This window comes from Massilia terrae (assembly GCF_024753145.1).
Lineage (GTDB): Bacteria > Pseudomonadota > Gammaproteobacteria > Burkholderiales > Burkholderiaceae_D > Telluria > Telluria terrae.
On sequence record NZ_JANUGU010000012.1, the window covers coordinates 57,672 to 98,558 of the forward strand.

34 protein-coding genes, 1 tRNA gene and 1 pseudogene (1 of these 36 cut by a window edge) are annotated in these 40,887 nt (G+C 66.2%); 15 read left to right on the plus strand and 21 right to left on the minus strand.

The genetic code is table 11. The annotated features are described in order from the left end of the window. Positions 1–1,283: the 5' portion of a glutathione-regulated potassium-efflux system protein KefC gene (gene kefC, locus NX778_RS23505; RefSeq protein WP_258814242.1), read on the minus strand. Its footprint begins 493 nt before the window's first position; 1,283 of the gene's 1,776 nt are visible here — the first part of the coding sequence; it begins with the start codon at positions 1,281–1,283; its stop codon lies off the left edge, out of view. 144 nt (positions 1,284–1,427) lie between these two features. On the opposite strand from kefC, the gene NX778_RS23510 reads away from it, so the two are divergent. Next, positions 1,428–3,485 carry a M13 family metallopeptidase gene (locus NX778_RS23510; protein ID WP_258814243.1) on the plus strand — a complete coding sequence of 686 codons (2,058 nt, stop codon included), beginning with the start codon at positions 1,428–1,430 and terminating at the stop codon, positions 3,483–3,485. A gap of 86 nt (positions 3,486–3,571) precedes the next feature. After that, positions 3,572–3,793 carry a hypothetical protein gene (locus NX778_RS23515; protein WP_258814244.1) on the plus strand — a complete coding sequence of 74 codons (222 nt, stop codon included), beginning with the start codon at positions 3,572–3,574 and terminating at the stop codon, positions 3,791–3,793. Here NX778_RS23515 and NX778_RS23520 read toward each other — a convergent pair. The 4 genes from NX778_RS23520 to NX778_RS23535 are packed head-to-tail and all read right to left on the minus strand — an operon-like array spanning position 3,790 to position 12,145. Then, complete coding sequence (locus NX778_RS23520) at positions 3,790–4,359, minus strand: hypothetical protein (RefSeq protein WP_258814245.1); 570 nt, start codon at positions 4,357–4,359, stop codon at positions 3,790–3,792. The genes NX778_RS23515 and NX778_RS23520 overlap by 4 nt on opposite strands. A 36-nt stretch (positions 4,360–4,395) precedes the next feature. Further along, positions 4,396–8,178 carry an AMP-binding protein gene (locus NX778_RS23525; protein ID WP_258814246.1) on the minus strand — a complete coding sequence of 1,261 codons (3,783 nt, stop codon included), beginning with the start codon at positions 8,176–8,178 and terminating at the stop codon, positions 4,396–4,398. 21 nt (positions 8,179–8,199) lie between these two features. Further along, complete coding sequence (locus NX778_RS23530; RefSeq protein WP_258814247.1) at positions 8,200–9,600, minus strand: aminotransferase class I/II-fold pyridoxal phosphate-dependent enzyme; 1,401 nt, start codon at positions 9,598–9,600, stop codon at positions 8,200–8,202. Between the two features lie 22 nt (positions 9,601–9,622). Beyond that, positions 9,623–12,145, minus strand: a complete 2,523-nt coding sequence (locus tag NX778_RS23535; RefSeq protein ID WP_258814248.1) for a diguanylate cyclase domain-containing protein — start codon at positions 12,143–12,145, stop codon at positions 9,623–9,625. 404 nt (positions 12,146–12,549) lie between these two features. Here NX778_RS23535 and NX778_RS23540 point away from each other — a divergent pair, with 404 nt between their 5' ends. Continuing rightward, complete coding sequence (locus tag NX778_RS23540; RefSeq protein WP_258814249.1) at positions 12,550–15,126, plus strand: sensor domain-containing protein; 2,577 nt, start codon at positions 12,550–12,552, stop codon at positions 15,124–15,126. 155 nt (positions 15,127–15,281) lie between these two features. Here NX778_RS23540 and hpaR read toward each other — a convergent pair whose 3' ends face one another. Continuing rightward, the gene (gene hpaR / locus NX778_RS23545; RefSeq protein WP_258814250.1) at positions 15,282–15,737 is read right to left on the minus strand and encodes a homoprotocatechuate degradation operon regulator HpaR; all 456 of its coding nucleotides are present in this window, start codon (positions 15,735–15,737) and stop codon (positions 15,282–15,284) included. A gap of 111 nt (positions 15,738–15,848) precedes the next feature. Here hpaR and scpC point away from each other — a divergent pair, with 111 nt between their 5' ends. Next, a complete protein-coding gene (scpC, locus tag NX778_RS23550) occupies positions 15,849–17,375 on the plus strand; it encodes a succinyl-CoA:acetate CoA-transferase ScpC (RefSeq protein WP_258814251.1) in 1,527 nt (508 codons plus the stop codon). On the opposite strand, the gene NX778_RS23555 is transcribed toward scpC, so the two are convergent. Beyond that, the gene (locus NX778_RS23555; RefSeq protein ID WP_258814252.1) at positions 17,376–17,729 is read right to left on the minus strand and encodes a helix-turn-helix domain-containing protein; all 354 of its coding nucleotides are present in this window, start codon (positions 17,727–17,729) and stop codon (positions 17,376–17,378) included. Here NX778_RS23555 and NX778_RS23560 point away from each other — a divergent pair. Both NX778_RS23560 and NX778_RS23565 read left to right on the plus strand, forming a co-directional pair. Then, a pseudogene (locus NX778_RS23560) lies at positions 17,659–17,880 on the plus strand (short-chain dehydrogenase); the annotation flags it as partial. The gene NX778_RS23555 and the pseudogene NX778_RS23560 overlap by 71 nt on opposite strands. A 122-nt stretch (positions 17,881–18,002) precedes the next feature. Further along, entirely contained in the window at positions 18,003–19,121 is a 1,119-nt protein-coding gene (locus NX778_RS23565; RefSeq protein ID WP_258814253.1) for a J domain-containing protein, read from the plus strand. A gap of 142 nt (positions 19,122–19,263) precedes the next feature. Here the strand turns inward: NX778_RS23565 and NX778_RS23570 are convergent, their stop codons facing one another. From NX778_RS23570 to NX778_RS23585, 4 genes are all read right to left on the minus strand, one after another. Next, positions 19,264–19,677, minus strand: coding sequence for a cupin domain-containing protein (locus tag NX778_RS23570; protein WP_258814254.1), 414 nt, complete (start codon positions 19,675–19,677; stop codon positions 19,264–19,266). Positions 19,678–19,688: 11 nt separating this feature from the next. Then, a complete protein-coding gene (locus tag NX778_RS23575) occupies positions 19,689–20,444 on the minus strand; it encodes an SDR family oxidoreductase (protein ID WP_258814255.1) in 756 nt (251 codons plus the stop codon). A gap of 185 nt (positions 20,445–20,629) precedes the next feature. Further along, positions 20,630–21,865, minus strand: coding sequence for an acetamidase/formamidase family protein (locus NX778_RS23580; RefSeq protein ID WP_258814256.1), 1,236 nt, complete (start codon positions 21,863–21,865; stop codon positions 20,630–20,632). Positions 21,866–22,032: 167 nt separating this feature from the next. Next, positions 22,033–22,108, minus strand: a tRNA-Phe gene (locus tag NX778_RS23585). Between the two features lie 494 nt (positions 22,109–22,602). On the opposite strand from NX778_RS23585, the gene NX778_RS23590 reads away from it, so the two are divergent. From NX778_RS23590 to NX778_RS23615, 6 genes are all read left to right on the plus strand, one after another. Then, positions 22,603–23,814: an FAD-dependent monooxygenase gene (locus NX778_RS23590; RefSeq protein WP_258814257.1), complete on the plus strand. Its 1,212-nt coding sequence runs from the start codon at positions 22,603–22,605 to the stop codon at positions 23,812–23,814. Between the two features lie 22 nt (positions 23,815–23,836). After that, the gene (locus tag NX778_RS23595; protein ID WP_258814258.1) at positions 23,837–24,559 is read left to right on the plus strand and encodes a DsbC family protein; all 723 of its coding nucleotides are present in this window, start codon (positions 23,837–23,839) and stop codon (positions 24,557–24,559) included. A 35-nt stretch (positions 24,560–24,594) separates the two neighbouring features. After that, positions 24,595–25,053, plus strand: a complete 459-nt coding sequence (locus tag NX778_RS23600) for a (2Fe-2S)-binding protein (protein ID WP_258814259.1) — start codon at positions 24,595–24,597, stop codon at positions 25,051–25,053. A 10-nt stretch (positions 25,054–25,063) separates the two neighbouring features. After that, on the plus strand, positions 25,064–27,265 hold the full coding sequence (locus tag NX778_RS23605; protein ID WP_258814260.1) for a xanthine dehydrogenase family protein molybdopterin-binding subunit: 2,202 nt from the start codon (positions 25,064–25,066) through the stop codon (positions 27,263–27,265). Between the two features lie 12 nt (positions 27,266–27,277). Then, positions 27,278–27,850, plus strand: coding sequence for a nucleotidyltransferase family protein (locus tag NX778_RS23610; protein WP_258814261.1), 573 nt, complete (start codon positions 27,278–27,280; stop codon positions 27,848–27,850). Between the two features lie 78 nt (positions 27,851–27,928). After that, positions 27,929–29,746, plus strand: a complete 1,818-nt coding sequence (locus tag NX778_RS23615; RefSeq protein WP_258814262.1) for a M61 family metallopeptidase — start codon at positions 27,929–27,931, stop codon at positions 29,744–29,746. Between the two features lie 93 nt (positions 29,747–29,839). Here the strand turns inward: NX778_RS23615 and NX778_RS23620 are convergent, their stop codons facing one another. The 8 genes from NX778_RS23620 to rpe all read right to left on the minus strand — a co-directional run bounded on the left by NX778_RS23620 (position 29,840) and on the right by rpe (position 36,624). Then, positions 29,840–30,346: an energy transducer TonB gene (locus tag NX778_RS23620; RefSeq protein ID WP_258814263.1), complete on the minus strand. Its 507-nt coding sequence runs from the start codon at positions 30,344–30,346 to the stop codon at positions 29,840–29,842. Positions 30,347–30,348: 2 nt separating this feature from the next. After that, the gene (gene trpC / locus NX778_RS23625) at positions 30,349–31,140 is read right to left on the minus strand and encodes an indole-3-glycerol phosphate synthase TrpC (protein ID WP_258814264.1); all 792 of its coding nucleotides are present in this window, start codon (positions 31,138–31,140) and stop codon (positions 30,349–30,351) included. Positions 31,141–31,147: 7 nt separating this feature from the next. Next, on the minus strand, positions 31,148–31,783 hold the full coding sequence (locus tag NX778_RS23630; RefSeq protein WP_258814265.1) for a LysE family translocator: 636 nt from the start codon (positions 31,781–31,783) through the stop codon (positions 31,148–31,150). A 7-nt stretch (positions 31,784–31,790) separates the two neighbouring features. Further along, positions 31,791–32,828, minus strand: a complete 1,038-nt coding sequence (gene trpD, locus NX778_RS23635; RefSeq protein WP_258814266.1) for an anthranilate phosphoribosyltransferase — start codon at positions 32,826–32,828, stop codon at positions 31,791–31,793. Between the two features lie 168 nt (positions 32,829–32,996). Further along, positions 32,997–33,563: an anthranilate synthase component II gene (locus NX778_RS23640; RefSeq protein ID WP_258814267.1), complete on the minus strand. Its 567-nt coding sequence runs from the start codon at positions 33,561–33,563 to the stop codon at positions 32,997–32,999. A 1-nt stretch (position 33,564) separates the two neighbouring features. After that, positions 33,565–35,061: an anthranilate synthase component I gene (gene trpE, locus NX778_RS23645; RefSeq protein ID WP_258814268.1), complete on the minus strand. Its 1,497-nt coding sequence runs from the start codon at positions 35,059–35,061 to the stop codon at positions 33,565–33,567. A 193-nt stretch (positions 35,062–35,254) separates the two neighbouring features. Continuing rightward, positions 35,255–35,953, minus strand: coding sequence for a phosphoglycolate phosphatase (locus tag NX778_RS23650; protein ID WP_258814269.1), 699 nt, complete (start codon positions 35,951–35,953; stop codon positions 35,255–35,257). Next, positions 35,953–36,624, minus strand: a complete 672-nt coding sequence (rpe, locus tag NX778_RS23655) for a ribulose-phosphate 3-epimerase (protein WP_258814270.1) — start codon at positions 36,622–36,624, stop codon at positions 35,953–35,955. Before rpe ends, NX778_RS23650 begins: the two co-directional genes overlap by 1 nt. Before the next feature lie 135 nt (positions 36,625–36,759). On the opposite strand from rpe, the gene apaG reads away from it, so the two are divergent. Further along, positions 36,760–37,134: a Co2+/Mg2+ efflux facilitator ApaG/CorD gene (apaG, locus tag NX778_RS23660; RefSeq protein WP_258814271.1), complete on the plus strand. Its 375-nt coding sequence runs from the start codon at positions 36,760–36,762 to the stop codon at positions 37,132–37,134. A gap of 6 nt (positions 37,135–37,140) precedes the next feature. Here the strand turns inward: apaG and NX778_RS23665 are convergent, their stop codons facing one another. After that, complete coding sequence (locus tag NX778_RS23665; protein WP_258814272.1) at positions 37,141–37,272, minus strand: hypothetical protein; 132 nt, start codon at positions 37,270–37,272, stop codon at positions 37,141–37,143. 16 nt (positions 37,273–37,288) lie between these two features. On the opposite strand from NX778_RS23665, the gene mltA reads away from it, so the two are divergent. Then, complete coding sequence (mltA, locus tag NX778_RS23670) at positions 37,289–38,527, plus strand: murein transglycosylase A (RefSeq protein WP_258814273.1); 1,239 nt, start codon at positions 37,289–37,291, stop codon at positions 38,525–38,527. Here the strand turns inward: mltA and NX778_RS23675 are convergent. Continuing rightward, a complete protein-coding gene (locus tag NX778_RS23675; RefSeq protein ID WP_258814274.1) occupies positions 38,524–39,780 on the minus strand; it encodes an MFS transporter in 1,257 nt (418 codons plus the stop codon). The two genes, mltA and NX778_RS23675, sit on opposite strands and share 4 nt — an antisense overlap. Positions 39,781–39,894: 114 nt before the next feature. On the opposite strand from NX778_RS23675, the gene NX778_RS23680 reads away from it, so the two are divergent. Then, on the plus strand, positions 39,895–40,671 hold the full coding sequence (locus NX778_RS23680) for an enoyl-CoA hydratase (RefSeq protein WP_258814275.1): 777 nt from the start codon (positions 39,895–39,897) through the stop codon (positions 40,669–40,671). Positions 40,672–40,887 lie beyond the last annotated feature (216 nt).

Sequence of the window (40,887 nt, forward strand, 5' to 3'; positions counted from 1 at the left end):
AGGTCCGGGTCGTTGTCCAGCACGGTGACCTTGATGCCGGAAGCCATCAGGATGCGGCCGGCGATCTGGCCCACGCGGCCGAAACCGGCGATGATCACGCGCGCACCTTCCGGTTCGATCGCGTCCGGCTCGCGTGGCGGCTCGCGGTTCAGGACCCCGGCGGCCCTGTCGCCGGCCGCCACCGCCAGCGGCGTCAGGGCCATCGACACTGCCACCATCAGCACCAGCAGCTGGTCCCAGCGCGTCGAGATCACGCCGACGGAGCCGGCCACGCCGAACACCACGAAGGCGAATTCGCTGCCCTGCGCCAGCACGCCAGCAAACGGCCAGCGCTGCACCGCCGGAATCGGCATCGGGCGCGCGATCACTCCAGTCACCAGCATCTTGAGCAGCATGAAGCCGGCCGCGAGCCCCAATACCAGCAAGGGCTCGTTGGCCAGCAGGCCGAGGTTGGCCGACATGCCGACGGAGGTGAAGAACAGCCCCAGCAGCAAGCCCTTGAACGGTTCCAGGTCCGCTTCCAGCGCCTTGCGGTATTCGGAACTGGCGAGCAGCACGCCGGCCAGGAAAGCCCCCAGGCCCATCGACAGCCCGGCCAGCGTCATCAGCTGGGCGATGCCGAGCACCAGCAGCAGCGCGAAGGCGGTGAAGATTTCGCGCAGCCCGGTGCGCGCAATCAGGCGCAGAAGCGGCGGCAGCGCGTAGCGGCCGCCCACCAGCACCGCCGCTACCGCGCCGAATGCGAGCGGGGCGTTGAAGGCGGGATGGCCGGCTCCGGCCAGCATCGGCGTGACTACCAGCAGCGGGATCGCGGCCATGTCCTGGAACAGCAGGATCGCGAACGCCGCGTTGCCGGCGGGCGTGTTGTCCAGGTGCCGCTCCTGCATGTTCTGCACCGCGATCGCGGTCGACGACAGGGCCAGCGTGACGCCGGCCACCAGCGCGCCGGCCAGCGGCAGCCCGAGCAGCCAGGCGGCGCCGGCCAGCGGCAGCCCGCAGGCCAGCAGCTGCAGTGTGCCGCCGCCGAGCACCAGGCGGCGCATCGCGAGCAGCTTTTTCGGCTGCAGTTCGAGGCCGATCAGGAACAGCATCAGCACCACGCCGATCTCGGCCACCTCGCTGGCCAGCTCGACCTTGTGAATCAGCGCCAGGCCCCACGGCCCGATGATGCAGCCGCCGATCAGGTAGCCGAGCACCGAGCCCAGCCCCAGCCGCTGGGCGAGCGGCACCAGCAGCACCGCGGTGACGAGGAAGACGATGGGCGTGAGGAGCAGTTCGGGCATGGTGTATGGATTCTGGCTTGCAAAGATTATATCGAAGCTATTACCCGAGCCGGATATCTGTTGCGCACAAATCCAGCTTCCTTGGCATGCTGCTCATTTTCCTTTACGATCGGCAAGCTTTAATAATTCGTTCATGGAGACAAAATGAAGCGTACTTTGTGCAGCATCGCAATCGCCGGCCTGTTCATGGTCCCGGCATGGGCAGCGGAACCGGCGGCCGACACCGCCGTGGCCAGCGTGGCCGCGACCCAGCGCGCCGGCGTCGACGTCGCCGCCTTCGACACCGCGGTGCGCCCGCAGGACGACTTCTTCCGCTACACCCAGGGCAAGTGGCTGCACGACGTCGAGATCCCGGCCGACCGTTCGAGCTGGGGCGCCTTCAACATCGCCTCCGACAAGGTGGAGCAGCAGATCCGCACCCTGATCGAACAGGCCGCGCACGACAAGGGCGCCAAGGCCGGCTCGGAAGCCCAGAAGATGGGCGACTTCTACAACAGCTACATCGACCAGAAGCAGCGTGACGCGCTCGGCATCAAGCCGCTCAAGGGCCAGCTGGACGCGATCGCCGCGCTGCGCGACAAGAAGGACCTGGCGAAGCTGTTCGCGCGCATGAGCAGCACCGGCGCCGGCGCCCCGATCTCGCTGTCGGTGGGCCAGGACGCGAAGAACTCCACCAGCTACCTGACCGAGATCCGCCAGGGCGGCCTGGGCATGCCCGACCGCGACTACTACCTGTCGCAGGACGCGCGCCTGGCCGACACCCGCGCCAAATACCAGGCCCACATCGAGAAGATGCTGGCGCTGGCCGGCCACCAGGACGCCGCCGGCGAAGCGGCCCGCATCCTGGCGCTGGAAACCGAGATCGCGCGCGTGCAGTGGAGCCGTGTCGAGAACCGCGATCCGGTCAAGACCTACAACAAGACTCCGGTCGCGCAGCTGAAGAAGCTGATGCCGGGCTTTGACTGGAATGGCTACCTGAAGGCGTCCGGCGTGGCCAAGGCCACCGAGGTCGATGTCAACCAGCCGAGCTACCTGGCCAACCTCGACGCCGTGATCGATCGCACCCCGCTGACCGACTGGAAGTCCTACTTCGAATTCCGCCTGGTCTCGTCCTACGCCCCTTACCTGTCGCAGCCCTTCGTCGACGAGAGCTTCGCCTTCCGCGGCGCGGTGCTGTCCGGGACCAAGGTCAACCGCGCGCTGGAGCAGCTGGCGATCGCCGAGATCAACCGCGACCTCGGCTTCGTGGTCGGCAAGGCCTATGTGACGGCCCACTTCCCGGCCGAGCGCAAGCAGGAGGTCGAAGCGATGGTCGCCAACTTCAAGCTCGCCTTCCACGAGCGCATCGACACGCTGGACTGGATGTCGACCGAGACCAAGCAGGCGGCCCACGCCAAGCTGGACAAGATCAAGGTCAAGATCGGCTACCCGGACAAATGGCGCGACTATTCGAAGCTGGTGGTCAAGCCGGGCGACCTGGTCGGCAACGTGGCGCGCTCGCGCGAATTCGCGCGCCAGGAAAACGTGGAAAAGCTGGGCAAGCCGGTCGACCGCAACGAATGGCACATGACGCCGCAAACCGTGAACGCCTACTACAGCCCGTCGATGAACGAGGTGGTGTTCCCGGCCGCGCGCCTGCAGTATCCGCTGTATGACACCGACGCCGAACCGGCCATCAATTACGGCGCGGTCGGCATCTCGATCGGCCACGAGATGAGCCACGCCTTCGACGACCAGGGCTCGCAGTACGACGGCGACGGCAACCTGCGCAACTGGTGGACTGCGGAAGACCGCGAGAAGTTTGCCGCGCGCGGCAAGCTGCTGGCGGCGCAGTACAGCGGCTACAGCCCGGTGGCCGGCTACCACGTCAACGGCGAGCTGACCCTGGGCGAGAACATCGCCGACAATGCCGGCGCCATCATCGCCAGCCGCGCCTACCAGATTTCGCTGAAGGGCAAGCCGGCGCCCGTGATCGACGGCTTCACCGCCGAGCAGCGCATCTTCATGGGCCTGGCCCAGGCGCGGCGCGGCAAGGCGCGCGATGCGGCGCTGATCGCGCAGGTGAAGTCCGACCCGCACTCGCCGTCCGAATACCGGGTCAACGGCGCGCTGGTCAACCATCCGGGCTTCTACGAGGCGTTCGGCGTCAAGCAGGGCGACAAGATGTACCTGCCGCCCGAGCAGCGCGTGATTTTCTGGTAAGAGCAGTAGCGCGCACCCGCGGCGGGCGGGTGCGCGCCGTGGATTGATGGGGAAGCACACGGCACAGTCTCCATATCATGGCCATCATGCGATCCAAACCGAAGACCCTGCGGGCGAAGCTGCTGCTGCTGGCGATCCTGCCGGCCACCGTGGCGCATTTCATCGATAAGGTCCAGCGCTACCGGCAGGCGTACAAGGCCGAGATCGCGCGCCACGAGGCGACGCTGGTGGAAAACGCCAGTCACCTGCTGGCGATGTCGACGGACCTGGCGCGCGTCGCGCTGGACGGCCCGGGCGGAAAGGTCTAGTGCCCGCGCCGCTCGATGGAGCCGGCGCCCTTGGCCAGCGCCATGATCAGCGTGACCAGCCCGGCCAGCCCCAGCATGCTGACAAGCTGCAGCAGCGGCATGCCCGGCGTCGCTTGCGGCGGCAGGATCAGGCCCGCGCGTTCGAGGCCGAACAGCAGCACCATGGTCCCGGTGACAATCGCCGCCCACACCAGTCCCGGACGGAAGCCGCCGATCAGCATCGCCACGGCCGGGCACAGCACGAACCACGCGGTGGTCGGCGCGGCCACCCCGCCCAGGTGCACTGCCATCCACACCTTCAGCAGGAACAGCGCGCCGACGAACAGGTCGCGCGCCACCGCCAGCGGCACCCCGGCATTGAGGGTGAACGGGGTCACCATCATGACGATGCCTGCGGTAAGCACCACCATGCCGACCGCGTCGTAGCCGAGCAGGTGGTACATGAGCACCAGCAGCGGGATGCTGGCGGCGGTGACGGCGGCGAGGATGGACAGGTGGCGCGCCGCCTGCCATTGGCCGCGGTCGACGCGCAGCAGGTCGGGCAGGATCCGGTCAATGATCGGCATGATGGTCGGTGGCAGTCAGGTGGGAAAGCGGCCGGCTCATGCTGCGCCGGCCGGGTGGCGGTGCTGGTCCAGGAAGGCGGCCAGCTGGTTCACGCTCTGGTGGTCGAACAGCAGTTCGGGCACGACCTGCATGCCGAGGCGCTGTTCGAGGTCGACCGCGATCGAGGCGGTCGCCAGCGAATCCATGCCGAGGGTGGTGAACGGCGTGTCGAAGTCGAGCGCGTGGATCTCGCGGCGCTCGCTGCGCAGCCACTTGAGCAGGCACTCGTGGATGATCGCGCGGGTGGTCGCCGAACCATGGCTTGGGGGCGGTGGCGTGTCCAGTTGCAGATGCGGCGCCGGCGGCGCTGCGGCGGCGCGGCGCAGCAGCGCGTCCGGCTGGTGGTCTTCGCCGGCCAGCCCCTGTTCGAGGTCGCCGATCGAGTTCGCATAGCCGGCCACCAGTTCGAGCAGGGCGGCGGGGCGCGCATACGGGCGCTGTCCGGCCAGCTCCGACAGCAGCGCCTGCAGCTGGACGTTGAAACGGCGGCGCGCCCACACCACGGCATTGCTGGCCGCGAGCCCTTCGGCGCCGATGGCCTGCTGGCGCTGCTCGGCCGCGCCCAGCAGGAAGGCGCTGGCGGCCAGTTCGCCCAGGCGGTAGTCGATCCACTGGCGCGCAGCGGCCTGCGATCCGAACAGCATGGCCGCGCCATCGGCCAGCGCGCCCACGCGCGCGGCGGCGGCGCCCAGTTCGGCGGCCAGCGCGGGCCGCGCCAGCACGGCGCCGATGAAGTGCTGCGCCGCGTTGTCCGGCCGCGCCAGCGTCGCGCCGAGGTGCGCGTACAGGGTTTCGGTCGGGCCTTCGAGGATGCGCAACACGCGCGCGTCGCGCAGGATCTGCGGGACGCCATTGGTTTCGATGTAGCCGCGCCCGCCCAGCATCTGCACCAGCTGGTCGGCGCCATGGCCAAGCAGTTCGCTGGCGGCAGCCTTGCAGGCCAGGTAGGCTTCCGGAGCGGCCTGGGCGCCGCCGTCGAGCTGCGCGGCGATCGCGTACACCAGCGCTTCGCAGGCCCAGGCCGCCGATGTCAGGTCCTGCAGGCGCGCGACGGTGACCGCGTTGTCGGCCAGCGTGCCGGTGGCCACCGTACGGCGCCACGCATAGCGCGCCATCAGCTGGGCGCAGCGTTTCATCGCGCCGACGCACATGGCGCCGATGCCCAGGCGGCTGAACAGCATCGCGTCGTGCGCCGCTTCCATGCCTTCGCCGGGCGCCAGCAGCACCGCGTCGTCCGGCACGAAGGCGTCATCCAGCAGCACGGTGTTCTGGATCATGCCGCGCATGCCCATGGTCAGCGCTTCCGGACCTTGCGCCAGGCCCTCGTTGTCGGCGTTGACCAAGAGGGCGATCATGCCCAGCGGGCTGCCGTCGGCCGCGCTGGCCTTGGCGAACACGGTGATCAGGCCGGCCCACGCGGCCAGGCCAATCCACTGCTTCTCGGCCTTGACGCGCCAGCCGCCGGCCGTCTTCACGGCGGTCGCGCGCAGCGCCATCGGGTTCGATCCGGCGGCCGGCTCGGTCAGCGCGAACGCGGCCAGCTGGCGGCCGGAGGCGAGCTGCGGCAGCAGGCGTTCGCGCTGGGCTTCGGAGCCGAAGCGCAGCAGCGGGCGCATGCCAAGGCCATTGTGCACGCCGACCATGGTGGCCACCGTGAGGTCGACCGCGGCCAGCTGTTCCATCACGCGCAGCAGGTCGGCGGTGGCGAGCTCCTTGCCACCGAAGCGGCGCGGCGCCTGCAGGCCGAAGAAGCCGGCGTTGCCCAGGTCCAGCACAACGTAGGGCGGGATGGTGCGGCGTTCGTCGATCACGCGCGAATTCAGGCGCCGTTCGGCATAGCGGCGCAGCCAGGCGATCATCGCATCGGCGCTGGCGCGCGATGCGGCGTGATCGGTTTGCGCGGCCGCCTGCGCGGCCGGCGCCGGCACCGATGCTGCCGCCGGCTTGGCGGCCCGCGCGGCGCGCCGGTCGAACAGGCTGCCCGGCATCACGTAGACCAGCTCCAGCTGCCCCGACAGCGCCAGTTCCTTGCAGCGCGAGCGCTGCACCTTGCCGCTGGTGGTGCGCGGGAAGGTGCCCGGCTTGACGAACACCACCGACGACACCGAGACGTCGAACTGCTGTGCGATCAGCTTGCACATGTCCTGCGCGATGGCGTCGATGCGGGCCAGGTAGGCGGTCCGGGCGCGCTGCTGTTCCTCGGTGCCGGACAGGCCTTTGTCCAGCTGCGCGGCGGCGCGCACCAGGTTGCGGTTGGCCTCGGCCACGATCGCCAGCCGCTCCTGGCCGTTGGCCTCGACCGAAAACGCGGCGCACATGTTCGGCTCGATGAAGTCGATCGCGTGCTCGATGACTTCCTCGATGTCCTGCGGGTAGACGTTGCGGCCGTTGATGATGATGAGGTCCTTCAACCGTCCCGTGATGAACAGCTCGCCGTCGCGCATGAAGGCCAGGTCGCCGGTGCGCAGGAACGGTCCTTCGCCGCTGCCGGCCAGGCGCGCGCCGAACACCTCGGCGCTTTCCTCCGGCCGGTTCCAGTAGCCGCGCGCGACGCTCGGGCCGGCGACCCACACCTCGCCCACGCGGTGGCTCGATACCGGCAGCCGCGTCTCGGGATCGACCACCAGTACCCGGGCGCCGGCGCCGACCCGGCCGGAGCTGACGATTTCGCGCGCGTCCGGGTCGCCCGGCGCGGCATCGCGGATCTGGTTCCCCTCGAGCAGCGACTTGCTCACGGTGCGCATCAGGGGCGCCCGCCCGCGCGGGCCGCCGGATACGAACAGCGTGGTCTCGGCCATGCCGTAGCAGGGGAACAGGGCGGTGTCGCGCATGCCGCAGCGCGCGAACGCGGCGGCAAACGCGCGCAGGGTGCCGGCGCGCACCGGCTCCGAGCCGTTGTAGGCGACGTCGAGGCTGGACAGGTCCAGCCCGGCCTTCTGCTCCTCGCCGATGCGCGTGGTGCAGTAGTCCCAGCCGAAATTGGGCGCGCCGGCGCAGGTGCCGCGGTAGCGCGAGATCGCCTCCAGCCATTGCAGCGGATTTTTCAGGAAGCTGGCCGGCGCCATCAGCACGCAGTGAAAGCCCACGTGCAGCGGCGACACCACGCTGCCGATCAGCCCCATGTCGTGGAACAGCGGCAGCCAGCTGACCATCACGGTGGCCGGCCCGAAGCCGAAGCCTTCGCGGATCGAGGCGACGTTGGCGGCGATGTTGCGGTGCGTGATCTCGACGCCTTTCGGCAGCGAGGTAGAGCCGGAGGTGTACTGCAGGAAGGCGACCATGTCGGGGCCGATCTCCGGCAGTGCGGCCGGGTCGCCGGACGGCTCCAGCAGGTCGGTCGACAGGCAGCTGCGGCTGTCCGCATCGACCAGCGACAGGCTGGCCAGCACCGCCGTTTCGCAATCGCTGCGGGTCAGGATCAGGGCCGGGTCGGCATCCTCCACCAGCGCCTTGAGGCGGCGCGAGGCGCGCGTCTTGTGCGGGATGGTGGACGGCACGGCGATGATCCCGGCCAGCAGGCAGGCCAGGTAGACCGTGATGAATTCGAGCCCGGCGGGATACAGCAGCAGGGCGCGCGCGCCCGGTGCGGCATGCCCGGCCAGCGTGGCCGCCAGCGCACTGGCGCGCCGCTCAAGTTCGCCGTAGGTGATCTCGTCGATGCGGCCGTCGTCGCGCAGGAAGGTGTAGGCCAGGCGCCCGGGCGCCGCGCGCGCGTGCTCGCGCAAGCGCTCGGTGAGCAGGACGATGTCTTCGCCGGTTATGCCGCTGATGTCCTGCATCTCTCCCAAATCGGTCCCCTGTCAGTGGCCGCGCCCCGGCCCGTCCTCGGCCAGCTCGATGGCCCGCCGCGCACGCGCGACCGCTTGCCCGATGACGGGTGCGGCTCGCTTAATTTGTTGCATATTATGGTTGGACATTAACTGAAGGCGCAAGCGGGAGGCGCCGACGGGCACTCCGGGGAATTCGACCTGGTTGACGAACACCGACTGCTCGAACAGCAGTTTGCCGACCAGCCGCGAGACCTTTTCGCTGCCGATCAGGACCGGCACGATCGGCGAGGCGATGCCCATGCAGTGCAGCCCTTCGGCCGCCAGCTGGGCGCGCAGGCCCTCGGCATTGCGCATCAGGTCCGCGCGCAGGGCGTCGCCCTCGCCGCCGCGGATGATCGCGATGCACTCGCGGATCACCGCCGCCTGCACCGGCGAGAGCGCGTTGGAGAACATGTGCGGCCCGGCGAACAGCTGCAGGTGGCGCTTGACCGCGCGTGACGCGGTGGCGACGAAGCCGCCGTTCGAGCCGAAGGTCTTGGAGAAGGCGCCCATCACCAGGTCGATCTCGCCGGTCATGCCCTGCTGGGCGATGCAGCCGCCGCCGCCCGGTCCCATCGCGCCCAGGTCGTGCGCCACGTCCACCAGCAGGGTCGCGCCGAATTCGCGGCAGGCCTGCTGCAGTCCGGCCAGGTCGGGGGTGTCCGAGTCCATGCTGAACAGGCCCTCGGTGACCACCAGGATGCCGTTGGCGCTGTCGCGCGCGCGGATCGCGGCCAGCTGCTCGCGCACGTGCGCCAGGTCGAGGTGGCGGTTGATGGCGACGTTGGGCGTGGCCGCGGCCGCGCCCTGGCGCAGCGAGGCATGCGCGAACTGGTCGATCACGATGTGGTCCTGCGGCTGCACCAGCGCCGTGATGGCGCCGAAGGCCGCGCCCCAGCCGGTGGGGAACAGGGCCACGTGGTCGAGCGCGACCAGGCCGGCGATCGCCTGCTCCAGTTCCAGCGAGATGCGGGTGTTCCCGAGCAGGACCGCCGAGCCGGCGCTGTGCGGGCCGGCCTCGCGCAGCGCCCGCGCCGCCGCTTCCGCCACCTGCGGGTGCGAGGCCAGCGACAGGTAGTCCTGCGAGGCGAAATTGATGCCGCGCGCGCCGTGGCCGCCTTCGTCGCGGATGCTGGCGATCGGCAGCGGCGCGCCGTCGAGCGAGCGGGTGTACTGCCACAGGCCGTCGCGGCTGCGGGCGTCGTGCCAGGTTTCGACCGCGCCGACGCGGCCCAGCAGGTCGGCGCCGCGCGGCTGCGCGAACTGGGCCGCCGATCCGGTCAGCGAGCCCTTGGCCAGCATCGCGCGCACCTGCTGCGCCAGTTCGGCGTCCGGGTCGTGCTGCGGCGCGCCACCGTCCTGCGGCAGCGCGGCTTGGAATGAGTCGCTCATGGTGTGATTGTAGCCGGACGGGTCAGGCGACCATCCGGGCCGGCGCGGCTTCGCGCTGCTGCCGCAGCAGCTCGGCGATCTGCTCGTGGCCGAGCGGGCGGTGGAAGTAGTAGCCCTGGGCGAAATCGCAGCCCATCGCGGCCAGGTCGGCCAGCTGGCCGGCGGTTTCCACCGCTTCCGCGATCACGATCAGCTGCAGGCGGTGCGCCATGTGGATGATCGATTCGGCCAGCGCATGGGCGCGCGTGCTTTCGCCATCCTGGCCCAGGCGCATGACGAAGCTGCGGTCCATCTTGAGGATGTCCACCGGCAGCTCGGCCAGGTAGGACAGGCTCGAATAACCGGTGCCGAAGTCGTCGATCGAGATCTTGATGCCGGCGTCGCGCAGCGTTTGCAGGCCGATGCGGTTGGTCTCGACGCTGTCGACCAGGATGCCCTCGGTGATCTCGAGTTCCAGGCAGGCCGGCTCGATGCCGGTATCGGCCACCACCGCCAGCACCCGTTCGATCAGTTCCGCATGCTTGAGCTGGCGCGCCGACAGGTTGACCGCGGTCTTCACCGCCGGCAGGCCGGCTTCGCGCCAGGCCCGGTTCTGCTGGCAGGCGGTGCGCAGCACCCATTCGCCGATCGGCACGATCAGGCCGGTCTCCTCGGCCAGGCCGATGAAACGCCCCGGTTCGATGCGGCCGTATTGCGGGTGGTCCCAGCGCACCAGCGCCTCGACCCCGACGATGCGTTTGGTGGCCAGGTCGATCTGCGGCTGGTACTGCAGGATCAGCTGGTTGTTGGCGAGCGCCTCGCGCAGGTGGTTCTTCAGCACCAGCCGTTCGGACGGCGGCAGCGGTTCGTCCGAGGTGTAGACCTGCACGCTGTTCTCGCCCCAGCGCTTGGCGCTGCCCATGGCGGTGTCGGCGCGCTTGAGCAGCACGTCGATGTCGCAGCCGGGCGCAGGGAAGGTGGCGATGCCGACGCTGAGCGAGACGAAGGATTCACGCTCGCCGACCGCCAGCGGCAGGGCGAAGCGGTCGAGGATCTTCTCGGCCACCTGCTGGGCGTCGCCGGGCTGGGCCAGGTCTTCCAGGATCACGATGAATTCGTCGCCGCCGGAGCGCACCACGGTGTCCGATTCGCGCAGGCAGGCGCGCACCTTGGCCGCGATCTGCACCAGCACGGCGTCGCCGGCCTCGAAGCCGAGCGCCTCGTTGATGTCCTTGAACTTGTTCACGTTCAGCAGCATCAGCCCGACCATGCGCTCGTTGCGCACCGCGCGTGCCATCGCGTGCGCCAGGCGGTCGCGCAGCACGCGCCGTCCCAGCAGCCCGGTGAGCGGGTCGCACTGGCTGGTGTCGCCCGACTCCAGCAGCGGCGCGCCGGCCGTGGCGCCGCTGTCGTCGACGATGCGGCGCGCGACGTCGATCGACTGGCCGTAGTTGACCACGCGGTTGCGGCCGCCCGACTTGGCCATGTACAGCGCCTCGTCGGCGCGGCTGACGGTCTGGCCGATGGTCTCGCCGTTGCGGTACTGCGCGACCCCGATCGACACCGAGATCCGCAGGCCGTCGGCGACGTCCGGGAACAGCAGCCGCTCGACCGTGTAGCGCACCCGCTCGGCGAACAGCATCGCGTCCTCCAGCGAGGTGGTGGGCAGCATCAGCAGGAATTCCTCGCCGCCGTAGCGGCCGAAGCAGTCGGTCTCGCGGATCTTCTTCTGCACCGTCAGCGCGAAGCTGCGCAGCACCACGTCGCCGGCCGCGTGGCCGTAGGTGTCGTTGATGCGCTTGAAGTGGTCGATGTCGAGCAGGCAGATGCAGAAGGCGTTGGCGCCGTTGTGCTGCACCCGCGCGCGCTCCTGCTCGATCAGGTCGATCAGGTGGCGGCGGTTATGGCTGCCGGTGAGCTCGTCGCGGATCGCCAGTTCGTTGATCACGTTGAGCGCCTGTTCGAGCTTGATGAAGCCCTGGGTCTTGGTCAGCTCGAACAGCAGCACGAACACCACGATCACCAGGTACAGGCCGAGGTCGCACAGCAGGTACAGCAGGTCCATGTCCTTGACCGGGTGGCCGGGCAGGGGGAAGCCGAGCAGGGGCAGGGTGTAGATCGCGACCACCGCCAGGCAGCTCATGCTGAGCCAGAACACGGCGGTGCCGACGCCGCCGAGGAACATCGCCACCACCGGCGCCGTGATCAGCCAGCCGGCGGTGGGCGCGTTCACCCCGCCCAGGTTGAAGGTCAGCCAGGTGAAGTTGAAGAACACCGCGCACAGGAACACTTCGCGCGCGATCGCGATGCTGCGCGTGAACTTGAGCAGGAACGGCGCCAGGAACATGAAGCCGCAGCAGGTCAGGATCTCGTGCGCCGCGACCGGGAAGCCGAGCAGGTAATAGGCGAGCGCGTAGAACGGGCCGGACAAGGCGGCCATCAGGACCGCGTTGATCACGTTTTGCGCCCGTGTCAGCTGGGCCGCGTGCTGTTGCGCTTCGGCGGGGATGAACCAGTGGATCGCCGTGATGTAACGGCTGACCCAGTGTGAGCTGGCGTTTTGCATTCTTGTCTCGAGCTGATGAAAGCGCCGGGTAGGGCGCGTGCCAGGTTTGTTCCGGTTTATCAGAACTTGCCTGATAGTAACACGCGAGCCTCGGGTTTACTTCACAATTGCGTGTCTGGCGGGGAGAGGTGTTGCGCCGACGTTGCAGATGGCGACCGACCGCCGGTTTTCCCTGAGTGAGCTAGCCAGAACCATGGGGACGCCAACCGGGAGAAAAACGATGGGACGCAGCGATGGCAGCTCAAGCATAGAGCGCGCCGGCATTGCAAATCAAAGCTTGCGCGGCGCCCGACGCCGGTGTAAGAAATGTCGACTTCCTGTAGTCGGATTGCCATTACCTGTATTCGGCTACACTGTGCGCTTTGTGCCAGTAAACACGCCGCCCAATGGAAGAAGAGTCGAACATGAGCCGTCCCGGCGACGATGCGCCCGCGTCCCCCACACCGCCATCCGCCGCGGTCCAGGCCAGCGGCCCGATGGGCGCCGGCGTCGTGCCGCTCGACCAGCGGCACCTGAATTTCCTGTTCGACCATGTCGCCGACGTCATCTTCTTCCTCGAAGTGCTGGGCGCCGACCGCTACCGCTTTGTCGCCGTCAACCAGCGCTTCGCCGGCACGACTGGTTTGCGCGTGGCCGACGTGATCGGCAAGGAGATCGACGAGGTCATTCCGCCGGCCTCGCTGGAACTGGTCAAGCGGCATTATCGGCAAGCAATCGAGACCGGCAAGACGCAGCACTGGGAAGAGGTATCGAACTATCCGAGCGGCACCAAGACGGGCGAAGTCAGCGTCTCGCCGGCGATCGAGGCCGATGGCGGCTGCTGCTTCCTGATGGGCGTGGTGCACGACGTGACCGAGCAGCGCCGCCGCCAGCAGGAACTGTCGATCCTTGAGCAGCGCTGGCGCCTGGCCCTCGAATTCTCGGGCGCCGGCGCCTGGGAGTGGCAGGCCGACACCGGCCTGCTGACGGTCTTTCCGGCCTGGCAGGACATTGTCGGCATGGCCGTCGCCCCGCTGCGGACGACGCGCGCCGCATTGGCGAGCTGGGCGCATCCGGATGACGTTGCGGACATCGAGCATGCCGTGGCCGGCCTGCTGTCCGGGCGCAGCGAGCGGCTCGATGTCGAGGGCCGCGTGCGCCATCGCGACGGCAGCTGGATCTGGATCCGCGCCCAGGGCAAGCTGATGGTGGACACCGGCGGCAAGCCCAAGCGCATGCTGGGCACGATCACCGACATCTCGGCCATCAAGTCGATCCAGCACGAGCTCGAACTGGGCGCGATCGTGTTCCAGAACAGCCACGAGGCGATCGCGGTGGTCGATCCCGGCGGCCGCATCCTGACCGTCAACCCGGCGTTCACGCGCATGCGCGGCTATTTGCCCGACGAGATCGTGGGGAAGGCGCCACGGGTCTACAACGCGGGCCTGGACGACGCCAATATCTACGACGCGATCTGGGAACAGCTGCACGCCACCGGGCAATGGTGCGGAGAATTGTGGAGCCGGCACAAGGATGGCCATGTGATCGCCGAATACCGCAGCATCGCCGCGGCCTGCGGCGCCGACCGGCAAGTGCGCTACTACATCGAGATCGGCACCGACGTCACGGAGACCAAGAAGGCGGAAGAGCTGGCCTGGCGCCAGGGCAATTACGACGCGCTCACGGGCCTGCCCAACCGCCAGCTGTTCCTCGACCGGCTGGGCCAGGCCATCGAGCGCGCGCGCGAGGAGGGGGGCGGCTTCACTTTGCTGGTCATCGACCTCGACCGCTTCAAGGACGTCAATGAAACCCTCGGCCACTCGAAGGGCGACCTGATCCTGAAGGAAGCGGCCCGGCGGCTGATCGACGGCACCGGCGAAAACGATACCGTGGCCCGCTTCGGCGCCGATGAATTCGCCGTCCTGCTGCGCTCGGCCTTCCAGCCGGGCGCCGATCGGCAGGCGGTCGGCGAGGCCGCCCAGGCCATCATCGATTCGATGGCGCAGCCCTTCCTGGTCGGCGACGAAACCCTGCACCTGTCCGCCAGCGTGGGCATCACCCACTATCCGAAGGACGCCACCGACATGGAAAGCCTGGTCAAGCATGCCAACCAGGCCATGCACACGGCGAAGGAGCAGGGCCGCAACCGCTACGCCTATTTCTCGCACATCATGCAGGAGCGGGCCCAGGCCCGGCGCCAGCTGATCAAGGATTTGCGCGCCTGCATCGCGGCCGAGCGGCTGAAGGTGCATTACCAGCCCATCATCTGCCTGGAAACGGGGCAGATGCGCAAGGCGGAGTCGCTGGTGCGCTGGAATCATCCTCAGAAGGGACCGATCAGCCCGGTGGAATTCATTCCCTTGTGCGAGGAAACAGGGCTGATCGTCGAGCTGGGCGAGCAGATCTTCAAGACCGTGGTCCGCGATGTCGGCCGGTGGATCCGCGACAACCACGCCGAGATGCAAGTGAGCATCAACGTGTCGCCGGTGCAGCTGCTGTCCGGGCACGAAGTCAGCGAGCGCTGCTTCCGCATGGCGCGCAATGCCGGGATTCCGGACCGCACCCTGGTGATCGAAGTGACCGAGGGCATGCTCCTCGATAACAATCCTTTCGTCATCCAGCAACTGCGCCAGATCGTCGACCATGGCATGGAGCTGGCGCTGGACGATTTCGGCACCGGCTATTCCTCGCTGTCCTACCTGAAGAAGTTCAATTTCCATTTCCTGAAGATCGACCGCGCCTTCGTCATGCACCTGGCGGCCGGCACCACCGACTATGCGCTGTGCGACGCCATCATCACGATGGCGCACAAGCTCGGCATGCAGGTGATCGCGGAAGGCGTGGAGACCGAAGAGCAGATGCGGCTGCTGCGCGAGGCCGGCTGCGACTTCGGCCAGGGCCTGCTGTTTTCGCGTCCCGTACCCGCCGATGAACTGGGCGGCTGGCTGGCATCGGGCGCACCGCCGTGGATCGGGCCGGGCACGCCATTCCCCGATGTTTAGCAACGGCTTCATGTGGCTGTATGACGATATCCAGGCGTGCAGCGCCTTGGCCACGATGGCGCATATGCCTCGGCGATCAACTCGGCGGTTGGTCCGTAAGCAAAGAGATACCGTCGTTCCCGCCTGCGCGGGAACGACGTTCTCTTTAAAACTAGCTAAGGCAGCGGCACCTGTTGCACCGGTCCGCTCTGGGCCTTGATAAACCCTTCCAGCGCGACCGACAAAGCCTCCAGCGAACTTTTTCCCACGGCCTGTTCAAGGTAGTGGTACTGCTGCTCGATCAGCGGCGCCATCTCGTCGATCAGCGCATCGCCTTTCGGCGCCAGGCTGACCATCACGCGGCGGTGGTCGCTTTCCACACGGATGCGCTGCACCAGCCCGGTTTCCTCCATGCGCGCCAGGATGCCGGCCATGCTGCTGCTGAGAATCTGGCACAGCGCGCACAGTTCGCGCGGTTCGAGCTGGCCGTGTTCGTCCAGCGCGCGCAGCAGGCGCCACTGCTGCTCGGTCAAGCCGTAGTGCTGGATGATGGGGCGGAAATGCGACAGCAGCGCGTCGCGCGCGCTCAAGAATTGCTGCGGCAAATTGCGATGTTTGAAACGCTTGGCCATTCTGCCTCCTGACGGGAAGGTTGACTTCACTAGCATGCTAGTGATTTAATCACTCATATAGTAGTGAATTATAAGGCCCCGGCGGCTCCCCGCTGCCAGAAACGAGACATCATGAACCTGCACGACCTCCCCTCCAGCTTCGACCAATACCAGGACCGCATCCGCCATCCCCTCTTGCGGCAACGCATCACCAGTGCCGCCGCGGCGGCGGCCTTGATCAAGGATGGCATGACCGTCGGCATGAGCGGCTTTACCCGCGCCGGCGACGCCAAGGCGGTGCCGCTAGCGCTGGCCGAACAGGCGCGCCGTGCGCCGCTGAAGATCACCTTGATGACCGGCGCCTCGCTCGGCGGCGAGGTCGACCGGGTGCTGACGGAAGCCGGTGCGCTGGCGCGCCGCATGCCGTTCCAGACCGACCCCACGCTGCGCGCCGCGATCAACCGCGGCGAAGTCATGTTCATCGACCAGCACCTGTCCGAACCTGTCGAGCACCTGCGCGCCGGCCAGATCGCGCCGATCGACATCGCGGTGATCGAAGCCGTCGCCATCACCGACAGCGGCGCCATCGTGCCGACCACCTCGGTCGGCAACAACGCCAGCTTCGCGATCCTGGCCGACAAGGTGATCGTCGAGATCAACCTGGCGCACTCGCTGGCGCTGGAAGGGCTGCACGATATCTTCATCCCGAAACGGCGGCCGCAGCGCGAGCCGATGCCGCTGATGACGGCGCGCGACCGCATCGGCACCAGCGCCATCATGATCCCGCCCGAGAAGATCGCGGCCATCGTCATCACCGACCAGCGCGACAGCTGCTCGACCGTGCTGGAGCCCGATGCGGACACGGCGGCGATCGCGGCCCACCTGGTGGCGTTCTTCGAGCGCGAAGTGGCGGCCGGGCGGCTGGGAGAGAACCTGCTGCCGCTGCAGGCCGGCATCGGCAACATCGCCAATGCCGTGATGTGCGGTTTCATCGACAGCCCGTTCCAGCACCTGACCATGTATTCCGAGGTGCTGCAGGATTCGACCTTCGACCTGTTCGATGCCGGCAAGCTCGACTTCGCTTCCGGCTCGTCGATCACGCTGTCGTCGCGCCGCAGCGAGCAGGTGTTGGGCGACATCGGCCGCTACAAGGACCGGCTGGTGCTGCGGCCGCAGGAGGTGAGCAACCATCCGGAACTGGTGCGCCGGCTCGGCATCATCGCGATCAATACCGCGCTGGAGGCCGATATCTACGGCAACGTCAACTCGACCCATGTGGGCGGCACCCACATGATGAACGGCATCGGCGGCTCGGGCGACTTCGCGCGCAATGCCTCGCTGGCGGTGTTCGCCACCAAGTCGGTGGCCAAGGGCGGCAAGGTGTCGAGCATCGTGCCGATGGTGTCGCACGTGGACCATAACGAGCACGACGTCGACATCATCGTCACCGAGATCGGGCTGGCCGACCTGCGCGGCCTGGCGCCGCGCGAACGCGCCCCGGTGATCATCGAACACTGCGTGGCCGAACCCTACCGGCAAATGCTGCGCGACTATGTGGCGGCGGCGAACCAGCGCGGCGGCCACACGCCGCACCTGCTGGAGCATGCCTTTGACTGGCATGTGCGCTACGCCGCCACCGGCTCGATGCTGCCGGAATAATCAGCTCAGCAGGATGTTGTCTTGATGTGAGCGCGCCTGCTGGATAAAGGCCTTGGGCGGCTGGCCAAGCGCCCTGACGAAGGCGCGCCGCATGCGCTCTTCGTCGTCGAATCCGGTCGCCGCCGCGATCCGCGCGATCGAGCTGTGGCCGTCGTCGATCATGGTCCTGGCCACTTCCAGCCGCAGCTTTTCGATCGCCTTGGCCGGCGCCATGCCGGTCTGGGTCTGGAATACCTGGCTGAAGTGGCGCACGCTCCAGTGGACGTGATCGGCCAGGTGCTGCCCGCCTTGGGTGAATACCGACTTGATCCACAAGAGCGACGATCCGCGCGCGATGCCGCTGGGGGCGTTCATCGAGGAGACGATGGCCGGCCTGGCGACAGGTGCGGATGAGGTGGTGGTCGAACAGGCGAAGCAGCTGCGTGCCAATCCGGGGCCGAACGAGCATGCGTTGGTGAACGGGCTCAACGAGATGCTGGTGGCCAACCCGATACCGCTCGCCTAAACTGCCGGTTGAATTATCGCGCTCGTCATGGCTGGCGTGGGCGCGTAGTCATCTATAATTCCTGTCGACTATCGCGCTTCCTTGCTTTGACCCTTCACTCGCTCTTCTGACAACAGTAATTCATGAAACTGACTAATGCCCGGCACTCGCTCAGCATCGCTGAATCCCGCGCCAAGGATTCCCACTCGCGTGTCCGCAGGCAATTCAACACCTTAATCAAGAAACTTGAAGCTGCGCGCCGTCGGCTGGCCGATTGGGAAGCGGCCTTGCCTGGCATCATGAACGAGGCCGAGCGCGAGTTTCACCCCCTTGCCCAAGCCTATTCGGTGCATCAACGGGAAATGTTGGTACTGTTGGACCAGATGCACCAACACCGTTCGTTAGGCAAAAGAGAACGCGCGAAGCTGTCCGACTTCATCTGTACGCTGGCGCTTGAGCTGATGGCCGGCGGCGACGATGTCGAGTTCAAGGATATCTACAACCGCCATAGCGGCGGTGACTTCGACGAGGAAACTGAGCAGGACGATGCCATTTCTCTCAGCATGATCGCAGATATCCTGGGCCTGCAAATGGACGACGATGACCTGCGTTCCCCCGAGGACATGCTTGAGGCGATGGCGGCGCGCGAAGGGCAAGGCTTCAGTGAGGAACAGCCGGCTGGGCGTGCCAAGGCGGGCGCACGTCGCAAGTCGGCCAGTGCGCTGGCGCAGGAACGGCGCCAAGCGGCGGCGGAGGATGAACTCAAGCAATCGGTGCGCGATATTTTCCGCAAGCTGGCCAGCGGCTTGCACCCGGATCGCGAGCCGGACGCTGACCAGCGCGAGCGAAAGACGGCCCTGATGCAGCGCGTGAATGTGGCATACAAGGCGCAAGATCTGCTAAGTCTGCTGGACCTACAGTGGGAAGCTCAACAGATCGATCAGGCCGATCTGAACAGCCTGAGCGAAGAGAGGATCAAGGCGTACAACAACATTCTCGAGCGTCAGCTGCGCGAAACCCGAAGCGAGCTTGATGGTATCGAGCAGAATGCCGTGATGGATAGTGGGGGGCGACTGCGCCGACGCCCCACGCCTCAGCTGCTATTGCGCTGCCTGCGCGTGGATATTGCTGAAATGCGCGCCAAGGTGAACACCATCACCATCGAGCTGAACGAGTTTAAGGACATTAAGAAGCTCAAGGCATGGCTCAAAACGTATTCGCCTGCGGTAAGGCACGACTACGATGACGTCTACTGGTTCTGATCCATCGGCTTTTCGCACCGCTCGGTGATGCTGCGTTGTACCGGAAATGGACCGGACCTGGTATTTCCAACGCTGGAAACAAAAACGCCAGCCTGGATGGGCTGGCGTTCTCGCTAAAGCATTCTTGGTGGCCCGGGAAATCTCATTCGAATGGCGTCGTCAGTTCCTTCTCATTCGTGTCCACGACGAAAACCGCGAGCAGCTTGGCCGGCTCCGTCGTGCTGGCATTGGCACTGACGCCGTGCCGGTCGCCAGGCATCTCAGAGAAATTCTGACCTGCTTTGTAAATGGTCTCAGGTCCGTCGTTGACCTGGCTGCGGATCGCCCCCTCCAGCACCGTCGCGTAGATGAAGGCGGACTTGGGATGTGTATGGCCAGGTGAAAAGCCGCCTGGACCGTATTCGACCAGCACGCCCTTGAGGCTCTTGCCCGGAACATTAGGCAGTTCGTGTTGGTAGACCAGGGTTACCCTGGCGTTCTTCGCCTTCGGCGCTTCGGCATGGACACCAGCAAATGGCAGACTGGCGACCAGCAGGGAAAGAATCATGCGTTTCACGAAGTTCTCCCTTAGTTTGCGGACCTGGCGCTGCGCAGCCATTCGTCGAGACCGATGCGGCCGAGGCGCGCTTCGCCCAGAGGCACCAGCGAGTGTTCGCCGACCTTGCCGCCGAAGTAGCGGGCCTCGGGATCACTGACAACCTGGCGCGGGTCGCCGACCGCTTTGAGGTAGCGGGCGATGAATTCGTTGAGCGGTGCGCGTTCCGGGCCGGCGATCTCGACAATGCCCATGCGCGGCGCCGCCAGCGCGACTTCGGCAACGTTCGCCGCCACGTCGTCCGATGCGATGGGCTGGAACTGGCCGGGCGCCAGCTTAACGACGTTGCCGACCATACCCGAATCGGCAATGCCGCCGAGGAATTCCATGAACTGGGTCGCGCGGACGATGGTATAAGGAATGCCGGAAGCCACAATCGCTTCTTCTTGTGCGACCTTGGCGCGGAAATAGCCGTTGTCAGGCATCCGGTCGGTCCCGGCGATGGAGAGCGCAACGTGGTGGCGGACGCCGGCTGCGGCTTCCGCCGCAAGCAGATTTCGGCTGGACGTCTGGAAAAATTCCATCACTGCATGGTCTTCCCATGAGGGCGAATTAGCGAGGTCGATCACCACTTGCGCGCCGGTCAAAGCCTGCTGCAGGCCCTCGCCGGTGATGCTGTTGATACCGCTTTTAGGCGAACCGGCGATGACCTCGTGGCCGCCCCGGCGAAGAATGGTGACGGTTTTCGAGCCGATCAGCCCGGTACCGCCAATAACGACGATTTTCATGATCTACCTTTCACATTGAAGAAGCACTTGCGATCTTCCCTGGCTATAAGACGTTATAGGTCGGCGTTTTGTGACAGGCAATCGTCGATTTTTGGCAGTCAACCAGATTTTTTTGTGCAGCCGGCCTAAACCGGCCTCAGGGGCGCTTCGTCCATCGGCGCGATCCGCCGAATAGAATCAAATGGTCAGCGGCGCGGCAGCAGGCTCTTGTTGATTTTGGCGGCGACGCCGACGCTGCGGCCGGCCAGGTTGGCGATCGTGTACTGGACGGCGCTACCCAGCACCACGGCGCTGTCGGACAGGCTGAGGCCGTAGTCTTGCTGCAGCCATTGCGTCATGCCTGCGGTCGCCATGCGCAGGGCGTCGTCCAGTGAACCGGCCTGGCCCAGCGTCATGATCTGCGTCGGCGATTCCACGCGCGGCATGCCGATCGCCTTGCCCTTGATGACGTCGATCGTGAACTCCACGTCCATCGACGTTTCAAGCGCGTACTGCGAGGTCTCGCCGTCGCCCTGCAGCGCATGGGCATCGCCGAGATAGAGCAGGGCGCCAGGCTGTTGCACCGGAAGGTAGATGGTGTTGCCCTCGACGACGTCATTGAAATCCATATTGCCGCCGAAGCGGCCCGTATCGCCGGTGGAAACGGCGGGGCCATCGGGCGGGGCCACCGCCAGCCCGCCCAGCATGGGCCGCACCGGCACGGCAAAGCCGCGCAAGGCGTCGCCGGCCTGCTCGGGGCTGGCAAGGCCGCGCTCGCGGTCCAGCTTCCAGCGCACCGGCTTGCCCAGTGTGCCGGCGCGGGCCGCAAGGCCAGTCGCCTGCGCGCGTCCGACGATGGCATCAAGGCTGTCCGCATAATCGCGGTTCAATTTCAGCTTGAGCAGGTGGACCACCAGGATGTCGCCTGCTTCCGCTCCCATCACGAAGAAGGGTCCGGTTTGCGGATTGCCAAACAGCGCGCGTGTCACGCCGCGCTCGTCGACGCCGCCGGAATCGATGGTCGTGGTGTGGATGGTATCGCCCGGCCAGACCGTCAAGACCGGCAGGCGGGTGGCGCTGAACTCGTTCGAATAATCCTTCGGCGCGAATTCATGCCGCTGCGGCGCGTTGGATGGGCGGTCCGGCAAGCGGCGGGCACTGAAGGCATGGCTGGCGCGCGCTTGCGCGTCGTTCGTATCAGGGAAATCCGCCTTGCCCTCCAGGCGGTCCGCGCTGGCGCTGCCTTTGTATTCGTAGCGCTTGCCCTGCTTGTCGACGACGTTCAGCAGAAGCTGACCATTCTTCCGTGTTCCGGTCAGGGCGTCGCCGTCGAGGGTGCCGGTCAGCTTGCCGTCCTCGTCCTGCAAATGCAGGGTCATATACGAGGGGTTGCCCCAGCGGTCGAGCTTAAGCAGCCAGCTTTCTGCCGCCTGCGCGGACATGGAAATGCAAAGGCAAGATAGCAGAAGTGCTTTGCGCATGGTCGGCTTCGGCTTCGCATGGGAAGTAAATACGCGGCATATTACCAGATGCCCATATGGCTGCTCCCAGGCCGACCATAAACAAAAACGCCAACCTGCACGGGTTGGCGTCTTTGCTTAAGAATTCTTGGTGGCCCGGGGCGGAATCGAACCACCGACACAAGGATTTTCAATCCTCTGCTCTACCAACTGAGCTACCAGGCCAAGAGGCACGATTATAGCCAGCCGATGCGAGCTTCGCAAGTCCTGCGTGCAAGTTTGTTGGCGAAGAGTAGCAATGCCCAGCCCCGCCACGCAGGTGGGCGGCGGGGGGTGTGGGGGCTTTTTTTCCGGGTGTGCGCGATTTCACCAATACTGCCCGATAAGGCCCGATACCTGTCCGGGAATCGCCGATCCGCGGTCGAATCCAAACGATATGCGCACGATTTCACGCGGATCGCGGTCGATTTCTCGCGAAACCATCTCGATTTCCGTCGGGCTGGTGGCACTTTCGAAATCGGGCGTAAATCGAGTATTTTCGAGCACGAATCGGAAGGAACCGAGTGCCGATCGACAGGATTCGACGTCGAATCGTTCGGTTGAGTGTGCATATCGTCAGGATGCGGGCCTTATGCAGCCAAATCGCGTACCCGGGATTTTGAAGCCCCCACACCCCGCACCGTCCGGCGCGGCAGCAGCGAATGGCTATAATGACTGGCATGACAACCTCGACCTCCGCACAACACCGCAGCGACGTCTGCATCGTCGGTAACGGCGCGATCGCCAAGACCGCCGCCCTCGGCCTGGCCCAGGCCGGCCACAGTGTCACGCTGCTGGTCCCGCCCGCGCGCGGCCCGGCGCAGGCGGCTGGCGCCGAGCGGCCGTGGGATGTGCGCGTGTATGCACTGAACCACACCGCGCACGAGCTGCTGTCCTCGCTCAAGGTATGGGGCGCGCTCGACATGGCGCGGGTGGCGCCGGTCGATTCGATGCTGGTGCATGGCGATGGCGAGCAGGCGGGTGGCCTGGCCTTCGACGCCTTCAGCGCGCATACCGGCACGCTGGCCTGGATCGTCGAGGACAGCAACCTGATGCAGGCGCTCGACGCCGCGCTCAAGTTCGCGCCCAAGGTGCAGGTGGTGCAGGGCCGCGCCGAGAAGCTGGTCGAGCAGCTTGATACCGCCACCGTCCGCCTGGACGACGGCACCGTCATCGAGGCCGAGCTGGTGCTGGGCGCCGACGGCCGCGAATCCTGGGTGCGCGGCCAGTGCGGCATCGGCATCGACTACCGTTCCTACCACCAGCGCGCCGTGGTGGCCAACTTCGCCTGCGAAAAGCCGCACCACGGCGTGGCCTACCAATGGTTCACCTGCGCCGAGGGCATCGTCGCGCTGCTGCCGCTACCGGGCAACCGGGTCTCGCTGGTATGGTCGGCGCCCGAAACCCTGGCCGAAACCCTGATGGGCGAGTCGCAGGGCGAGCTGGCGATCCGCCTCGGCCAGTTCGCACAGGACAAGCTGGGCGCCCTCAAGCCCCTGCAACCGGAGAACGTGAAAGCAGTGCCGCTGGCGATCGTGCGCCCGCATTCGATCGTGGCGCCGCGCGTGGCGCTGGTGGGCGACGCCGCCCACGCCGTCCATCCGCTGGCCGGGCATGGCATGAACCTGGGCTTCGGCGACCTGGTCGACCTGTTCAAGGTGCTGGCCGAGCGCGAGGAGCACCGCAGCATCGGCGACGAGCGTGTACTGGCGCGTTATGCCCGCGCGCGCAAGGAAGATGTGCTGCTGATGCAGCTTGCCACCGACGGCCTGGAACGCCTGTTCAGCGCAAATCTTGAGCCAGTACGAGTGATCCGCAATTTGGGGTTAAACTTGCTCGATAAGTTGCCGATGGTAAAGCGTCGCCTGATTTCCCACGCGATGGGCAAATAAACATCTAAGTTAAGGAAATATCATGTTGAAGAGGAAGCTCGCCCTGCTGATGGCGACGGGCCTGATCGCATCCTGCGTCGGCGCCCAGAACACGGTCGAGGCCAACATCAAGAAGGCGATCGAGCCGCGCCTGGGCGGGGCCAAGGTCGAGTCGGTCAAGGAAACGCCGTACGCCGGCCTGTACGAAGTGCGCGTGGCCGGCGACATCCTGTACACCGACAAGAAGGGCGAGTACCTGGTGATCGGCCATGTGTACGACGCCAAGACCTCGCAGGACCTGACCCGCGCGCGCATCGAGGACATCCAGAAGATCAAGTTCTCGGACCTGCCGCTGAACCTGGCGATCAAGCAGGTGCACGGCAACGGCAAGCGCACCATCGCGGTGTTCGAAGACCCCAATTGCGGCTACTGCAAGCGCCTGCGCCAGACCGCGCTCAAGGACCTGGACAACGTCACCATCTACACCTTCCTGTACAACATCCTGTCGCCGGATTCGTCGGACAAGTCGAAGAACATCTGGTGCTCGGCCGATGCCTCGAAGGCCTGGGACGAGTGGATGATCAACGGGAAAATGGCGCCGAAAGCGCCGGAGAAGTGCGAGACGCCGAACGAGAAGGTGCTGGCGCTGGGCCAGCAGCTGCACATCCAGGGCACGCCCGCCATCTTCTTCGTCGACGGCACCCGCATCCCGGGCGCGGTCGACTACAAGACGCTGGAAACCAAGCTGACGGCGGTCAGCAAGTAAGAACGGTATCAACCAACACTGGGGGAGAGCATTCGATGGTCCAATTGAATATCAACGGCCGCGACGTGCAGGTCGACGCCGACCCGTCCACGCCAATTTTGTGGGCGCTGCGCGATAACCTCGACATGACCGGCACCAAGTTCGGCTGCGGCGCGGCGCTGTGCGGCGCCTGCACCGTGCACCTGAACGGCAACGTGATCCGCTCCTGCGTCACGCCGATCTCCGCCGCGGTCGGGCAGAAGATCACCACCATCGAGGCGATGGAGCAGGACAAGGTCGGCAAGGCGGTGCAGGATGCGTGGGTCCGCCACGACGTCCCCCAGTGCGGCTACTGCCAGAGCGGCCAGGTGATGAGCGCGACCGCGCTCCTGCGCACCAACAAGGCGCCCACCGACGCCGACATCGACAACGCCATGAGCGGCAATATCTGCCGCTGCGGCACCTACCAGCGGATCCGCGCGGCCATCAAGGACGCGGCCAAAACGCTCGCCTGAGGAGATCGCCATGCGTAAAGAATGGATGAACCAGGGCGAAGCTGCGCCCATTGGCGGCGGCGTCTCGCGCCGCGGTTTCCTGAAGGCCGGCGCGGCTGGCTTCGTGCTCGGCTTCGTGATCCCGGGCGCGGGCCGCTTCGCCGCTGCGGCGCAGGGCCCGGCGCCGTCGGCGCCCAACGCCTTCCTGCACATCGCACCCGACAACACGGTCACCGTGATGGTCAACCGGCTTGAATTCGGCCAGGGCGTGCACACCGCGCTGCCGATGCTGATCGCCGAGGAGCTCGATGCCGACTGGTCGCACGTGCGCGGCGAGCTGGCCCCGGCCGGCGACGCGTTCAAGGACCCGATGATGGGCATGCAGATGACCGGCGGCTCGGGCAGCGTGGCGCACTCCTTCGTGCAGTATCGCGAGATCGGCGCGCGCGCCCGCGCCATGCTGGTCGCGGCGGCGGCGCAGAAATGGAATGTGAATCCCGGCCAATGCCGCACGGCGAACGGCGTGGTCTTCGGGCCTGCCGGCCAGAAGGCGAGCTACGGCGAGCTGGCCGAGGCGGCGATGAAGCAGCCGATGCCGGCCACCGTCACGCTTAAGGATCCCAAGGACTTCCGCTTCATCGGCAAGCCGACCGGCCGCATCGACGCGCGCGCCAAGTCGAGCGGTCACCAGCAGTTCGGTATCGACTTCAAGCCGCCCGGCGCCAAGGTCGCCGTTGTCGCGCATCCGCCGGTGTTCAGCGCCAAGGTCGCGAAATTCGATGCCTCCAAGGCGATGGCGATCAAGGGCGTGGTGGCGGTGTTCGAAGTGCCGGTCGACCGCGGCGGCCGTGGCGTGGCCGTGATCGCCGACGGCTACTGGCCGGCCAAGCAGGGCCGCGATGCGCTGGTCATCGACTGGGACACCGGCGCGGTCGCCAAGGCCGACAGCGCGCAGCAGCTGAAGGAATACGTCGCGCTGTCGAAGACGCCGGGCACGGTGGCGAAGCAGGCCGACATCTCGAAGCTGGCCGGCGCGCCGAAGAAGATCTCGGCCATCTACGAATTCCCCTACCTGGCGCACGCGCCGATGGAGCCGCTCAATTGCGTGGTCGACCTGCAGGACGGTCACTGCACGGTGTGGGCCGGCACCCAGTTCCAGACCTTCGACCAGGCAGCGGCCGCCGCCGCGGCGGGCCTGAAGCCGGAGCAGGTCACGGTCAACACCATGATGGCGGGCGGTGGATTTGGCCGCCGTGCGGTGCCCACTTCGGACTACATCGTCGAAGCGGTCAACGTCGCCAAGGCCTGGCGCGCCGCCGGCCACACGGGGCCGGTCAAACTGATCTGGAGCCGCGAGGACGACATCAAGGGCGGCTTCTACCGCCCGGCCTACGTGCACCGCGCCGACATCGGCCTGGACGCCAAGGGCAATATCGTCGCCTGGGACCACGCCATCGTCGGCCAGTCCATCATCACCGGCACGCCGTTCGAACAGTTCATGGTGAAGAATGGCGTGGACGCGACTTCGGTGGAAGGCATGGGCACGCCGTACGCGGTGCCGCTCAATCTCACGGTCCACAATACCAAGGCCAACGTGCCGGTGCTGTGGTGGCGTTCGGTGGGCTCGACCCACACGGGCTTCGTGATGGAGACCCTGGTGGACGAAGCGGCCCACGCCGCCGGCATGGATCCGGTCGCGTACCGCAAGAAGCTGATCCCGGCCGAGCACAAACGCCACCACGCCGCGCTTGAACTGGCGGTCGCCAAGTCCGGCTACGGCAAGAAGAAGCTGCCGAAGGGGCATGCCTGGGGCGTGGCGATGCACGAGTCCTTCAACTCGGTGGTGGCCTACGTGGTCGAGGCATCGATCTCCAATGGCCAGCCGAAGCTGCACCGCGTCACCGCGGGCGTGCACTGCAACCTGGCGGTCAACCCGATGACGGTCGAGGCGCAGGTGCAGGGCGCGGCCCTGATGGCGCTCGGCACGACGCTGCCCGGCGCCGCCATCACGCTCAAGGATGGCATCGTCGAGCAGCAGAACTTCAGCGACTACCGCGTAGCGCGCATGAACGAGATGCCGCAGGTGGAGGTGTTCATTGTGCCGTCCACCGACGCGCCGACCGGCATGGGCGAACCGGGCGTACCCCCGCTGGCGCCGGCCTTCGCCAACGCGGTCTTCAAGCTGACCGGCAAGCGCCTGCGCAAGCTGCCGTTCGACCTGGCGACGGCCTGACCGGGTAAAGCGGTGGCGCCTGTCGGCATCCTGCTGGCGGCCGGCAGGGGCAGCCGCTTCGACCCGGCCGGTGCGGCCAACAAGCTGCTGGCGCGCCTGCCCGGCGGCGAGCCGGTGGTGGCGGCGAGCGCGCGCCACCTGCTCGCCGTGCTGCCGCGCGTGGTGGCGGTCTGCGCGGAGGAGGGCGAACTGGCGGACCAGCTGCGCACCCTCGGCTGCGAAGTCACCATCTGCGCCGCTGCGCGCGAGGGCATGGGCGTCTCTCTGTCGCACGCGATCCGCGCATCGCTGCCGGCATCCTCGTGGCTGGTGGCCTTGGGCGACATGCCCTTCGTCCAGCCGTTCACGATCCGCGCGCTGTCCGATGCGCTGGACGCTGGCGCGCAGCTCGCGGCCCCGGTTGCGCAGGGCCGGCGCGGGAATCCCGTCGGCTTCGGCGACACCCATCTCGCGGCATTGCTGGCGCTGCGGGGCGACGAGGGTGCGCGCCGCATCGTCGCATCGAGCGCGGTGACGATGGTCGACGTCGACGACCCCGGCATCTTCGCCGATATCGATCTCCCCGGCGACCTCCAGCGTCCCTGACACGGGACTGCCATCCCAGGCCGGTGGCCGGCATCGCGCTGTTATGATTACACTACAAAAAAAGCACAGGCCATCGCCATGAAAAAGACCATTCAAAAAAAACCGCCCGCGGTCCGCTACACGATCCTGCCGAGCGACCTGTCGGGCCACCTGTTCGACGTGACCGTGACCGTCGACCGCCCGGATCCTGCGGGCCAGGTGCTGTCCCTGCCGGCCTGGATCCCGGGCAGCTACATGATCCGCGAGTTCGCGCGCAACATCGTGCGCATCCGCGCCGAAGCCGGCGGCAAGCCGGTCGCGATCTCGAAAGTGGACAAGCACACCTGGAAGGCCGCGCCCTGCGAAGGCCCGCTGGTGGTGTGGTACGAGGTCTATGCATGGGACCTGTCGGTGCGCGCCGCGCACCTGGACCAGACCCACGGCTTCTTCAACGGCACCAGCGTGTTCCTGCGCGTGCTCGGGCAGGAGGAGACGCCGCACCAGGTCGATATCCAGCGTCCGCCCGACCCGGCCTGCGCGACATGGCGCGTGGCGACCGCGCTGCAGGAACTGGGCGCGAAGCGCTACGGCTTCGGCACCTACATCGCGCCCAACTACGATGAGCTTATCGACCATCCGGTCGAGATGGGCGAGTTCGCGCTCGCCAGCTTCAAGGCGCACGGCGTCCCGCACGACATCGTCATCACCGGCCGCGTGCCGAACCTGGACATGGCGCGCCTGCAGGCCGACCTGAAAGCCATCTGCGAAGCGCAGATCGCGTTCTTCGAACCGAAAACCAGGCGTGCGCCGATGGAGCGCTACGTGTTCCTGACGATGGCGGTAGGTGACGGCTACGGCGGCCTTGAGCACCGCGCCTCGACCGCGCTGATCTGCGCGCGCGCCGACCTGCCGAGCACGAATTCGCCGAAGGGCGAGCTGACCGAGGGCTACGTCAAGTTCCTGGGCCTGTGCAGCCACGAGTACTTCCACACCTGGAACGTCAAGCGCATCAAGCCCGCCGCCTTCGCGCCCTACGACCTGCAGGTGGAGAACTACACGCCGCTCCTGTGGCTGTTCGAAGGCTTCACCAGCTACTACGACGACCTGATGCTGGTGCGCGCGCGCGTGATCCGCGAGGAGTGCTATTTCAAGCTGCTGGCCAAGACCATCGGCAACGTCCTGCGCGGCAGCGGCCGCACCAAGCAGAGCGTGGCCGACTCCAGCTTCGACGCCTGGAGCAAGTACTACCGACAGGACGAGAACGCGGCCAACGCCATCATCAGCTACTACACCAAGGGCTCCCTGATCGCGCTAGCATTCGACCTCACGATCCGCGCGAAAACGGATGGGAAGAAGTCGCTGGATGACGTGATGCTGGCGCTGTGGCAGCGCTTCGGCCGCGATTTCTACCCTTCTGTGGGGCGTGGCGTGACCGAGGCCGAAGTCGAGCAGATTTTCGAAGAGGTCAGCGGCGTCAGGCTCAAGCCGATGTTCGAGCGCTACGTGCGCGGCACCGACGACCTGCCGCTGGCGCGCCTGTATGCGCCGTTTGGCGTCAAGCTCGCGGACGAGCGCAAGGGCAGCAAGCCCTCGCTCGATGTCGGCATCGGCCGCGATCCCGCTGGCGCGAAGCTGAGCAATGTGCACGAGGGCGGTCCGGCGCACAAGGCTGGCTTGTCGGCCGGCGACGTGATGATCGCGATCGACGGCTTGCGGGTGAACGGCAATCCGTCAAATGTGGATGTGCTGTTGGGGCGCTACAGCGTTGGCGACAAGGTGACCGTACACGCGTTCCGCCGGGATGAGCTGATGACCTTCACTGTGACGCTGGAAGGCGACCGCGTGCCGGGAATTGCCTTGTCGCATGCGCCGGTTGGGAAGAAAGCGGCAGGGCTGGCGCGGCCGAGCGAGGTTTGAGCGGCCCGCCTACTGGCCCGCTTAGTTACCGTCGTTCCCGCCTTCGCAGGAACGACGGTCTGTCTTCATTCCTCTTGGCGGCCAAGCGACCTGTTACTGCGGTCCCGCGACGCTGCGCAGCTGGAACCGATACCGCTCGTCAAACAGGAAGGTCTCCGAAAACGTCAGCGCGTCCCCGCTCAAAATCAGGTTCGCCGGCCTGGGCAGAGGCTCGCTGCGCCGCATCGAATCGACCGCGACGCCCGAGGCGTTCGTATCGCGCGAGCGCTGCACTGTCACATCCCTGATGTGTCCATCCCGGTCCACCGTAATGTTGAGCACCACGATGGCCGGCAGCATCGACGGCAATGGTCCACTGAAGGTCTGCCCCGGATTGCTTTGCATGACCTGGTATGCGACCTGTTTCTTGTACGAATCAAGGCTGAGCGATTCCGGCACGGGAGCCGGGAGCGGGGCGGGAGCCGCCGCCGGAGACGGGTTATGGTGAAACGGACGTGTGATGAGACTGGCGGTGGAGGAAATGCCCGATGAGATCGTGCTGCATCCACACAAGCAGGCCATGCAGAGCAGTGAGGCGGCGCTTGTGCGGATGGTATTCATGATCAGCTGAACAGTCGTCGAAGTTCTGATCCAGGATCTGGCGCGCGCATGAAGGCTTCGCCCACCAGGAATGCATGCACATCGGAATCACGCATGCGTTTGACATCGTCTGGCACCATGATACCCGACTCCGTTACAACCAGCTTGTCCGCCGGGATGCGCGGCAGCAGGCCGATGGTGGTATCGAGCGAAGTTTCAAAGGTGCGCAGGTTGCGGTTGTTGATGCCGACCAGGCGGGTCTGCAGCTTGAGCGCCGCCGCCAGCTCATCGCCATCATGCGATTCGACCAGCACATCCATGCCAAGTTCCAGCGCACAGGCTTCCAGTTCGGCCATCAGGCCATGATCCAGTGCGGCGACGATCAGCAGGATCGCGTCGGCGCCCATCGCGCGCGCTTCGTAGACCTGGTACATGTCGACCATGAAGTCCTTGCGGATGACAGGCAGCGAGCAGGCCGCACGCGCCGCGCGCAGGTACTCCACCGAGCCCTGGAAAAACTGCTCGTCGGTCAGCACCGACAGGCAGGCGGCGCCGCCCGCTTCGTAGCTTTCCGCGATCTGCGCGGGCTGGAAGTCGGCGCGCAGCACGCCCTTCGACGGCGAGGCCTTCTTCACTTCCGCGATCACGCCGGCGTGGCCGGCGGCGATCTTCGCGCGCAGGCTTTTCTCGAAGCCACGCGTGGGCAGGTCGATGCTTTCAGCCTCGCGGCGCAGGCTGGCCAGGTCGCGGTACTTCTTGGCCGCGGCTACTTCGTCGGCCTTGACCGCGAGGATTTTGTTCAGGATGTCGGACATGGTGTTTTCAGTTTTGCTTGGCCAGTGCGAGCTTTACGCCGAGCCAGATGAACAGCCCGCCGGTCGTGCGCTTGAGCCACAGCGACGCCGCAGGGTGAAGTTTGACGCGGCGGCTCGCCGCGCCGGTGAACAGCGCGAGCGCATGGCACCAGAGCGTGCCGTTGATGTTAAAGATGCAGCCGAGGATGATGAACGCGAGCGCCTTGTGCGGCGCGTTGGCATCGATGAATTGCGGGACGAAGGCGAGGAAGAACAGTGCCACCTTCGGGTTCAGCACATTGGTCAGGAAGCCCTGTGCGTAGATCTTCCGGTAGGGAAGCGGGGCCAGCGCCAGCGGCGCCTGCACGCCATCCTGCGCCTTGGAGCGCAACAGCCCGATCGCCATGTATAGGATGTAAGCGGCGCCTACCAGCTTCACCACGGTGAAGGCGGTGGCGGACGCAGCCAGCACGGCTGACAGTCCCAGCGCGGCGCCCAGGATGTGCACGAAGGTGCCGCTGGCGATGCCCAGCGTCGCGGCGCTGCCGGCGCGCCAGCCTTGCGTCGCGCTGCGCGTCATGATCAACAGCGAGTCCGGCCCCGGCATCAGGTTGAGCAGCAGGCCCGAGACGACGAACAGCGCGAGGTCGTGGATACCGAACATGCGCGCCTCAGTTGTTCGCGCCGAGCTGGCGCGTCACCTGCACGAACTGTTCGAGCTTGGCCAGCGCCGCGCCGGATGTGATCGCGGCGCGCGCCTTCTTCAGGCCTTCCTCGATCGATTCGGCCACGCCGGCTGCGTACAGCGCGGTGCCGGCGTTGAGCGCGACGATGTCGGTGGCCGGACCCGGTTCGCCGCGCAGCGCTTCCAGCACGCGCGCCTTCGATTCGGCCGCGTTGGCCACCTTCAGGTTGCGCGTGTGGGTCATCTGCAGGCCGAAGTCTTCCGGATGGATCTCGTATTCGCGGATCTCGCCGTTCACCAGTTCGCCGACCATGGTGCCGGCGCCGAGCGACACCTCGTCCATATTGTCGCGGCCCCAGACCACCACCGCATGCTGGGCGCCGAGGCGCTGCAGCACGCGCACCTGGATGCCGACCAGGTCGGGGTGGAACACGCCCATCAGGATGTTCGGCGCGCCGGCCGGATTGGTGAGCGGGCCGAGGATATTGAAGATGGTGCGCACGCCCAGCTCGCGCCGCACCGGCGCCGCATGCTTCATCGCCGCGTGGTGGTTGGGCGCGAACATGAAGCCGATGCCGGTCTGCGCGATCGACTGGGCGATCTGCTCCGGCTTCAGGTCGATCTGCGCGCCGAACGATTCGATCACGTCCGCGCTGCCGGACGACGAGGACACGCTGCGCCCGCCGTGCTTGGCCACGCGCGCGCCGGCACTGGCGGCCACGAACATCGAGGCGGTCGAGATGTTGAAGGTATGCGCGCCGTCGCCGCCGGTGCCGACGATGTCGAGCAGGTTGCGGGTGTCGGCCATCGGCACCTTGGTCGAGAATTCGCGCATCACCTGGGCCGCGGCGGCGATCTCGCCCACGGTTTCCTTCTTCACGCGCAGGCCCATGGTCAGGGCGGCGATCATCGTCGGCGACATTTCGCCCGACATGATCTGCCTGAACAGGTGCAGCATCTCGTCGTGGAAGATCTCGCGGTGTTCGATACAGCGCAGCAGCGCTTCTTGCGGGGTGATTTTCATGCCGGTTCCCATTCAGGTGTCGCCTTCAACCGCCAACTTCAATACCGTCGTTCCCGCGGAGGCGGGAACCCATAGACCGCGTGAGCCGCCGTCGATCTCCCTCTGAGCCGCGTGTCGGAATACTCAGCATGGATTCCCGCCTGCGCGGGAACGACGGTATTTATTTGTTCAGCCGCGCTCGAGAAAATTCTTGAGCATCTTGTGCCCGTGCTCCGACAGGATCGACTCGGGGTGGAACTGCACACCCTCGATGTCGTATTCCTTGTGGCGCACGCCCATGATTTCGCCGTCGTCGGTCCACGCGGTCACTTCCAGGCACGAGGGCAGGGAAGCGCGCTCGATCGCCAGCGAGTGGTAGCGGATCACGGTGAAGGGGCTCGGGATGTCGGTGAACACGCCGACGCCGGTATGCGCAATCAGCGAGGTCTTGCCGTGCATGACCTGCTTGGCGCGCACGATGTTGCCGCCGAAGGCTTCGCCGATCGCCTGGTGGCCCAGGCACACGCCCAGGATCGGCAGCTTGCCCTTGAAGTGCTTGAGCACCTCGACCGAAATGCCGGCGTCCTTGGGCGACTTCGGCCCCGGCGAAATGCAGATGCGTTTCGGGTTCAGCGCCTCGATCTGCTCGATGGTGATCTCGTCGTTGCGGTAGGTGCGCACGTCCTCGCCCAGCTCACCGAAATACTGCACGATGTTGTAGGTGAACGAGTCGTAGTTGTCGATCATTAGCAGCATCTCAGATCTCCCCATCCAGGCCGTCTTGCACTTGCTCGGCCGCGCGCAGCACGGCGCGCGCCTTGTTCTCGGTTTCCAGCCACTCCATCTCGGGGATCGAGTCGGCGACGATGCCCGCCGCCGCCTGCACATACAGGTTGCCGTCCTTGATCACGCCGGTGCGGATCGCGATCGCCACGTCCATTTCGCCGCCGAAGGACAGGTAGCCGCAGGCGCCGCCGTAGATGCCGCGCTTGACCGGCTCCAGCTCGTCGATGATCTCCATCGCGCGCACTTTCGGCGCCCCGGTGAGGGTGCCGGCCGGGAAGGTCGCGCGCAGCACGTCCAGGTTCGACATGCCGTCCTTGAGCGCGCCCTCGACGTTGGACACGATGTGCTGCACGTGCGAGTACTTCTCGATCACCATGCGGTCGGTGACCTTCACGGTGCCGGTCTTGGCGATGCGGCCGATGTCGTTGCGCGCCAGGTCGATCAGCATCACGTGTTCGGCGACTTCCTTCGGGTCGGCCAGCAGCTCGTCGGCCAGCTCGGCGTCGCGCTCGGGCGTGGCGCCGCGCGGGCGGGTGCCGGCGATCGGGCGCAGCGTGACCTTCTTGCCGCCTTCCGGCGCGGCCTCGTTGCGCACCAAAATCTCCGGCGAGGAGCCGACGATCTGCATGTCGCCGAAGTTGTAGTAGTACATGTACGGCGACGGGTTCAGCGAACGCAGCGAGCGGTACAGCGACAGCGGCGAATCCACATAGGGCTTGCGGATGCGCTGGCCGATCTGCACCTGCATCAGGTCGCCGGCCATCACGTATTCCTTGGCCACCGCGACCGCCTTCAGGTAGTCTTCCTTGCTGAAGTCGCGCACGGCGTCGGTGCGCACCGAGGCCGAGGTGACCGGCGCGTCCACGCTCCGGCGCAGCATCATGCGCAGGTCCTTCAGGCGCTGGCGGCCGCGCGAATAGGCTTCCGGCTGCGACGGGTCGGCGTACACGATCAGGTACAGTTTGCCGGACAGGTTGTCGATCACCGCCAGCTCTTCGGTCAGCATCAGCTGGATCTCGGGCAGGCCGAGGTCGTCCTTCGGCGCCTGGCCGAACAGCTTCTTCTCGATGTGGCGCACCGCGTCGTAGCCGAAGTAGCCGGCCAGGCCGCCGCAGAAGCGCGGCATGCCGGGGCGCAGCGCGACCTTGAAGCGCGACTGGTACTGTTCGATGAATTCGAGCGGGTTGCCGTCGTGGGTCTCGATCACCTCGCCGTTCTTCAGCACCTCGGTGCGGTTGCCGCTGTTGCGCAGCAGGGTGCGCGCGGGCAGGCCGATGAAGGAGTAGCGGCCGAAGCGTTCGCCGCCGACCACCGATTCGAGCAGGAAGGTGTTGCGGCCCGCGTCCTGGCTCTGGGCCAGCTTGAGGTAGAGCGTGAGCGGGGTTTCGAGATCGGCGAATGCTTCCGCGATCAAAGGGATGCGGTTATAGCCCTGGTTGGCCAGCGATTTGAATTCGAGTTCGGTCATGTTGTCTCCGGGCCGCCACAAGGAAGGGGATGGCGGTGGTTCTTCGTAAAAACCTGCCGGCGAAAAGACGAACACCGGCAGCAATCAAATGGGGTTAGTTAGCCCAGGATTGCCAGCGTCGCCACAGCCAGGCCTCAAGGGCGCCGGTTTGGTTGACGGTGTGTTTTTTCGTGAAAAACATGGAGTGAGAGGTTTAGTTTGTATTGCTGTTGTGCGCTTCGATCAGGTTCGCGGCGTCAAACAGCGTACCTACTATACCATCGGAATTGATTTCGTGTACAGGTCGTCCATGGTTATATCCATATGGGACTGTCAACACGAAGCAACCGGCGGCGCGGGCGGCCTGGGCGTCGTTCGATGAGTCGCCGATCGCCACCACCTGCGAAGGCGGCAGGTCGAAGTCGCTGCAGACCTGCAGCAGCGGCAGCGGATCGGGCTTCTTCTTCGGCAGCGAGTCGCCGCCGTACATCAGGTCGAAATATGGCGTGAGGCCTTTTTGCGCCAGCAGCGGCTGGGCGAAGGCGACCGGTTTGTTGGTCACGCAGGCCAGGCGCAGGCCGAGCGAGCGGAGCTTGCAAAGGCCCTCGGTGACGCCTTCGTACATGGTCGCGCGCTGGCCGTTGATCGCGAGGTAGTGGCGCTGGTAGGCCGCCATCGCGGTTTCGTACTGCGCCTCGACCTGCGCTTGCGGCAGGTCGAGCGACAGCACGTCACGGATCAGCTTTTCCGAGCCCTTGCCGACCATCGGCGTGATGGTCTCCTGCCCGATCGGCGCCAGGCCCAGTTCGGCGCGCATGCCGTTCAGGGCCAGTTCGAAATCGGGCACGGTGTCGAGCATCGTGCCGTCCAGGTCGATGATGGCGGCGCGGATCGCCGCTGCGCCGGATCGCATTATTTGGCGACCGTCGCGAGCTGCGAACGCATCGCGTCGATCACGGCCTTGTAATCCGGCTTGCCGAAGATCGCGGAACCGGCCACGAAGGTGTCAGCGCCGGCGGCAGCTGCGGCGGCGATGTTGTCGGCCTTGATGCCGCCATCCACCTCCAGCATGATGTCGCGGCCGGATTCGTCGATCAGGCGGCGCGCGATCGCGATCTTCTTCAGCGCTTCCGGGATGAAGGACTGGCCGCCGAAGCCCGGGTTGACCGACATGATGAGGATCATGTCGATCTTGTCCATCACGTGTTCCAGGTAGTGCATCGGCGTGGCCGGGTTGAACACCAGGCCGGCCTTGCAGCCGTTGTCGCGGATCAGCTGCAGGGTGCGGTCGATGTGCTCCGACGCCTCCGGGTGGAAGGTGATGATGTCGGCGCCGGCTTTCGCGAAGTCGGGGATGATGCGGTCTACCGGCTTGACCATCAGGTGCACGTCGATCGGCACCTGCACGTGCGGGCGGATCGCCTGGCACACCAGCGGGCCGATGGTCAGGTTGGGAACATAATGGTTGTCCATCACGTCGAAGTGGATGATGTCGGCGCCGGCGGCGACGACATTGCGGACTTCCTCGCCAAGGCGTGCGAAGTCGGCCGACAGGATGCTGGGAGCGATGCGGTAGGTGGTCATTGTTGGGCCGTGCGTTATGTCTGGAACCCGCTATTTTACGCTTCCGGCCGGGCTGTGCTGGCGGAACGCCGCTTTCCGCTCCAGCGAGTATGATGGCGGGGATTGCCGCAACCGCTTTATAACAGAGGAAACACGATGCCCGAATACGATTTCACTGTCTCCGTCCGGACCCAGTACCTGCCGGAGCAGTCCGACCCGCATCGGACCAATTTCGTGTTTACGTACTCCATCACGATCAAGAACACCGGCACCGTCGCGGCCCAGCTCATCTCGCGCTACTGGACCATCACCGACGCCAACAACCGGGTGCAGGAAGTGGCCGGCCTGGGCGTGGTCGGGCACCAGCCGCTCCTGCAGCCGGGCGAACAGTTCGAATACACCAGCGGCACCCAGCTGGCCACGCCCACCGGGTCGATGGTCGGGCGCTACTTCTTCGTGGCCGAGGACGGGCACCGCTTCGAGGCGCCGATCCCGGAATTCGTGCTGTCCCTGCCCAAGACCTTGCACTGACAAGGCTCAGCGCGTATCGTTTTTATCGCGGGTATCTTCTGTACTGCGGTCGTGCCCGCGGCCGGAATACATCGTCCACCACACGATGAACAGCAGCAGGACCAGCGCTGCCCCGGCTTCCAACATCAGTAACCACATATTCTTCTCACGCCTTATGCTGACGACTCGCCGCAGTGTACCCGCTTTGTTCGCCGCCGTCGCCATGCTGCTGGCGGCCTGCGCCACGCCGCCGCAACAGCCGGCCAAACCCGAACAGCCGCCCGCGCCGCAGCCGCCGGTGGTGATGCCGCCGCCGGTCGGCCCGGTCGCGGTGCCGCCAACGCCGCCCGCGCCGCCGCCGGCGCCGCTCATGACGCCGGTGAGCTTCGATGCGCTGCCCGGCTGGAAGCAGGACGACCTGCGCCAGGCCTGGACTTCGTTCATGGCCTCGTGCCGGGTGCTGGGCGCGCGCGCCGACTGGAAGCCGGCCTGCCTGGCGGCGAAAGTGGTCGACGCCAATGACGGCGCCGCGGTGCGCGGCTATTTCGAAAGCTGGTTCGTGCCCAACCAGATCCGGACCGCGGACGGCTCGGACACGGGCCTGATCACCGGCTACTACGAGCCGATGCTGCACGGCCTGCGCAAGCGCCAGGGCGCCTACCAGACCCCGCTCTACAAGGTGCCGGACGATTTGCTGACCGTGGACCTGGCCAGCGTGTACCCGAACCTGAAAGGCATGGTGCTGCGCGGCCGCCTGTCCGGCCGCAAGGTGGTCCCCTACGGCACCCGCGCCGAGATCGAGCGCGCCAACCTGCCGGGCAAGGAACTGCTGTGGGTGAACGATCCGGTCGAGGCCTTCTTCCTCGAGGTGCAGGGCTCCGGCCGCGTGCAACTTGACGACACCGGCGAGACCGTGCGCATCGCCTATGCCGACCAGAACGGCCATCCCTACAAGGCGATCGGCCGCTGGCTGGTCGACCAGGGCGAGCTGACGGTGGAGCAGGCCACGGCCCAGGGCATCAAGGCCTGGATCGCGGCGCATCCGGAGCGGCGGCAGGAGCTGTTCAATGTAAACCCGAGCTACATCTTCTTCCGCGAGGAGCGCTTGCCCGATCCGAGCGTGGGGCCGAAGGGCGCGCTGGGCGTGCCGTTGACGCCTTCGCGTTCGGTCGCGATCGATCCCAAGTTCCTGCCGCTCGGCGCGCCCATCTTCCTGGCGACCACGGAGCCGGGTAGCGATGTGCCGATGCAGCGCCTGGTGATGGGGCAGGACACGGGCGGTGCGATCCGCGGTGCGGTGCGGGCCGACTTTTTCTTCGGCTTCGGCGACGGCGCGCCCGATAAGGCGGGCCTGATGAAGCAGCGCGGTTCGCTGTGGGTGCTGATGCCGCTGCCGGCGCCGCGCCAGCCTTAATCCTTCACCTTGCGCAGGCCGGTCCCGAACAGCGTCGCCAGCACCAGCGCGATCGAGGCCGCGCCGATCCAGCCAAGCGCGGCGCGCACGCCGATCTGCTGGCCCATCACGCCGGCCACCATCGAGCCGATCGGCGCCATCGCCACCGTTAAAAAGCGCATGGTGGCGATCATCCGGCCCAGCATCGGGTCCGGCGTCAGCTTCTGGCGCAGCGCGCCGTAGGGAATGAAGAACAGGGTCGCGCCAAGGTCGACGAAGAACATCGCGATGCCGTACAGCGTCGCGGCGGCGGCGCTGCCGAACAGGGTGGCCGGGATCGCGGGCATCAGCACCCATCCGACCGCGGACGCAGCCTGGCCCACCATCAGCACCGTGCCGACGCCGAGGCGCGCCGTCAGGGGCTTGACCAGCACCGATCCTGCCAGTACGCCCACCCCGCCCAGCATCTGCGCGGTCCCCATCACGCCCGGCGCCAGCGCGAGCACGCGCAGCGCGAACAGCACCTGCAGCGCATTGAAACCGAAGAACATCAGGTGCCAGCCGCCCGAGGTCCAGGCCAGCTTGCGCAGGGTCTCGTGGTGCCAGACGAAGGACAGGCCATCGATCATCTCGCGCACCGGGTGCGTGTCCTTGCGCGCCGGTTCGGGCTCGCGGGCGCGGATGCGGCGCAGGTTCAGCAGCGAGATCGCGAAGCCGGCCGCATTGCACAGCACCGCCAGCGGCGGGCCGACCAGCTGGACCAGGGTGCCGGCCAGGCCCGGTCCCAGCAGCCGCGCGGCCGATTCGGTGGAGGCGAAGCGCGCCTGGGCGTCGACCAGCTTGTCGCGGCCGACGATAAAGGTCAGGAACACCTGTTCGGCGCCGCCGCCGATCACGTAGCCGGAGCCGATCACGAAGCCGACCGCGTACAGCCAATGGATGGTCAGCAGGTCGAGCTTCCAGGCGATGGGCACGCTGGCCAGCGCGATCATTACCAGCGCGTCGCTGCACAGCATGACGGGCAGGCGGCGGTTGCGGTCGAGCAGCACGCCGATCGGCAGGCCGAACAGCAGGAAGGGCAGGGTCTCGCAGGCGGCCAGCACGCCCATCTGGCTGGACGTGGCGTGCAGCAGCAGGGCCGCCGCCACCGGCAGCGCGAGCATGGTGATCTGGGCGCCGAAGTTGGTCAGCGCATTGCTCAGCCACAGGCGCCGGAAATCCGCGCTGCGCAGCAAATTGTCGCTGGCCTGGTCTGCCTGCGTGGAGTCGGGCACGGACGAGGTCTCTCTTGTATTGACAAAGTTGGGATGATAACAGCGCGCGTTGCCGTTTTTGACATGCGAGCAGCTACAATCGCGCAGTCCGTCTTAATTACGAAGGGGTGTCCCATGCAATATGCAGACCTGTTGATCGAAAACCATGGCAAGGTGGCGGTGATCCGCCTGAACCGTCCGAAAGCGATGAACGCGCTGAACGACAACATGATGAACGAGCTGGGCGATGCCTTGTACAAGTTCGACGCCGACCCGGCGGTCCACGTGATCATCCTCACCGGCAGCGAAAAAGTGTTCGCGGCCGGCGCCGACATCGCCGCCATGGCCAACTACACCTACGCCGATACCTATCCGGGCAATTACATCGGCCGCAACTGGGAGCACATCCTGAATATCCGTAAGCCGGTCATCGGCGTCGTGTCCGGCTATGCGCTGGGCGGCGGCTGCGAGCTGGCGATGATGTGCGATTTCCTGATTGCCGCGGATTCGGCCAAGTTCGGTCAGCCGGAAATCAAGGTTGGCGTGACGCCGGGCGCGGGCGGCACCCAGCGCCTGCCGCGCGCGATCGGCAAATCGAAAGCCATGGACATGCTGCTGACCGCGCGCATGATCGACGCGGCCGAGGCTGAGCGCACCGGCCTGGTGTCGCGCGTGTTTCCGGCGGACAAAATCATGGAAGAAGCGTTGAAGATCGCGGAGTCGATCGCGGCAATGCCGGTCACGGTGGCGATGGCGATCAAGGATTCCGTCAACCGCGCCTACGAAACCACGTTGACCGAAGGCGTGCGCTACGAGCGCCGCTACTTCCACGCGGCCTTCGGCACCCCCGCGCAGAAAGAGGGCATGGCGGCCTTCCTCGAGAAACGTCCGGCAAATTTCGAGGGCAAGTAAGAAAAAGCCCTTGCGCGATGGGGCCGCGCTTTGCTATAGTTCGGTCCCTCGCGAGAAACACGCAACAAATCAAACGGTTGCGAAGGACTTGTGAGGTGATGTCTGAGCGACATCATGCAAAAAAGGAAGTTGACGAATATCGCGAAACACTGCATAATCTCGCTTCTCTGCTGCTGACGAACACAACGATTCGCACGATGCAGCAAGGCAGTCTGA

Coding starts and splice junctions, on each gene's coding strand:
- NX778_RS23510 (WP_258814243.1), top strand. CDS start 1,428: ATGAAGCGTACTTTGTGCAGCATCGCAATCGCCGGCCTGTTCATGGTC.
- NX778_RS23515 (WP_258814244.1), top strand. CDS start 3,572: ATGCGATCCAAACCGAAGACCCTGCGGGCGAAGCTGCTGCTGCTGGCG.
- NX778_RS23520 (WP_258814245.1), bottom strand. CDS start 4,359: ATGCCGATCATTGACCGGATCCTGCCCGACCTGCTGCGCGTCGACCGC.
- NX778_RS23525 (WP_258814246.1), bottom strand. CDS start 8,178: ATGCAGGACATCAGCGGCATAACCGGCGAAGACATCGTCCTGCTCACC.
- NX778_RS23530 (WP_258814247.1), bottom strand. CDS start 9,600: ATGAGCGACTCATTCCAAGCCGCGCTGCCGCAGGACGGTGGCGCGCCG.
- NX778_RS23535 (WP_258814248.1), bottom strand. CDS start 12,145: ATGCAAAACGCCAGCTCACACTGGGTCAGCCGTTACATCACGGCGATC.
- NX778_RS23540 (WP_258814249.1), top strand. CDS start 12,550: ATGAGCCGTCCCGGCGACGATGCGCCCGCGTCCCCCACACCGCCATCC.
- hpaR (WP_258814250.1), bottom strand. CDS start 15,737: ATGGCCAAGCGTTTCAAACATCGCAATTTGCCGCAGCAATTCTTGAGC.
- scpC (WP_258814251.1), top strand. CDS start 15,849: ATGAACCTGCACGACCTCCCCTCCAGCTTCGACCAATACCAGGACCGC.
- NX778_RS23555 (WP_258814252.1), bottom strand. CDS start 17,729: ATGAACGCCCCCAGCGGCATCGCGCGCGGATCGTCGCTCTTGTGGATC.
- NX778_RS23565 (WP_258814253.1), top strand. CDS start 18,003: ATGAAACTGACTAATGCCCGGCACTCGCTCAGCATCGCTGAATCCCGC.
- NX778_RS23575 (WP_258814255.1), bottom strand. CDS start 20,444: ATGAAAATCGTCGTTATTGGCGGTACCGGGCTGATCGGCTCGAAAACC.
- NX778_RS23580 (WP_258814256.1), bottom strand. CDS start 21,865: ATGTCCGCGCAGGCGGCAGAAAGCTGGCTGCTTAAGCTCGACCGCTGG.
- NX778_RS23590 (WP_258814257.1), top strand. CDS start 22,603: ATGACAACCTCGACCTCCGCACAACACCGCAGCGACGTCTGCATCGTC.
- NX778_RS23595 (WP_258814258.1), top strand. CDS start 23,837: ATGTTGAAGAGGAAGCTCGCCCTGCTGATGGCGACGGGCCTGATCGCA.
- NX778_RS23600 (WP_258814259.1), top strand. CDS start 24,595: ATGGTCCAATTGAATATCAACGGCCGCGACGTGCAGGTCGACGCCGAC.
- NX778_RS23605 (WP_258814260.1), top strand. CDS start 25,064: ATGCGTAAAGAATGGATGAACCAGGGCGAAGCTGCGCCCATTGGCGGC.
- NX778_RS23615 (WP_258814262.1), top strand. CDS start 27,929: ATGAAAAAGACCATTCAAAAAAAACCGCCCGCGGTCCGCTACACGATC.
- NX778_RS23620 (WP_258814263.1), bottom strand. CDS start 30,346: ATGAATACCATCCGCACAAGCGCCGCCTCACTGCTCTGCATGGCCTGC.
- trpC (WP_258814264.1), bottom strand. CDS start 31,140: ATGTCCGACATCCTGAACAAAATCCTCGCGGTCAAGGCCGACGAAGTA.
- NX778_RS23630 (WP_258814265.1), bottom strand. CDS start 31,783: ATGTTCGGTATCCACGACCTCGCGCTGTTCGTCGTCTCGGGCCTGCTG.
- trpD (WP_258814266.1), bottom strand. CDS start 32,828: ATGAAAATCACCCCGCAAGAAGCGCTGCTGCGCTGTATCGAACACCGC.
- NX778_RS23640 (WP_258814267.1), bottom strand. CDS start 33,563: ATGCTGCTAATGATCGACAACTACGACTCGTTCACCTACAACATCGTG.
- trpE (WP_258814268.1), bottom strand. CDS start 35,061: ATGACCGAACTCGAATTCAAATCGCTGGCCAACCAGGGCTATAACCGC.
- NX778_RS23650 (WP_258814269.1), bottom strand. CDS start 35,953: ATGCGATCCGGCGCAGCGGCGATCCGCGCCGCCATCATCGACCTGGAC.
- rpe (WP_258814270.1), bottom strand. CDS start 36,624: ATGACCACCTACCGCATCGCTCCCAGCATCCTGTCGGCCGACTTCGCA.
- apaG (WP_258814271.1), top strand. CDS start 36,760: ATGCCCGAATACGATTTCACTGTCTCCGTCCGGACCCAGTACCTGCCG.
- NX778_RS23665 (WP_258814272.1), bottom strand. CDS start 37,272: ATGTGGTTACTGATGTTGGAAGCCGGGGCAGCGCTGGTCCTGCTGCTG.
- mltA (WP_258814273.1), top strand. CDS start 37,289: ATGCTGACGACTCGCCGCAGTGTACCCGCTTTGTTCGCCGCCGTCGCC.
- NX778_RS23680 (WP_258814275.1), top strand. CDS start 39,895: ATGCAATATGCAGACCTGTTGATCGAAAACCATGGCAAGGTGGCGGTG.